Origin of the sequence: Burkholderia sp. BE12 (genome assembly GCF_002959955.1) — a bacterium.
Taxonomy (GTDB): domain Bacteria; phylum Pseudomonadota; class Gammaproteobacteria; order Burkholderiales; family Burkholderiaceae; genus Burkholderia.
In genome coordinates, this window is the sequence record NZ_PREY01000013.1 from 57,672 (window position 1) to 115,342 (window position 57,671).

Below are 57,671 nucleotides of genomic sequence, written 5' to 3' on the forward strand. Positions count from 1 at the left end.
CGCCACTTCGCGTACCGGCACTTCCGTTCGCAGCTCGCGCCGACGAGCGGCGCGATGGGCTACGGGCTGCCGGCCGCGCTCGCCGCGAAGTCGCTGTATCCGTCGCGCGCCGTCGTCGCGCTCGCCGGCGACGGCTGCTTCATGATGGCCGGCAACGAGCTCGCGACCGCGATGCAATACGGGCTGAACATCGTGGCGATCGTCGTCAACAACGGCCATTTCGGCACGATCCGCATGCATCAGGAGCGCAACTACCCGGGCCGCGTGCACGGCACAGGGCTCACGAACCCGGATTTCGCCGCGTATGCGCGTGCGTTCGGCGCGCATGGCGAGACGGTCGAGCGCACCGCCGATTTCGCGCCCGCGCTTGAACGCGCGCTGACCTGCGGGCTGCCCGCGGTGATCGAGATCCGCATCCCGCAGGACGCCAGCACGCCGGCCGCGACGCTCGAGCAGATCCGCGAGCAGGGCCGCCGCGCGCGCGGCGCATGACGGTGGACATGCATACCTCTCCGCCCGTCGCCGCGCTGTCGCACGACGACGCGCTGGCCTGCCCCGGCACGCTGCTCGCGCCCGACGGCATGCTCGTCGCGCCGTACGACCTCGAGCATGGCGACGCGCGCGCCGAAGGCTACGTGCCGGCCGCGCCGGCGCTCGGCCTGCTGCACGCCGCACACCGGCCGTTCCGGCTCGATTACGGCGAGGCGCGGCACGTGCACGTGATCAACGGGATGGGCGTCGCGCTCGGCGATTCGGTGATCGGGCTGACGGCCCTCGCCGCGCTGCGGGCGGCACATGCGGACCTGCGCTTCACGCTCTACCGGCCGGCGCGCGCGCCGCGCTATGTCGATGCGCTGTACGCGCTCGCGGCCGACGTCGTCGCGCCGTCACGCTTGCTGCCGTGCGCCGCCGAAGCGCTGCCCGCCGACGCGCACTGCATCGACGTCGGCAATCAACTGTACTGGCCCGCATTCGCGCGGCTGCCCATGATCGATTTCTTCCTCGACGCGCTCGGCGTCGACCCGGCCGCCGTGCCGGCCGCCGCGAAGCGCAACCGCTGGCTCGCGCGGCTGCCGCTGCCTGCGCTGCCGGCCGCGTGGCAGCGGCCGTACGTACTGTTCTGCCCGAATGCGAGCACGGCGGTGCGCAGCGTGCCGCCCGCGCTGTGCGTCGCGTTCGTGGAACGGCTCGCGCAGCGTTACGGGCTGCCGGTGGTCGGCTTCGGCCCGCTCGCGCATCCGGCTTACGTGGACGTGAGTCGCGACGCGACCGACACCGCGCGCTTCATCGCCTGGATCAAGGGCGCGAGCCTGCTGTTCGCGCCGGACACGGCGGCCCTGCATCTCGCCGACGGTTTCGACGTGCCGACGCTCGCGTGCTTCACGACGATCGGGCCGGCATTGCGCGTGCGCGACTATCCGCATTGCGTGCCGGTCACGCTGGACGTGCCGGCCGAATTGCACGGGCTGCATCGCAGCGAGCGGCCCGACGATCTGGCGGCGGTCGAAGCCGCTTATCGCGCAATCGACTGGGACGCGCTGGCGTGGCCCGCACCGCGCGACGCGGCAGCGATAGCCATCTGAGCGGAGCCGACGCGGCGGCGAGCGGAACGATCGAACCGGCAGCACGCGCCCAGCGCGCGCCCCGCCACGGGCGCCGTGCCGGCCACCCGGCTCACCGTGCCGAGCGCCTCATGCGCGATCGCGCAGCGTCTCCGACGGCCGCTTGCCGAACAGGCGCCGGTAATCGGTCGCGAACTGACTGAGATGCCAGAAGCCCCACGCCTCCGCGACATCCTGCACCGAACCGGCCGCGCGGCCGCATAGGTCGCGCCGCGCGCCGTTCAGCCGCAGCGTGCGCAGGTAGGTCGCGGGCGCCATCCCGAGCACGTCCTGGAAGCAGTACTGCAGCGTGCGCCGGCTCACGTGCAACTGCTCGCACAGCTCGGGCACGCCGACCGGGCGCGTACGGTGCGCGAGCACGTAGTCGCGCGCCTGGTCGACGAGCCAGCGGCGCGTCGACGGCGCACTGCCGCTGCCGTCGTCGGCCGGCTGCGCGCACGCATCGAACAGCGCGGCCAGCACTTCGGCCTGCAGGTCGTCGCGCTGCGCATCGGGCAGCGGGCCGGCCATCGCCACCGCACCGTCGAGCCGGCGGCCGAGCAGCGCGCACAGGCGCGCGAGCCGCGCGTCGCCGACCTGCATCACGCGCTGCGTGAACAGCCGCTCGTCGAGCGCGCGACGCTCGACCTCCTCCGCATAGCGGCGCAGCACGTCGCCGCGCACGACGACGCCGTAGATCGAGAACTGCGCGGGGGTCACGAGTTCGAATTCGACGTTGCCGGGCCGGAACGCGAGTGCGCCCGGGCCGATGCGGCACGCATCGACGCGCGCCGAGCCGTCGCACACGAGCGGGATGCCGAACCAGTACGCGTCGCCGCGCACTTCGCACGCCTGGCGCAGCAAGTGGCTGGTCGATTCGCGAAACAGCTTCATCGTGTCGAGCGGCAGCTCGGTGAGCGTGCCGACGAAGCGGCCGGCCGCGAGCTGGTCGTAGGTCTGCCGCCAGCCGATCAGGTTGCGCGCCTGCTCGTCGGCATCGTGCGCGACGCTGACGACGGCCTGCCCGGCGAACGCGTCGTCGCCCTGCGCGCTGCGTCGCGTGTCTTCGGCGGTCGGTTCTTCCGTACACGCCACGTGTTGATCCATCGTATCCTCCCTCACCTGCGCGGAACCCTGCGCATCACGCAAGTCCCGTGCCGAACCGCACGGCCCGGCGAGCCGCCCGCCATTCCACGCTGTCCGGCCGATGCGCGCCATGGGGGCGCACCCGAAGGCGGCATGTCGCGCACGCCGCCGGTGCGATCCGCGCGGCGACCGCGCATGCGCGCCGCCGGCGCCCGGATGCCCGTGCCCGTGCCTCGACGCCGACGCCCGGATGCCGATGCCCGGATGCCGATGCCCGGATGCCGATGCCCGGACGACGACGCCCGGATGCCGACGCCCGGACACCGACGCCCGAACGCCGGCTACCAGGCCGGCTTCAGCCGCACGACCCGCGTGCCGCAATTGCCGTATGCCTGCGCGATCGCCAGTTCGACGATCGCGCTGCCCGCCGCCCACGGCGCAGCGTCCGCTTCCGGCAAATCGGCGCGCAGCGTGGCGCGCCCGTTGATCCGGTAGCGCAGGCCGCGCACGAAATCGACGAACAGCAATCCGACACCGCTGCCGTCGCAGGCGGCCGCGTCGATCCGGCCGCCGTCGCCGTCATGCGCGGCGGGCAACGCGAACCGCAGCGTCTTCGTATCGATCACGCGCACCACCGGCAACCGATCGCCGTTCGCGTCGCGCCGGCTCAACACGATGTCGCAGGTCATCGACGCACCCACGCCGGACGCCGTGCCGACGAACATGAACGGTTGCGATTCGACGAACTGCCGTACGCCGACGCTCAGCCGCGTGGTCACGGCGTCGCTCATCCGCTCGGCTTCGTCGGCGACGCCGAAGCGGTGTTGCGCGTCGAGTTCGCCCGGATGGAATACCGGGTGACGCGGAAAGGATCGGGGCGGTTCTGCCATGCCGGGAGTCGTCACACGTATCGGCGCGCCGTGCCGTCGCGCATGCGCGACGGCCGGCAGCGTTGCCGGCGCCGGCCGCCGGAAACGCAACCGGCGCCGCCAGTCGAACAGGGAAATCGAACCGGACGACGTGCCGGGCCCAAGCGGCCCCGGCACGTCGCCCCGGCTGCGGCGATCAGAAGAACCCGAGCGCCTCGGCTTGGTAGCTGACCAGCAGACACTTCGTCTGCTGATAGTTCGACAGCGCCATCTTGTGCGTCTCGCGGCCGATCCCCGATTGCTTGTAGCCGCCGAACGCCGCATGCGCGGGGTAAAGGTGGTAGCAGTTGGTCCACACGCGGCCAGCCTCGACCTCGCGGCCCATCCGGTACGCACGCGTGCCGTTGCGGGTCCACACGCCCGCGCCGAGCCCGTAGAACGTGTCGTTCGCGAGTTCGATCGCTTCCTGCTCGTCCTTGAACGTCATCACCGACGCGACCGGCCCGAAGATCTCTTCCTGGAACACGCGCATCTTGTTGTTGCCGAGCAGCATCGTCGGCTTCACGTAGTAGCCCGTGCCCAGCTCGGCGGTCGGCGCCGCGCGCTCGCCGCCCGTCAGGCATTGCGCGCCTTCGCCGCGACCGATGTCGATGTACGACAGGATCTTGTCGAGCTGCTGCTGCGACGCCTGCGCGCCGATCATCGTCTGCAGGTCGAGCGGGTGGCCGGACTTGATGCGCTCGACGCGCGCGACGGCCTTCTCGATGAAGCGTTCGTAGATCGATTCCTGGATCAGGATCCGCGACGGGCACGTGCACACTTCGCCCTGGTTCAGCGCGAACATCGCGAGCCCTTCGAGCGCCTTGTCGAGGAACGCGTCGTCCTGGTCGAGCACGTCGGCGAAGAAGATGTTCGGGCTCTTGCCGCCCAGTTCGACCGTCGACGGGATCAGGCTCTCGGCCGCCGCGCGCAGGATGTGCTTGCCGACCGGGGTCGAGCCCGTGAATGCGATCTTCGCGATCCGCTTGCTGGTCGCGAGCGCTTCGCCCGCTTCCTTGCCGAAGCCGTTCACGATGTTGATCGTGCCTGCCGGGAACAGGTCGCCGATCAGTTCCATCAGCACGAGCACCGATGCCGGTGTCTGCTCGGCCGGCTTCATCACCACGCAGCAGCCGGCCGCGAGCGCCGGCGCGAGCTTCCACGCGGCCATCAGCAGCGGGAAGTTCCACGGGATGATCTGGCCGACCACGCCGAGCGGCTCGTGGAAGTGGTACGCGACGGTGTTGTCGTCGATTTCGGAGATGCCGCCTTCCTGCGCGCGGATGCAGCCCGCGAAGTAGCGGAAGTGGTCGATCGCGAGCGGCAGGTCGGCCGCCATCGTCTCGCGCAGCGGCTTGCCGTTGTCGATCGTTTCGGCCACGGCCAGCAGCTTCAGGTTCTTTTCCATCCGGTCGGCGGCGGCGAGCAGCAGGTTCGCGCGCTCGGCGACCGAGGTCTTGCCCCACTTGCGACGCGCCGCATGCGCCGCGTCGAGCGCCAGCTCGATGTCGTCGGCGCCGGAGCGCGGCACGCGGCAGAACGGCTGGCCGTTGATCGGCGACACGTTCTCGAAATACTCGCCCTTCACGGGCGCTACCCACTTGCCGCCGATGTAGTTGTCGTATTGCTGACGGTACGGGTATTCGACGTCGAGGCCCAGTTGTTTCAGGTCAAACGGGTTCATACATGTCTCCTGTTCATCGTGCTTGTGTGAGTACAGCGCCGGTTGGAATGCGCTGGTCCCGTTTACGCAACATGCGTGCCAAACGGAACGGGCGCACGTCGATCGCGGCCGGCGCGTGGTCGCACCGTGCGGTGTTCACGCACGCAACACGGCGGGTGTACCGATTCTGAACACCGCGGTTGCGCAGCGATGCGGCCGGTGTTCGGAATTTTCACAGTGCGCGGCGGTGCGTTGCCCGCGCACGGGCGCCGCGCCGCGTGGCATGTCGCTTGCGTGCGAATCGCGGATCCACACGCACGGCGCACACGCCGACCGACACCATGAACGATCGCGGCCCCCTGACCGACGACGCCATCGCGTTCATCCGCGAGCAGGCTTTCCTGATCGTCGCGACCGCCGACGCGGCCGGCAACGCCGACTGCTCGTACCGCGGCCGCCAGCCGCACGCGGACGGCTCGTTCGCGCCGCTCGTCGATATCCCGGACCGCCGCACGCTGGTGCTGCCCGATTTCGCGGGCAACAACCTGCTCAACACGATCGGCAACCTGCTCGTGAATCCGGCCATCGCGCTGCTGTTCGTCGATTTCGTGCGTCAGACGACCTGGCTCGTGCAGGGCCGCGCGACGCTCGACGAGGATGCGCAAGGGCGCGCGCGCCTGTGGCCGGATGCGTTGCGCTGTCTGGTGATCGATGTGGAATGCGCGCAGGCGCGCACGGATGCGGCCCTGCCGCCGCTGGTGCTGGCGTGACGCGCGGCGGGCGACGCGTCTACCGACGGACCATGCGGGCACGGCGGCCGGGTTGACCGAAATACTGAAATACCGAAATGCCGAAGCACCGATGCGCCACGGCGCGATGCTCACCGCCCGTGCGTCTGCGCACAGGCCGGTTCGAGCCGGCCGCGCGTCGACGCATCGGCGTGCGCGTGGCCGTCCGCGTCGTCGCCCGTTTCGTCGGCGGCCGGCCGCCCGCCGAGAAACCCGAACACCACCACCGCACACAGCACCGTGACGACGGCCAGCCCGGTCAGCAGCCGGTCGAACGCGTGCGAGTAGCTCGCGATCAACACCGCGCGACCGACGCCCGGCAACGCGGCAGCCGCGCCCGCGAGATCGCCGGTCGCAAGCCGCGCGGCGGCCCGCAGCGTCGCGTCCGGCGTGCCGGCAGCCGCTGCCGCGTGCGCCAGCCCCGTTTGCGCGAGCGCGGCCAGCACCGCGCCGACGATCGCCAGCGCGATCCCCTCGCCGGCCACGCGCGTCGTGCTGAAAATGCCCGTCGCCATCCCCGCGCGCTCTTTCGGCACGACGCTCACCGACAGCCCGTCCATCAGCCCCCACGGCATGCCGGCGCCGACGCCGATCGCGAGCATCGGCGCGATCGCCGCCGGCCCCGCGCCGCCGCGCAGCGCGATGCCGAGCCACACGAGCCCGGCTGCCGCGACCAGCAGCCCGAGCCCCGAAATCACGCCGGCCGACAGCCGGCGCGCGAGCGTCGCCGCGCCGAACGGCACGACCAGCATCGGCGCGGAGATCGCGAGCATCAGCCAGCCGGCGTCGATCTCGCTGAAGCCGTCGATGCCGATGAAGCGCAGCGGCAGCACGACGAGCAGCACGATGTAGCAGCAGCAGGTCGACACCGGCAGCACCTGCACGCCGACGAAGCGCGCGATGCGGAACAGCGACAGGTCGAGCATCGGCCGCGCGACGCGCGTCTCGATCGTCACGAACGCGCACGCGCCGAGCGCCGCGCCGGCCAGCAGCGCGATCACGAGCGGGCTCGACCAGCCGCGCGCGGGCGCCTCGATCACGCCGAACGTGAACAGCGTCAACGCGGCCGTGAATGCGGCCGTGCCGGGCCAGTCGAGCCCCGTCGCGTGCGGATCGCGCGACTCGTGCATGCGCGGCAGCCCGAACGCGAGCGATAGCACACCGGCCACCGCGCTCGTCACGAAGATCGCGCGCCAGCCGTAGTGCCCGATCAGGCCGCCCGCGAGCACGGGCCCGAACGCGAGTCCGATCCCGAACGTCGTGCCGAGCAGGCTGAAGGCACGCGTGCGCGTCGCGCCGTCGAATTCCTGCGCGAGCGCGGCCGTGCCGCCGGCCAGTGCCGCGGCCGCCGCGAGCCCTTGCGCGGCGCGCAGCAGATCGACCGCGAGCATCGACGGCGCGAACGCGAGCGCGATCGACATCAGCGTGAAGCCGCCGACGCCGATCGCGAACAGGCGCTTGCGGCCGAACTGGTCGGCCAGCGCGCCCGACGCCATCAGGAAGCTGCCGAACGCGAGCATGAACGCGTTGGTGATCCAGTTCATCGCGACCGGGCTGCCGTGCAGGTCGCGGCCGATCGCCGGCGTCGCGACCGCGCCGCCCGAAAACGACAGCGGCAGCGCGACGGCGGCCATGCAGACGGCGGCCAGCACCCATGCGCGCCGGCGCGCCGCCAGGGTCGAAACGGCGGAAACAGGATGATCCATCATCGCTCCTCGAAAAAAGCCGGCGCGGAGGCGCCATCAGAGCGACAGAAGATAAATCCGATTCAATCTGCGAAAAACCACGCGAAGTTCCGCATATAACGGACTAAAATTCCGCAATTCACGTGGCCGCGTGCGTCGCCGCACGCCGTTCGATTCAATGGAAAACCTCACCGGCATCGTCGCGTTCGTCCGCACCGCCGAAGCGCTGAGCTTCGTCGCGGCCGGCCGCGCGCTCGGCATCTCGGCGTCGGCGGTCGGCAAGACGATCGCGAAACTCGAGCAATCGCTCGGCGTACGGCTGTTCAACCGCACGACGCGGCGCGTGACGCTCACCGAAGAGGGGCGGCATTTCTACGAGCGCTGCCAGCGCATCCTCGAGGATTTCCGCGAGGCGGAGGCGACCGTGACGGCGTCCGCGCAGCGCCCGCGCGGCAAGCTGCGCGTGAGCCTGCCGGTGATCGGCTACCGCTTCCTGCTGCCGGTGCTGCCCGAATTCCGGCAGCGCTATCCGGACGTCGAGCTCGATCTCGATTTCAACGACCGGATGGTCGACGTCGTCGAAGGCGGTTTCGACGCGGTGATCCGCAGCGGCCCGCTGTCCGATTCGAGCCTGATGTCGCGGCGGCTCGGGCCGTTCGCGTTCGTGCTGTGCGCGACGCCCGCGTATCTCGCGCGGGCCGGCGCGCCGCGCACGCCGCGCGACCTCGAGGCGCACGACTGCGTGCGCTACTGCTTCCCGACCACCGGCAAGCTGCAGGACTGGGCGCTCGCGGCCGACGACGGCCTGCCGCTCGCGCTGCGCACCGCGATGACCTGCAACAACATGGAGGCGCTGCGCGGCGCCGTGCTCGCGGGGCTCGGCATCGGCTACATGCCCGACTTCCTCGCGCGCGACGCGCTCGAGCACGGCGCGCTCGTCACCGTGCTCGACGACTACCGGATCGCGCCGGGGCAGTTCTCGATCGTGTGGCCGTCGAGCCGGCAGTTGTCGCCGAAGCTGCGCGTGTTCGTCGATTTCCTGTGCGAACGGCTGTTCAGGTAGTTGCGCCGATCCGCTCCGCTTCCGCCGGCGGCAGCAGCGCGTCGCTGTCGTCCTTCAGCCCGACGCCGGTCAGCCCGAGGCGGCGCGCGTGCGTCATCAGGTAATGCAGCTTGTGCGCGGCGGCCGCGTGCGGCAGCCCCTCGGGCCGCACGTTCGAGATGCAGTTGCGCAGCGCGTCGTGACAGCCGACCTTCGGCGCCCACGTCAGGTACACGCCGAGGCTGTCCGGCGAACTGAGCCCGGGCCGTTCGCCGATCAGCATCGCGACCACCTTCGCGCGCAGCAGCTCGCCGATCTCGTCGCCGAGCGCGACGCGCGCCTGCGTCGCGACCACCACCGGGCCGATCCGCCAACCGTCCGCGTCGAGCCGCGGCCGCACGGCCTGCAACAGCGGCAGCGCCTGCTTCGCGGCGGCGAACGCCGACAGCCCGTCGCCGACCACGAACACGACATCGGGCGCATCGTCGAGCGCCGCCCCGTAGCCGGCCAGCAGCCCGCGGCTGTCGTCCGACAGCTTGCGGCCGAGATCGGGCCGGCGCAGGTAATGGTCGCGGTCGGGCGCGGCGCTCTGCACGCCGAGCGTCGGCAGCAGGCCGGCCGCCTCGATCTCGCGCCGCAGCGCGTCCACGTCGAGCGGCTGGTGCACCGCGTCGCGCGCCTGCGCATGCGACAGGTTGAAGGCCAGCAGCGGCGCGGTCGGCAGGCTGTTGCCCGCGCGGCCGAGCGCGATCCGCGCGTTCGTGAACGACTTCAGTTGCGCCCACGGGTTCTTCTCGACGGCGTCGCTCATACGGACACCCCCATCCAGTCGTTCGCGCCCGCCAGCAGCGGCACACGCGACGTCGCCGCGCGCAGCGCGCCGTGCGCGTCGGCGATCTCCATCGTCTCCAGCCATTCCTCGAACTCGGGCGCGCGGCGCAGGCCGAGCACCTCGCGCACGTAGAGCTGGTCGTGGAACGACGTGCTCTGGTAGTTCAGCATCACGTCGTCCGCGCCCGGAATGCCCATGATGAAGTTGATGCCGGCCGCGCCCAGCAACGTGAGCAGCGTGTCCATGTCGTCCTGGTCGGCTTCCGCGTGGTTCGTGTAGCAGATGTCGCAGCCCATCGGCACGCCGAGCAGCTTGCCGCAGAAGTGATCCTCGAGCCCCGCGCGGATGATCTGCTTGCCGTCGTACAGGTATTCAGGCCCGATGAAGCCGACCACCGTGTTCACGAGGAACGGCTCGAACTTGCGCGCGACCGCATACGCGCGCACTTCGCAGGTCTGCTGGTCGACGCCGAAATGCGCGTTCGCCGACAGCGCACTGCCCTGGCCCGTCTCGAAGTACATCAGGTTGTTGCCGACGGTGCCGCGCTTCAGCGACAGCGCGGCCTCGCGCGCCTCGCCGAGCAGCGCGAGCGAGATCCCGAAGCTCGCGTTCGCCTTCTCGGTGCCCGCGATCGACTGGAACACGAGATCGACCGGCGCGCCCTTCTCGATCGCCGCGATCGTGTTGGTCACGTGCGTGAGCACGCAAGACTGCGTCGGCACGCCGTAACGTTCGCGGAAACCGTCGATCATCGCGAGCAGCTTCACGATCGCCGCGAGGCTGTCGGTGGCCGGGTTGATGCCGATCATCGCGTCGCCGCAGCCGTACATCAGCCCGTCGAGCATCGATGCGGCGATGCCCTTCACGTCGTCGGTCGGGTGGTTCGGCTGCAGCCGCACCGACATCCGGCCGGCCAGCCCGACCGTGTTGCGAAAGCGCGTGACCACGCGGCGCTTGCGCGCGGCCGCGATCAGGTCCTGATTGCGCATCAGCTTCGACACGGCCGCGACCATCTCGGGCGTGAGGCCCGGCGCGATCCGCTCCAGCGCGGCGCCGTCGGCCGCGGGCGACAGCAGCCAGTTGCGGAAATCGCCGACGGTGAGGTGCGAGATGTCCGCGAACGCCTGCGCGTCGTGATCGTCGATGATGAGGCGCGTGACCTCGTCGTGTTCGTACGGGATCACCGCTTCGTTCAGGAACGCCTTCAGCGGCACGCCCGCCAGCGCGATCTTCGCGGCGACGCGCTCCTCCTCGCTCGCCGCCGCGACGCCGGCGAGCTGGTCGCCGGAACGCAGCGGGCTCGCCTTCGCGAGCAGCGTCTTCAGGTCCGCGAAGCGGTACGTGCGCGGACCGATCGTCTCCGTATAGGACATCGTTCGAATCTCCTTGCCAAAAGCCGACGGCGCGCCCGTTCGACGGGGCGCGCCGGATGCCGTCAGGAACGGCCTTTCACGTTCGCCTGCACCGTCGTCATTCCGTTCACTCCTCCAGCAGCGCGTCGCCGGGCGCGCTCGCGCGCTGCGCGCGGGTCGCGAGGAAGTACGCGTAGCCGAGCGCGAGGAACGCGACGAACACCATCGCCACCAGCCCGTTGAAATACACCATCGTGCCGAGGCAGACCAGCGCCGCAAGAATCGCGAATGCCGGGAAGATCGGGTACAGCGGCGCGCGGAACGGCCGCGCCATGTTCGGGTGCGAGCGGCGCAGCTTGAACAGCGACGCCATGCTGACGATATACATCACGATCGCACCGAATACCGACATCGTCACGATGTTCGCGGTGAGCGTCTGTCCGCCGAACTGGATCAGCTCGTCGCTGTAGATCGCCGCGATGCCGACCACGCCGCCCGCGAGGATCGCGCGATGCGGGGTCTTGAAGCGCGGATGCACCTTCCCGAGCCATTCCGGCAGGTAGCCTTCGCGGGCCAGCGCAAAGATCTGGCGCGAATAGCCGAGGATGATCCCGTGGAACGACGCGACCAGCCCGAACAGCCCGAGCCACACGAGCATGTGCATCCAGCCGCTGTTCGCGCCGACGATGTACTTCATCGCCTGCGGCAGCGGGTCGTTGATGTTCGCGAGCTTGGTCCAGTCGCCCGCGCCGCCGGCGAACACCATCACGCCGATCGCAAGCGCCACGAGGGTCAGGATCCCGGCCACGTACGCGATCGGAATCGAGCGCTTGGGGTTCTTCGCTTCCTCGGCGGCCATCGCGACGCCTTCGATCGCGAGGAAGAACCAGATCGCGAACGGAATCGCCGCGAACATCCCGTGGAACGCGCCCACGCTGAAGTGATCGGCGCCCGACCAGCCGCCCTTCGTGAAATTGCTCCACGCGAAGCCCGGCGACACCACGCCCATGAACACCAGCAGCTCGAAGATCGCGAGCAGGGTCACGACGAGCTCGAAGGTCGCCGCGATCTGCACGCCGACGATGTTCAGCGCCATGAACACGAGATACGCGCCCATTGCCGCGTGTTTCGGTTCGAGCCCCGGAAACTGCACGTGCAGGTACGCGCCGATCGCGAGCGCGATCGCGGGCGGCGCGAACACGAACTCGACCAGCGTCGCGGCGCCTGCCAGATAGCCGCCGGTGGGGCCGAACGCGCGGCGCGCATACGCGAACGGGCCGCCCGCGTGCGGGATCGACGTCGTCAGCTCGGTGAAACTGAAGATGAAGGTGGTATACATCGCCGCGACGAACAGTGCGGTGATCACGAAGCCCAGCGTGCCGGCGCTCGCCCAGCCGTAGCTCCAGCCGAAGTATTCGCCGGAAATCACGAGGCCGACCGCGATGCCCCACAGTTGCCAGGTCCCGAGCGTCTGCTGCAGCGCGGGCTGACCGGACGACTTGGCGCCGGCGGCGGGCCGGCCATTCGACTCTGCTTTCATCGGACTCTCTCCTCAAAGGCGCCGGGCCTGCGGACCCGCGCGACTGAGAATCGATGCTAGAGAGTCATTAAACGACGTGTTATCGAAATTCGGCAAAGATCGCGGCTGACGTTTCGCTTGCGAAAACGCCGGCCGCGCGCGTTGCCACGCCGATCCGGCCGCGCGATGCGGCCGGACCGGCCGTGCTTACTGGCCGCCGCCGCGCTGGTTGAACCAGCGGTCGAGCAGCTTGCCGGCCGCCTCGCGGCCGCCGAGGCCGAACGACAGCGCGACCGCCACCGCGATCGCGCCGAGCACGAGGCCGAACGCGAGCTGGACGATTTCGTTCGCGATGCCCATCGCGCGCAGCCCCATCGCGAACACGAGGCCGAGGATCGCGAATTGCGCGATGCGCGCGAACAGCACGCTGTGTTCGCGGTCGGCCTGCTCGATCACGCGGCGCGCAAGGCCCGCGAGCCACACGCCGATCACGAGGATCACGCCGCCCATCAGCACGTGGCCGCCGAATTCGATGAACAGCGTGACGACGTCGCGCACCTGCGAGAAGCCGAGCCGGTTCGCGGCCTCGACCGACGCGAACAGCATCGCGAAGAACACGATCAGCCGCGCGACCAGCACCGACGGCTGCAGGATGCCCGAGAACACGCGCTCGACGCCGAGCAGGGCCGGCAGCCCGTCGACGCCGGCGGCTTCCAGCAGTTTCTGCGCGAGCGACGCGACGAAGCGCGCGAAGTAGAACGTGACGAGCACGATCACGATCGCCGCGACGATGTCCGGCACCGCGCCGAGGAACTGGTTCAGCATGTTGGTCGCGGGGATCGAGATCGCGTCGATCTTCAGCGCGTCGAGCGCGGAGATCAGCGTCGGCACGAACACGAACACGTAGACGATCGTGCCGACCAGGCTCGACACGCGTACGGGCGTCGGGCTGTCGATCCCTTGCGTGAGGCGGTCGGCGCCGGCGGCGACCAGCAGGTTCGTCACGAGGCCGCGCAGCACGCGCGCGACGATCCAGCCGACGAAGCCGATCACCGCGGCCGCGAAGATGTTCGGCACGATCGCGAGCAGCTTGTCGACCATTCCCTGCACCGGCGACAGCAGGCCCGACAGCGCGAACGCCCCGAGGATCGCCGGCAGGAACATCAGGATCACGAGCCAGAACAGGACGTCGCCGAGATAGCCGCTCATCGGCTGCATGCCGGCGCTTTCGGACAGCGTGGCGTCGACCTTGCTGGCTTTCAGCGCGCGGTTCGCTAGGCTGCGCAGCAGCGACGCGATCAGCCACGCGATCAGCGTCAGCGCCGCGCCGCCGATCAGGTTCGGCAGGTAGTTGACGATGTGCGTGACGAGCAGCGAGAACGGATTGGAGACCGCGTACAGGTTGAGCACGTTGAAGATGCCCACCGCGGTGACGAGCAGCACGAGCCAGAACAGGCCGCCGGCGATGATGCGTTCGACGCACGCGCCCTGGCCGGTGCTTTCGTTGATCCGCTGATCGACCTTCAGTGCGTTGAGCAGGCGCAGCGCGCCGGCCCGCACCACCACGGCGATCAGCCAGCCGACTACCAGGATGCCGATCGCGCCGGCGATCTTGGGCAGGTATCCGCCTAGCGTGGTCTGCAGCGACGTGATGAAGCTGGAAGCATCCATTTCTTCTTCTCCCGAAAACGTGGTGGTGCGATTGAACATCGACGAACGACCTGCGTACTTCGAAAAGCGTGGTGCTCCGTCCGAGCAACTTACCCGAGAAAAATGACGCGATCACCCGATTTCACCGTCTTTAACTTTAGTTCTAGATCGCAGCGGGACAAGACCCTATTTCGGTGAAATAAAAAGGGGCGGATTTCGGACCGCTACGCTTTTCCGCAAGATTTGTCCATTCGGGCCGTGCTACCGTGGCGTCGGGTTCCAGCCACGACACGTCGATGCCCGCAGCCGAAACGAAAACCGATCCGCCTGCATGGGTCCGCTACGCGGCGAGCGTGGCGCGTGTCCATGCGTACATCGGCGCGCATCTCGACGGCCCGCTCGACCTGAACCGGCTCGCCGAAGTCGCGTGCCTGTCGCCGTATCACTGGCAGCGCGTCTACCGCGCGCTGTACGGCGAATCGATCGTGCCGACGGTGCGGCGAATGCGGATGGTGCGGGCATCCGAGGATCCGGTCTGCACCGCGCGGCCGCTCGACGAGATCGCGCGGCGCGCGGGCTACGGTTCGACGCACGCTTTCGCGCGGGCGTTTCGCGACGCGTACGGCGTGCTGCCCGCGCAGCACCGGCACCCACCGGCCGATTTATCCGTTACAGAGAGGAGAGGCAGACATGTTCAAGCATGAGGTCGAGATCCGGCGCCTGCCGGAACAGCGCGGCTACGCGGTCGCGCACATCGGCGCGTACATGAAGGCCGGCGACGCGTTCGGGCGGATCGGCGCGTGGGCCGGGCAGCACGGGCTGATCGGCCCGGGCGCGAAGATGATCGGGATTTTCTACGACGATCCGGACACGACGCCCGAAGCGCAGTTGCGCGCGAAAGCGTGCTTCGTGCCGGCCGACGGCGCGCCGGACGTCGCACCCGAGCCGCCGGTGGAGCGTGCGACGATCGCAGGCGGCGAATACGCGGTGCTCCTGCATACGGGGCCGTATGCGGACCTGAAGTCGGCCTATCAGTGGCTCTATGGCGACTGGCTGCGTCACTCGGGCCGCGAAGCCGCCGACGCGCCGCCGTTCGAGCTGTACCTCAATACGCCGATGGACACGGCGCCGGCCGACCTGCGCACCGAAATTCACCTGCCGCTGCGCTGAGCGCCGGGCCGGTGCGCTGAGCGACGGGCTGCTGCGCTGAGCGCCGGACCGCTGCGCTGAGCGCCGGGCTGCTGCGCTGAGCGCCGGACCGCTGCGCTGAGCGCCGGGCCGCCGCGCCGGCCGTCGAACGCAACGTGCCGGCCAATGCTCATGCGCGGCCGGCGCGAACGCACGCAGATCTAAGCAGCTTGCGTCCCGCAGCCGGGACAGAACCGCGCGTCGGCCGCCAGCGCCGCATGGCAGCGGTTGCAAGCCTTGCCGCGTTGCGCCGCGCCGCACTGCGCGCAGAACCGCGCGTCGGCCGCGTTGAGCGCGCCGCAGCCCGCGCACGCGAGCTGGCTCAGCGGCACGTTGCCGCCGTGGCCGCCTCGCCCGCCACCGGCATCGGCCGGCGCCTGCCAGCCCCAGCCGTGGCGATCGCGGCCGCGCGCATCGTGGCCGCCATGCCCGCCCTGGCGCGGGCCGCCGTGATGGCCGTTGCCGCTGCCGGGGCCGCCGTGGCTGCCGGGACCACCGTTTCCGCTGTTTCCGCTGTTTCCGCTGTTTCCGCTGTTTCCGCTGTTTCCGCTGTTTCCACTGTTTCCGTGCCCGCTGCCGTGCCCGCTGCCATGGCCACCGCCGTGGCCGCCGAGCATCCGTTTCAGAAAGCGCATCGCCCGCTCCTCAACGCTTGGCCTGCGCGCCGCCGAACGCCCCGGAGGACGACAGCAGCCGCAAGCCGTTGGCCACGACGAGCAGGCTCGCGCCCGCGTCGGCGAAGACCGCCATCCACATCGTGCCGAGCCCCGCGACCGTCAGGCCGAGGAACACGACCTTCACGCCGAGCGCGAAGCCGATGTTCTGCACCAGCACGCGGTGCGTCGCGCGCGACAGCCGCACGAACGCCGGGATCTTGCGCAGGTCGTCGTCCATCAGCGCGACGTCGGCCGTCTCGATCGCCGTGTCGGTGCCCATCGCGCCCATCGCGAAGCCGATGTCGGCGCGCGCGAGCGCCGGTGCATCGTTGATCCCGTCGCCGACCATCCCGACCGCGCCCGCGCCGCCCGCCGACAGTTCCTCGACCGCCGCGAGCTTGTCTTCCGGCAACTGGTTGCCGCGCGCGTCGTCGATGCCGGCCTGGCGCGCGATCGCCTGAGCGGTATGCGGGTTGTCGCCCGTCAGCATCGCGGTGCGGATGCCGAGCGCATGCAGATCGGCGATCGCGTCGCGGCTCGTGTCCTTGATCGTGTCGGCCACCGCGAAGATGCCGAGCACGCGCGTGTCGTCGACCAGCACGACGACGCTCTTGCCCTGCCGCTCCAGTGCGTCGAGCTTCGCCTCGAGCGCCGCCGAACAACGCTCGAGCTCCTCGACGAGCCGGTGATTGCCCAGCCAGTAGCGCGTGCCGTCGATCGTGCCGCGCACGCCGCGCCCGACGATCGCTTCGAAGTCCTGGACATCGGCGAATGCCGTCGTGCCGGCATCGCGGGCCGCGGCGGCAATCGCCTGCGACACCGGGTGATCGGAGCGCGCGGCGAGGCTCGCGCCGAGGTGCCGCACGCGCGCCGCATCGGCGCCGTCCGCATGAACGTCGAAGTCGGTCTGCACCGGCTTGCCGTGGGTGATCGTGCCGGTCTTGTCGAGCGCGAGCCACGCAAGCTTGCGCCCTTCTTCCAGATAGACGCCGCCCTTCACGAGAATCCCGCGCCGCGCCGCGGCCGCGAGGCCCGACACGATCGTCACCGGCGTCGAGATCACCAGCGCGCACGGGCACGCGATCACGAGCAGCACGAGCGCGCGGTAGATCCAGTCGTGCCACGCGCCGCCCATCACGAGCGGCGGCACCACCGCAACCAGCAGCGCGACCGCGAACACGATCGGCGTGTAGACGCGTGCGAACTGGTCGACGAAGCGCTGCGTCGGCGCCTTCGCGCCCTGCGCTTCCTCGACCGCATGGATGATCCGCGCGAGCGTCGAGTTGGCCGCGACGGCCGTCACGCGGTATTCGAACGAACCCGATTCGTTGATCGTGCCCGCGTACACGGCGTCGCCGGTGGTCTTTTCGACGGGCAGGCTCTCGCCGGTGATCGGCGCCTGGTTGACCGTCGAGCGGCCCGCGACGACTTCGCCGTCCAGCCCGATCCGCTCGCCCGGCTTCACGCGCACGACCGCGCCGAGCGCGACCTGCGCGGCCTCGATCGTGCGCCACGCGCCGTCGGCCTGCCGCACGGTCGCGGTATCCGGCGCGAGCTGCATCAAGCCCTGGATCGCATTGCGCGCACGGTCGAGCGACTTCGCCTCGATCAGCTCGGCGATCGTGAACAGCACCATCACCATGGCGGCCTCCGGCCACTGGCCGATCGCCATCGCGCCCGTCACCGCGATGCTCATCAGCGCGTTGATGTTCAGGTTGCCGTTACGGATCGCGATCCAGCCCTTCTTGTACGTGGTGAGCCCGCACGCGAGCACCGCGGCCAGCGCGAGCGCCGCCGACAGCCACACCGGGAGCCCGGCCCAGGTCGCGCCTTCGGACGCGAGCGCGGCGACGCCGGCGAGCGCCAGCGGCCACCACGGCTTCGCGGGCGCCTCGGCGACGCGCGCCGCCGGGGCGCCGGCCGTGGCGGCCTCCGGCGTCATTCCGAGCGTGCGGATCGCGCCCTCGATCGCCGGCTGCGCGCCGGGCACGTGCTCGACGGTCAGCATCCGCTGCATCAGGTTGAATTCGAGCGCCGACACTTCGCCCATCCCGCCGAGCTTTTTGCGAATCAGCGTTTCCTCGGTCGGGCAGTCCATCTGCATGATCCGGAACGCGGAGCGCACGTGGCCCGACGCGGTCGCCTGCGCGACCGGCAGCGGCGCGAGCGTCAGCGAGGCCGGCGCGCAGCACTCGCCGGCCGCGTGGTCGTGGTCGTGGTCGTGGTCGTGGTCGTGACCGGCATGGTCATGCGCGGCGTGGTCGTGCGAGCACGTGGCGCCGTGTACATGCTTGCCGTCGCCAACATGGTCGCGATCGTGGTCATCACCCGCATCGCCGTGAGCTGCGTGAGCTGCGTGAGCTGCGTGAGCTGCGTGAGCGTGCCCGTGATCGTGATCGTGGCCATGGCCGTGCGCGCGCTCGCCGGCCGCCGGCGCCGCGTCGGCTACGGTCGCCGTCTGCGTGTCGCGCGAATCGGCGCGGCAGGCGTCGGCGCCGCCGGCCTGACGGTGTCGTGGGTCGTGGGGACGCTGGGCGTCGGTCATGACAACCTCCTTTGTGGCTTGACGGTGTAGAGTTAACACCCTGAAGCCACTACAAGGTCAACCCTTACACGGGAGAAAGGCATGAAGATTGGCGAACTGGCCAAAGCGGCCCGCTGCACCCCCGAGACGATCCGTTTCTACGAGAAAGAGGGTCTGATGCCGGACGCGGAGCGCACCGATTCGAACTATCGCAACTACACCGACGTGCACGTCGAGCGGCTGCGCTTCATCCGCAATTGCCGCGCGCTCGACATGGCGCACGACGAAATCCGCGCGCTGCTGCAACTCACCGACACGCCGGCCGATCGCTGCGATTCGATCAATTCGCTGCTCGACGATCACATCGGACACGTCGATGCACGCCTCGCGGAATTGACGCATCTGCGCGATCAGCTCACCGAATTGCGCCGCCGGTGCGTCGGCGAGCATTCGGTCGAGGATTGCGGAATCGTGCACGGCCTCGCGACGATGGAAACCGTCGCGCCGGCCGCGAAGCGCTCGCACCTCGGCTGAAACCCTTGTCAAACAGGATAGTCTTCTTGAGAATAGTTATATTATTACTAGTTATACTTTAACTATTCATGTCTATGAGCCGCCCGTCCCCACTCGCGCTGGCCGTCCTCGCGACGCTCACCGAAACGCCGATGCATCCGTACGGGATGCTGCAGCAACTGAAGGCGCGCGGATACGACGAAGTCGTCAACGTACGGCAGCGTACGAGCCTGTACCAGACGATCGACCGGCTGCTGCGCGACGGGCTGATCGCCGTACACGACACCGAGCGCGACGGCGCGTTTCCGGAGCGCACTCTGTATGCGCTGACCGAAGCCGGGCACACGGCGGGGCAGGCGTGGTTGCATACACTGCTCGCGGAGCCCGCGAATGAATTCCCGGCGTTCGGCGCCGGCCTCGCGTTCCTGCCCCTGCTCGATGCGGAAGATGCGCGCCATCAGCTCGAACTGCGCATCGCCCGGCTCGACGCCGAGCGCGAGCGGCTGGAAGCGCTGCGCGCCACCGCGCAGGCCGATCAGGTGCCGCGCCTGTTCCTGCTGCAAAACGAGCATGCGCTGGTGCTGCTCAATGCGGAGCTCGACTGGGCGCGCAGTGTGGTCGAACACCTGAAGATCGGCGCGCTGCGCTGGGTGGACGGCTGACGCGTCACGAAGGCCGATTCCCGTCGGCAACGGGAATCGCCCTCGTCAAAGCACCTTGCCGGGATTCAGAATCCCGCGCGGGTCGAGCGCGGCCTTCAGGCGCCGCATCAGCCCGATTTCCGCGTCGCTGCGCGTGTACGCGAGATAAGGACGCTTGAGCACGCCGATCCCGTGCTCGGCCGACACCGAGCCGCCCATGTCGCGCACCACCGCATACACGCAGCGATCGAGCGCATCGGCGTCCGCGTCGGTCATCCCGGCCAGCGACACGCCGATATGCACGTTGCCGTCGCCGACATGGCCGAAGAACAGGCACGTGAGCGCCGGCCAGCGCGCGCGCAACGCCGCCTCGCAGCGCTCGGCGAACGTGCCGAGTTCGCCCGTCGGCAGACTCACGTCGAAGTTGACGAGATGGGGCAGCGCATCGATCGCGAGGCCTTCGCGCAGCGTCCACAAATCGCGCGCCTGCCGCTCGGAGCTCGCGAGTACCGCATCGTCGATGAGCGCTGCATCGAACCCCGCGGCCAGCCCCGTTTCGAGCGCATGGTGCGCATCGCCGCCCGGCGCGCTCGTCGCGCATTCGATCAACACCGCGAAACCGCCGTCGCCCGAGAACGGCGCGGTTACACCCGGCGTATGGCGCGCGACGTAGTCGTAGAACGCCGGCCACATCGCCTCGAAACTGACGACCTCCGGCAGCGCGCGCATGCGGTTCCACAGCCCGACCACCGCATCGTAGTCGCGCACGCGGCACAGCGCCGTGGCCGGCGCCGCGAGCAACGGATGCAGCCGCAGCACCGCGCGCGTGATGACGCCGAGCGTTCCTTCGCTACCGATGAACAGGTGCTTCAGGTCGTAGCCGGCGTTGTTCTTCAGCATCCGGTTCATCGACGACACGACCGTGCCGTCCGCGAGCACGACCTCGAGCCCGAGCACCTGCTCGCGCATCATCCCGTAGCGGATCGCGCGCGTGCCGCCCGCATTGGTCGCAAGCATGCCGCCGATCTGGCACGAACCGCGCGCGCCGAGATCGACACCGAACGTGAAGCCCGCCGCTTCAGCGGCGTCCTGCACCGTCTGCAGCGGCGTGCCCGCGCGCACGGTGATCGTGCCGGCCGCCGCGTCGAGCGCCTCGATGCCCGCGAAGCGCTCCATCGACAGCACGGCCTCGCCGCCCAGTGCGACCGCGCCGCGCGCGAGCCCCGTCAGCCCGCCTTGCGGCACGACCGGCTGGCCGAGCCGCATACATGCCGCGAGCGTGCGCGACACGTCGTCGACGCTGCGCGGGCGCACCAGCGCACGCGGCCGCACGCCGGCCGGCTCGTTGTACGCGGTGAAATAACGCGGGTCGATATCGGCCGCGCGCGTGACGAGCGCATCGCCCAGTTCGGCGGCGAGCACGGCATCGCGTGCATCGTCCGGCAGCGGCATGCCGTCCGGTGCGCTGCCCGCGGCGGTCGGGTTCGGGGTCGGCATCGTGCGCGGCCCCGCTTACTTCGTCGAGATGTCGATATCGCCGAAATACTTCAGGCCGAGCGACTTCACCGTGCCGTCCGCCTTCAGCTTGTCGATCGCCGCGTCGAGCTTCGCCTTCAACGCGTCGTCGCCCTTGCGCAGCCCGAACGCGATGCCGCTGCCGAGAATCCTGTCGTCGTGCACCGGCTGGCCGACGAACGAGAAGCCCTTGCCGTCAGGGCGCGACAGGAAGCCGCGCTGGCCGGACGGCGCGAGCACGAGCGTCGCGTCGAGGCGGCCCGCCACCAGATCCGCATACGCCTGGTTCTGGTCCTGGTACGCGACGACCGCGACGCCGGCCGGCTCCCAGTGCGCCTTCGCGAAGGTTTCCTGGATCGACGCCTGCAGCACGCCTACGCGCTTGCCCTTCAGCGATTCCGGCGTCGGCAGCAGGCCGCTGCCGGTGCGCGCGATCAACTGGGTCGGCACGCGATAGATGATCGTCGTGAAGTCGATCGCCTGGCGCCGTTGCTCGGTGGCGTTCATCGCCGAGTTGATCGCGTCGAACTTGCGGCCCTTCAGCGCCGGAATCAGCCCGTCGAACGACGTCTCGACCCATTTGCACGACAGCTTCGCCGTCTGGCAGACGGCATTGCCGACGTCGATGTCGAAGCCCTGCAGGTCGCCGTTCGGCGCCTTCGATTCGAATGGCGGGTATTGCGCTTCGAGGCCGAAACGCAGCGTCGGCGCATCGGCGAGCGCCGCGCCGGAGCCGATTGCGCACGCAAGTGCGAATGCGAGTTTCAGGGTGGCCGTGTGCTTCATCGTGATCTCCTGTGTCTGGTCGATGCGACGTGCCCGTCGCCGGTTGCCCGTCGCCGGTTTTTCTACAGCGAACGCAGTCGCCGCGCGCCTTCGACCAGCGTCGCGTCGTCCTTCGAAAAGCTGAGCCGGATCACGCCGGCGTCGGTGCCGTCGGTATAGAACGCCGACAGCGGAATCGTCGCGACGCGCGCGTCGCGGATCAGGCGCAGCACGAAATCGCTGTCGCTTTCATCCGAGAAGTGGCGAAAGCGCGCGAGCATGAAGAACGAGCCTTCGCTCGGCAGCAGCTCGAAACGCGAATCGGCCAGCTCGCGCGCGAGCAGGTCGCGCTTGGCCTGGTAGAACGCCGACAGGCCGAGATAGCTGTCCGGCCGCGCGAGGATTTCGGCGAACGCGACCTGCATCGGCGTGTCGGCCGAGAACACCATGAATTGATGCACCTTGCGGATCTCGTCCATCAGCTCGGCCGGCGCGAGGCAATGGCCGACCCGCCAGCCGGTCACGTGGAACGACTTGCCGAACGACGACACGATCACGCTGCGCTCGGCCAGCTCGCGGTGGCGCGCGACGCTCTGGTGTCGCGCGCCGTCGAACACCACGTGCTCGTAGACTTCGTCGGACAGCACCACGATGCCCGTGTCGCGCGTGAGCTGCGCGAGCCGCTCGAGATCGTCGGCGGAGAACACCGTCGCGGTCGGGTTGTGCGGCGTGTTGACGATGATCATCCGCGTGCGCGGCGTGATGGCCGCGGCCACCTCGTCCCAGTTCACGCGGAAATGCTCGGGCGACAGCTTGATCGCGACCGGCGTCGCGCCCTGCAGCCGCACGATCGGCGCATAGCTGTCGAACGACGGCTCGAAATAGATCACCTCGTCGCCCGGATGCACGAGCGCGCTGATCGCCGCATAAAGCCCCTCGCTCGCGCTCGCGATCACCGTGATCTCGGTCGCGGGGTCGTAGCGGGCGCCGTACAGCGCCTCGGTCTTCTCGGCGAGCCGCTCGCGCAGCGCGATCACGCCGGCCATCGGCGCGTACTGGTTGTGGCCGTCGCGCATCGCACGCGCGACGCCTTCGACGAGCGCCGGATCGGGCGCGAAATTGGGTGCGCCCTGCGACAGGTTCAACGCATCGTGTTGCGCGGCCAGCTGGCCGATCACCGTGAAGATCGTCGTCCCGACGTCGGGCAGTTTTGAACGGGGCGCGGCGGCGCTTCGCATGACTCCTCCTCCTGATGTCCTTCGGCGGGCCCGCCCTGCGCGGCCCTGCATCTGCCGCATGATTTAGCCCCAGCCAATATCGGCGGACAATCGAAAGTTCGTCATGGCGGCCATGCATTTTTCTCATGGCTCGCGGCGAGAAGTACGCAGCGGCAAGGCTGATCTGCGGCCTCGACATGCGAATCAGGCATTTCCCCTACGAAAGGCTATCCATTCGCCGCCGCGAGGTACGCGAGCAGCACGGCCCGCAGTTCGCGGCGTTGCGCGGCGAAATCGAGCGCCGGCCCGAGCGTCAGCAGCGCCTGCGACAGCCCGCCGTAGCAGATCGTGTGGGCCATCCGCGCGAGCCCGTCGAGCCGCTCGGCCGGCGGCGGGTCGGCCGCGTGCGCGAGCGCGTCGCGCCACAGCGCGACATAGGCGTCGTAATGCCGGCGATAGGCGGTCAGCGGCGACACCTGCCGCTCCAGCGCGAACAGCGCGCCCCACAGCGCCGCGTCGGCAGCGATCGTCTCGACCTGGAGGTCGACCAGCGCGGCGGCGAGCCTGGCCCGCGGCGCGCCGCGCAACCGCTGCACCGTGTCGCGCAGCCGGTCGGCCAGCGCCAGCACGCGGCGGTGGATGCAGAGCGCCGCGAGGCTCTGCTTGTCGCCGAAATACTCGTAGAAGGTGCCGATGCTGACGCCCGCGACGGCCGCGATCTCGCGGATCGTCGCCTTCGCGTAGCCGCGTTCGAGCAAAAGCTGAACGAACGCCTGTTGCAGCGCGTCGGAGCTCGCCTGCGCGCGCGACTGGCGCGGCCGGCGGCGCAACGCGGGCGCGGGTTGCGCCGCCGGCGAGCCGGGCGGCGCCGGAACCTGAACATGTCGCGGCGGCATATTTGCTACTCTGAAATTCAGCAGGGCATCCGTTTACCGGAAGCCGGAACCCGCGCCGAAGCGCCCTCCGCGCGGCACGACGCCGGCTGACCGCGAAGCATGAGACCGGAGACAACCGCGATGATCGACTCGACTCACGCCGTCACGAACCAGTTCGACGAACTCGTCGACTATAACCTCTTCGCGACGGATCTCGCGCTGCGCGGCGCGCTCGCCCGGGCGGGCGCCGACTGGGCCGTGCCGCAGCTCGACGCGTACGGCGCGCGGCTCGGGAGCGCCGACACCGCGCGGCTCGCCGACGAAGCGAACCGCCACACGCCCGAACTGAACGCGTTCGACCGGCGCGGCCGGCGCATCGACCGCGTCGACTTCCATCCCGCATGGCACGCACTGCTCGGCCAGTATCGCCACGAAGGCTTCGTGTCGCTCGCGTTCCGCGACGCGCGCCGCGGCCGCTGGGCCGCGACGGCCGCCGGCTTCTACCTGCACGGCCAGATCGAGGCCGGCACGCTGTGTCCCGCGACGATGACGCAGGCCGCGATCCCCGTGCTGCAGAAGGAGCCGGCGCTGTGGGACCTGTTGCGCGACAAGCTCTACAGCGATGACTACGACCCGCGCGACGTGCCGGTCGCCGACAAGCCCGCGATCTGGTTCGGCATGGGCATGACCGAGAAACAGGGCGGCTCCGACGTGCGCGCGAACACGACGCTCGCCACGCCGGTCGGCGCGGGCGGGCGCGGCGGCGAATACCGGCTGCGCGGCCACAAGTGGTTCTTCTCCGCGCCGATGTGCGACGCGCACCTCGTCGTCGCACGCACCGAAGCCGGCGGCCCGTCGTGCTTCTACGTGCCGCGCTGGCGGCCGGACGGCACGAAGAACGCAGTCGAGATCCAGCGGCTGAAGAACAAGGTCGGCAACCGCAGCAACTCGAGCAGCGAGGTCGAGCTGAACGATGCGTGGGGGATCATGCTCGGCGACGAAGGCCGCGGCATTCCGACCATCATCGAGATGGCCACCACCACGCGGCTGAACTGCGTGCTCGGCAGCGCGGCGATGCTGCGCCAGGGCGTCGTGCAGGCGATCGCCTACACGCGCCAGCGCCATGCATTCGGCCGCGCGCTCGCCGAGCAGCCGCTGATGCGCACCGTGCTCGCCGATCTCGCGCTCGAAAGCGAGGCGGCGCTGTCGCTCGCGATGCGCCTTGCCGACGCGTTCGAACGCGACGACTCGCCGCGCGAACGCGCATGGAAGCGGATCGTCACGCCCGCCGCGAAATTCTGGGTCTGCAAGCGCGCAGTCGAGCTGACCGGCGAGGTGATGGAAGTGTTCGGCGGCAACGGCTACGTCGACGACGGCCCGATCGCGCGCCTCTTCCGCGAGGCGCCCGTCAACTCGATCTGGGAAGGCTCGGGTAACGTGATGTGTCTCGACGTGCTGCGCGCCGTGTCGCGCGAGCCCGACGCGGCCGCCGCGCTGTTCGACGAATTGGCCGACCTCGGCGCGGGCGAACCGCGCATTCGCGCGGCGCTCGACGCGTTGCGCGCGATGCTCGCCGCCCCGGCCGACACGCTCGAGGCATCGGGCCGCGTGTTCGCGCAGCGGCTCGCGATCGTCGCGCAGGCGTGCCTGCTGCGCCGCGATGCGCCGGCGGCCGTCGCCGACGCGTTCGTCGCGACGCGGCTCGCCGCGCCCGACTGGGGCCGCATCGCGGGCGGCTTCGAGCCGCACGCGATCGACGTCGCCGCACTGCTGCAGCGCGCGTACCCGGCCTGACGCCGGCCCGTTCAACCGAATTCGCAGTCGTTCGCCCCGCCCCGGAGCCTCGATGAACCTCGTCGCCGCCCTCGACCGCGCCGCCCGTGCGACGCCCGACAAGCCGTTCCTCGTCAGCGAATCCGCGACGATCACGTATGCGGCCGCGCGCGAGCGTTCGCACCGCGCGGCGGCCGTGCTGAGCGCGCTCGGCGTCGCGGCCGGCGACCGTGTCGCCGCGATGTGCCTCAACACGCCGGCCTTCGTCGACCTGATGTTCGGCGCATGGCGCCTCGGCGCGGCATTCGTGCCGGTCAACCACAAGCTGCAGGCGCCGGAGGTCGACTACGTGCTCGAACACAGCGGCAGCAAGGCGCTGCTGTTCGACGTGACGCTCGCGCCGGTGGTCGAGCGCATCGTGCATCCGGCGCGGCGGCTCGTGACCGAGGGCGAACTCGACGGCGTGCCGAACTTCGACGCGATGTGCGCGACGATGGACGGCCTCGCGGGCATCGAGCCGGCCGACGACGACATCGCGCAGATCCTCTACACGTCCGGCACGACCGGCCGCCCGAAGGGGTGCGTGCACAGTCATCGCACCGTGACGCTCGCGGCGATGCAGGCGGCGCTCGCGACCGGGATCGGCCGCGACGAGCGCACGCTGATGGCGATGCCGATCTGGCATTCGTCGCCGCTGAACAACTGGTTCGGCGGCACGCTGTACGCGGGCGGCACCGTCGTGCTGCTGCGCGAATACCATCCGCTGCGCTTCCTGCAGACCGTCGAGCGCGAGCGCGTGACGCTGTATTTCGGCGCGCCGGTGTCGTATACGCTGCCGCTCGACACGATCGACGGCTTCGCGGCATTCGACCTGTCGAGCGTGCGCGCGTGGCTGTACGGCGGCGGCCCGATCGGCGCCGCGCAGGCCGAACGGCTCGCCCACGCGTACCGCAGCCACCCGTTCTTCCACGTGTACGGGATGACGGAAACCGGGCCGGCCGGCACGACGCTGTATCCGGACGAGCAGATCGCGAAGGCGGGCTCCATCGGCCGCCAGGGCGGCCCGGGCGTCGACCTGCGGGTCGTGCGGATGGACGGCGTCGATGCGCGGCCGGGCGAAACCGGCGAGATCTGGCTGAAGGCCGACTGCATGATGCTCGGCTATCTCGACGACGCGGCCGCGACGCGCGCCGCGTTCACGCCGCACGGCTGGTATCGCACCGGCGACCTCGCGCGGATCGATCAGGATGGCTACCTGTTCATCGTCGACCGGCTGAAGGACATGATCGTCACCGGCGGCGAGAACGTCTATTCGAAGGAAGTGGAGGACGTGCTCGGTGCGCACCCGGACATCGCCGAGGCGGCGGTCGTGGGCGTCCCGCATCCGGACTGGGGCGAGACGGTCGTCGCGCACGTCGTGACGCGGGCGAACGCGGTGCTCGATGCGGATGCGCTGCGCACGTTCTGCGGCGAGCGGCTCGCCGCGTACAAGATCCCGCGCGAATTCACGTTCGTGCAGGCGCTGCCGCGCACGCCGACCGGCAAGCTGCAGAAGTTCCTGCTGCGCGTGCGCGGGGAGTAGCCTCCGCTCACGCCGATAAAAAAAGCCACCGAGCTCGACGGCCCGGTGGCTTTTTTACATGCATGAGCGGCCGGGCAGCGACCTTCGCCGCCGCCCGCGCTTCAGAACATCACGACCGGCTGCTTACTTGCCGCCGATGCTCTTCAGCGGCTTCCACTCGCCCTTCTCGACCTTGTACATCGTGATGCCGCCGTTCTTCAGGTCGCCCTTCGCGTCATACGCGACGTGGGTCGACGTGACGCCGGCCATGTCGGTCTTCGCGAGCACCGGCAGGTACTTCGCCGGGTCGGTCGAATCGGCCTTCTTCATCGCGTTCAGCATCGCCATCGCGCCGTCGTACGCGTACGGCGAGTACGTCTGCACGTCTTCGCCGAAGCGCTTCTTGTACTTGTCGGCGTAACCCTTGCCGCCCGGCATTTCTTCCAGCGGGAGGCCGGCCAGCGACGCGATCGTGCCTTCGGCCGCGTTGCCCGCGATCTTCAGGAACGTCGGCGTCTTCACCATTTCGCCGCTCATCAGCGGTGCGGTGATGCCGAGCGTCTTCATCTGCTTGACCATCGGCGCTGCCTGCGAATCCGCGCCGCCGTAGTAGACGAGGTCCGGCTTGGCCGCCTTCAGCTTCGTGAGAATCGCCTTGAAGTCGACGGCCTTGTCGTTCGTGAATTCACGGTCGACGATCGTCGCGCCGCCGGCCTTCGCGGCCTTCTCGAACTGGTCGGCGAGACCCTGGCCGTAGGCCGTGCGGTCGTCGACGATCGCGATCTTCTTCATGCCGAGATCCTTCGACGCGAACGTGCCGGCCACCGAGCCCTGCTGCGTGTCGGACGTCATCATGCGGAAGGTCGTCTTGTAGCCTTGCTGCGTGTATTCCGGCGCCGTCGCCATCGCGATTTCCGGAATGCCGGCGTTAGCGTAGATGCGCGAGGCCGGAATCGTCGTGCCCGAGTTGAAGTGGCCGAGCATGCCCTTGATGCCGTCGTCGACCAGCTTCTGCGCGACCGTCGTACCCGTGCGCGGGTCAGCCTGGTCGTCCTGCGTGTCGAGCACGAACTTCACGGCCTTGCCGCCGATCTTCGGGTTCGTCGCGTTGAAATCCTCCAGCGCGAGCACGATCCCGTTCTGCATATCCTTGCCGTAGTGCGCCTGCGCGCCCGTCATCGGCCCTGCGTAACCGATCTTCACGTCATCCGCATGGGCCGTCCCCGCCAGCGACATGACCGCGACGAACGTCGCGCCTGCCACCTTTTTCATCGTGTGTTGCATAGCATCTCCTTGGTACCAGGGTAAATGGAGCGGCTTCGGGATCGCCTTGCCGCTTCCTTTGTTTGATCCGAACGGCAAGGATGATCAGCCGATCGTCATCAAATTCGCATTGCCGCCCGCCGCGGCCGTGTTCACGCTCACCGAGCGCTCCGTCAGGAGCCGCTCGAGCGCGTAGTCTTCCGCATCGCCGTTCTCGAACGCGCCCACCGACACGCCCTGCACCGACACGATCGGGCCCGGCCGCTGCGCGACGTCCTTCACGAGCGTCTGCAGCTCGTCGCTGTCGCCTTCGAACAGCACCGCGTCGAACGGCGCGTCGGCCTGCTTGCGCACGGCCGCGTGCGCCTTCAGCGACGCCGGCAGCGCGGCGACCAGCGCCTCGCCCGCCGCGCCGGCGAACAACGCGCGGTTGCCCGTCGCCAGCACCGCCGCGAACTGCGCACGCGCGCCGCCCGGCGTGGCCGCGACACACAGCACCGTGCCGCGCGGGCCGAGTGTATACGTGTTTCGCTCGCCCGTCGGGCCGGTCAGCACGGCGGTCGCGCCGGCCGGCACCTGCGCGAGATAGCCGTCGCAACGCGCGGCCAGTGCCGGCTCGCGCTGCTCGATCAGCCAGTCGCGCAGCGTCGTGAGCGCCGCCGCCGGGTTGCCGCGCGCATCGCTTTCGGTCGCGCCGTCCGCCACCAGCGACTGCGCGAGCGAGCGCGGCAGGCCCGACGGACGCGTCGCGAGCAGGCGCTGCAGGTACAGCGCGCCGCCGGCCTTCGGGCCCGTGCCCGACAGCCCTTCGCCGCCGAACGGCTGCACGCCGACCACCGCGCCGATCACGTTGCGGTTCACGTAGATGTTGCCCACGTGCGCATTCGAGATCACGTGCGCGATCGTCTCGTCGATCCGCGTGTGGATGCCCAGCGTCAGCCCGTAGCCGGTCGCGCGGATCTGCTCGAGCAGCTTGTCGAGCTGGTTGCGGCGGTAGCGCACCACGTGCAGCACGGGGCCGAACACTTCACGCTTCAACTCGTCGATGCTGCCGATCTCGATCAGCGTCGGCGGCACGAACGTGCCGTGCGCGCAGGTCTCGGGCATCGGCAGTTGCGTGACCGCGTGGCCCTTGTCCTTCATCGCCGCGACGTGCGTGTCGATCGTCTGCTTCGCTTCGGCGTCGATCACCGGGCCGACGTCGGTCGACAGCCGGTCGGGGTTGCCGAGCGTCAGCTCGTGCATCGCGCCCTTGAGCATCGTCAGCGTGCGGTCCGCGACGTCGTCCTGCAGACACAGAACGCGCAGCGCCGAACACCGTTGACCGGCCGAGTCGAACGACGACTGCATCACGTCCGCGACGACCTGCTCCGCGAGCGCCGACGAGTCGACGATCATCGCGTTCTGGCCGCCCGTTTCGGCGATCAGCGGAATCGGCTTGCCGTCCGGATCGAGGCGCGCGGAGAGCGTCTTGTTGATCAGGCGCGCGACTTCGGTCGAACCCGTGAACATCACCGCACGCGTGCGCGGATCGGCGACCAGCGCCGCGCCGACGGTCTCGCCGGTGCCCGGCAGCAGTTGCACCGCGCCGGCCGGCACCCCGGCCTCGCGCAGCAGGCGCACGGCTTGCGCGGCGATCAGCGGAGTCTGTTCGGCCGGCTTCGCGAGCACCGTGTTGCCGGCGGCCAGCGCCGCGGCCACCTGGCCCATGAAGATCGCGAGCGGGAAGTTCCACGGGCTGATGCAGACCACGGGGCCGAGCGGACGGTGCGTGTCGTTCGAGAATTCGCCGCGGATCTGCGCCGCGTAGTAGCGCAGGAAGTCGACCGCTTCGCGGATCTCGGCGATCGCGTTAGGCAGCGACTTGCCGGCTTCGCGCACGATCAGGCCCATCAGCGTGTGCATCTGCGCTTCGAGCAGGTCGGCCGCGCGCACCAGGCAATCGGCGCGCGCGTCGACCGGCGTCGCCTGCCAGATCGGGGCGGCGGCCACCGCGTGCGCGAGCGCCGCGCTCACGTGTTCGGCCGTCGCTTCGCTGACCGTGCCGACCACGTCGCGCTGGTCGGCCGGGTTGCGCACGTCGCGTGCCGGTGCGTCGGCGAGCGCGTCGTCGGCGAGCATCGGCGCCGCGCGCCACGGATGGTGCGCGCTCGCGAGCAGCGCGGACGACAGCGACGCGAGACGGTGTTCGTTCGACAGGTCGAGGCCCATCGAGTTGGGACGCTCGTCGCCATACAGGTTGCGCGGCAGCGGGATCTTCGCGTGCGGCGCGCCGAGCGGCACGACCTTCGATGCTTCGTCGGCCGGATCGGCGACCAGTTCCTTCACCGACACCGTCTTGTCGGCGATACGGTTCACGAACGACGTGTTCGCGCCGTTTTCCAGCAGACGGCGCACGAGGTACGCGAGCAGCGTCTCGTGCGTGCCGACCGGTGCGTACACGCGGCACGGACGGTTCAGCTTGTCGCGGCCCGTGACTTCCTCGTACAGCGGCTCGCCCATCCCGTGCAGGCACTGGAATTCGTACTGGCCCGGGTAGTAGTTCTGGCCCGCGAGCTGGTAGATCGCGGCCAGCGTGTACGCGTTGTGCGTCGCGAACTGCGGATACACGGCATCCGGCGCCGCGAGCAGCTTCTTCGCGCACGCGAGGTACGACACGTCGGTGTAGATCTTGCGCGTGTAGACCGGATAGCCTTCGAGGCCGTCGACCTGCGCCCGCTTGATTTCGGTATCCCAGTACGCGCCCTTCACCAGACGGATCATCAGGCGGTGACGGCTGCGGCGCGCGAGATCGATCAGGTAGTCGATGACGAACGGGCAGCGCTTCTGGTAGCCCTGCACGACGAAGCCGATGCCGTTCCAGCCCGCGAGCTCCGGATCGAAACACAGCGCCTCGAGCAGGTCGAGCGACAGTTCGAGGCGGTCGGCCTCTTCCGCGTCGATGTTCAGCCCGATGTCGTAGCGGCGCGCGAGCAGCGCGAGCGCACGCACGCGCGGCAGCAGTTCGCTCATCGTGCGGTCCTGCTGCGAGCGCGAGTAGCGCGCGTGCAGCGCCGACAGCTTGATCGAGATGCCCGGGCCTTCGTAGATGCCGCGGCCGCCGGCCGCCTTGCCGATCGCATGGATCGCCTGTTCGTACGACGCGTAGTAGCGCAGCGCATCCTCTTCGGTCGTTGCCGCTTCGCCGAGCATGTCGTACGAATAGCGGAAGCCGCGCGCTTCGTACTTGCGGCTGTTCGCGAGTGCTTCGGAGATCGTTTCGCCGGTGACGAACTGCTCGCCCATCAGGCGCATCGCCATGTCGACGCCCTTGCGGATCAGCGGCTCGCCGCCGCGGCCGATCAGGCGCGTGAGCGCCGACGACAGGCCCGCTTCGCTGTTGGTCGTCACGAGCTTGCCGGTGATCATCAGCCCCCACGTCGCCGCGTTCACGAACAGCGACGGCGCGTGGCCGACGTGCGAGCGCCAGTCGCCCTTGCTGATCTTGTCGCGGATCAGCGCATCGCGCGTCGCGCGATCGGGAATACGCAGCAGCGCTTCGGCGAGACACATCAGCGCAACGCCTTCCTGGCTCGACAGCGAGAACTCGTGGATCAGCCCTTCGACGCCGCCGCCCGAGCTCTTCTCGCGCAGCGTCTCGACCAGCTTCGTCGCGAGCGCCTGCGCGTCCGCCTGCAGGTTCGCGGGGAGACGCGCCTGGCCGAGCAGGAACGGCACGCATTCCGGTTCCGGGCGGCGGTACGCGGCCGTGATCGCCGCGCGCAGCACCGATTGCGGCTGCACGTTCTGCGCGAACTCGAGGAACGGATGCGACGAGTTGTCGTCGTCGCCGTCCGCGGCCTGCCCGTCGGCGAGCTCCGTCACGCCGCTGTGGCCCGACAGCTCGGCCGGCAACTGGCCGTGCTCGATCCGCTCGAGATACGCGAAGATCGCCTGCTTGATCAGCCAGTGGGGAGTGCGCTCCAGACGCGCGGCGGCGTCCTTGAGGCGCGAGCGGAGAAGGTCGTCGACTTTGACGCCGAGAGTCGTGCTTGCCATGGTGGGTTCGTGCGCCGGTGCGAGCCCGGCAATGTGGTGTAAGAGGATGCGCGAAATCCTACGGCACGCAATAAAAAGGTGCAACCAAATTGAGAGGCAGGTTGCACCCATAAGTTATTCAATATAATCAGACACTTATCCGGTTGCAACCTAGGGGTTGCCCGTGGTCTCGGGATCGGTGTTTTCCCTGATCGCGCCGGTTCGGCGGGCGTGTGCAACCCTCGGCATGCGCTAAAGCGACCGAAAACGGGTTGCACTGGGGTGATGTGGTGCGGTGCCGGCGTCGGGCACGCGACGGCGGAAGACGGTTCCGGGCTTCCGGGCTTCCGGGCTTCCGGGCTTCCGGGCTTCCGGGCTTCCGGGCTTCCGGGCTTCCGGGCTCCCTGGCTCCCTGGCTCCCTGGCTCCCTGGCTCCCTGGCTCCCTGGCTCCCTGGCTCCCGGGCTCCCGGGCTTCCTGGCCTCCTGGCTTCCGGCAGCGGCCCACACGGCGCCCTCGGCCACGCCGCTCAGATATCCAGCGGATCGACCTCGACGCTCCACCGCAACACGCCCTTCAGCGCGCGCAGCTCCGGCAGCCATGCGCGCAGCGCATGCTGCAGCGCCGCCCGCGACGCGCTTTCGAGCAGCAGTTGCGCGCGGTGGACGTTCGCGACCTTCACGATCGTCATCGGCACCGCGTCGTACACGGTCACACGATCGGCGCCCGGCAGCCCCGGCAACGCGGCCGCGGCCTGCAGCAGGAACGCGAGCGCCGCGTCGAGCGTGCGGCCTTCGGCGCGCAGCAGCGCCTGGTAGACGAACGGCGGCAGGTGCGCGTCGCGACGCTCGCCGAGCGTCGAATTCGCGAAGCCCACGTAGTCCTGCCGCCCGAGCGCGTGGTACAGCGCGTGACGCGGGTAGCGCGTCTGCACCATCACCTCGCCCGGCAGCCCGGCACGCCCCGCGCGACCGCTCACCTGCATCAGTTGCGCGAACAGCCGCTCGCTCGCGCGGAAGTCGTGCGAGAACAGCGCGGTATCGGCATTGAGCACGCCGACGAGCGACACGCGCTGGAAATCGTGCCCCTTCGCGATCATCTGCGTGCCGACCAGGATGTCGACTTCGCCCGCGTGCACGTCCGAGAACAGTGCCTGCGCACTGCCCTTGCGGCGCGTGCTGTCCGCGTCGATCCGCAGAATCCGCGCGCCCGGCACGGCCTCGGCGAGCGCCTCCTCGATGCGCTGCGTCCCGCGTCCGAGCGGCGCGATATCGACGTTCCCGCACTCGGGGCACGACCGCGGAATGCGCGCTTCCCAGCCGCAGTGATGGCAGCGCAGCGCGTGCTCGGGCTTGTGCAGCACGACGTAGGCGCTGCAGCGCGGACAGCCGGCCACCCAGCCGCATGCGTCGCACGCGAGCTGCGGCGCGTAACCGCGCCGGTTCAGGAACACGAGGCTCTGTTCGCCGCGTTCGAGCCGCGCCTTCAGCGCCGCGACGAGCGGCCCCGACAGCCCGCCCATCGACGCGCGCCCGCGCCGCCGCTCTTCTTCGAGGTCGATCAGCCGCACGGTCGGCAGCGTCGCGTCGGCCACCGCGCGGCGCGACAGCGTGAGCCGCGTGTAGCGCCCCTGCTCGGCCTGCCACCAGGTTTCGAGCGACGGCGTGGCCGAGCCGAGCACGACCGTGATGCCGAGCTGTTTCGCGCGCCACACGGCCAGGTCGCGCGCCGAATAGCGCAGCCCTTCCTGCTGCTTGTACGCGGGCTCGTGCTCTTCGTCGACGACGATCAACGCGAGCGTCGGCATCGACGCGAGCACCGCGAGGCGCGTGCCGAGCACGATCCGCGCACGGCCCGTGTGCGCGGCGAGCCAGTTGCGCGCCCGCTCGCCTTCGGCAAGCCCGCTGTGCAGCGTGACGATCGCATCGTCGGCGAGCGCGCCCGCGAAGCGTGCGCGAAACGCGGCCTCGAATTGCGGCGTCAGGTTGATTTCGGGCACGAGCACGAGCGCCTGCGCGTCCGGCCGCGCGTCGAGCAGCGACGCGAGCGCATGCAGATAGACCTCGGTCTTGCCGCTGCCCGTCACGCCGTGCAGCAGGAATGGCGCGAACCCCTGCGCGGCGCGGAGCGCGTCGAGCGCCTCGGCCTGCTGGTCCGTCAACGCCGGCGGCACAGCGCGTCCACCGTTTGTCGACAGGTTATCCACAGGTTTGGTCACAGGCGCATCGGCCCAGCCGATCTCCTCGACGTCCACCCAGCCGCGCGCCGCCCAGTCGTCGAGCGTCGCGGCCGCCTTCGGATGCAGCGCACGCGCGTCGGGCAGCGTCAGCGAGCCGGTATCGACGAGCGCCTGCGCGAGCCGGCGCAGCGCGGCGCCGCGCGCGGGCAACGCATCGGGCAGCGCCGCGCGGCCGGCTTCGGTCGGCCGGTAGCGTACTTCCGGCGCGAGCAGCCGCCCCCAGCGCCCGGCGTCGCGCAACGCCTGCGGCAGCGCCGGCAACGCGACTTCGCCGCGCCCGCGCTGATAGTAGTCGGCGGCGAACGACACGAGCGCGAGCCAGTCGGCCGACAAGGGCGGCAGGTCGGCGCAGATCGCATCGACCGCGCGCAGCCGCGACGGCGGCACATCGGTGTGAGTGGTGACTTCGCAGACGAGCCCGACGGCCTGCCGCTTGCCGAACGGCACCTGCACGAGCGTGCCGGGCATGGGCGCCGGCTGCACGTCGCAGCGGTAGTCGAACAGGGTCGCGAGCGGATGGTCGAGCGCCACGCGCAGGTAGGTGCCGCTCATCGACATGCTCCGGCAGCGGCGGCATGCGGCGGACAGACGGCTTGCATCCTCGCCCGCACCGCGACGGCGAACTTAAAGTAAAACTTCAGATTCGGCGCTAAGTTTTGGATTCGCATTAGGAATCGCCGTATACCCTGCCACAGCCTGTGGATAACTTTGTTGAGAACTCGCCGCTCAACGGCCGCAACGCGCGCGGGGCCGCGCTTTCCGCTGTTTTTCGCCGCTTGCCGCGGGGCCCCGCGAAGCCTTATTCCATAAGGCTGCTATTCAAATTACCTAACCATAGCGAGATAAATTGACCGATACGGGGCTCTACCGCGCTGCAACGTGGAAAATGTGTATAAGTCAAGTCTTGACAAGCACCGAATCGGCAACGGGAGCGGGGTTGCGTCTTGTTTAGTTTCAGAAACGAAACACCGTCATTCCGCAACGCAGCATGGCGGCGCTTGCGTTCAGCTCGCCGTTCCGCTACGGATCGCGCGGCTGTGGGTATGCACTTCGTCGACGAGTTCGGCGACGTGATCGGGCGACGTGAATTGCGAAATACCGTGCCCGAGGTTGAACACGTGGCCCGGATGGTTGCCGTAGCTGTCGAGCACCGCGCGCGCCTGTTCGCGCACCGCCGCCGGCGGCGCGAACAGGATCGTCGGATCGAGGTTGCCCTGCAGCGCCACGCGCCCCGCGACGCGCTCGCGCGCGGCGCCGAGGTTGACCGTCCAGTCGAGCCCGACCGCGTCGACGCCGGTCGCCGCGATCTCCTCGAGCCACAGCCCGCCGCCCTTCGTGAACGTGATCACCGGCACGCGCTCGCCGTCGTGCTCGCGCTTGAGCTGCGACACCACGCGGCGGATGTAATCGAGCGAGAAGCGCTGGTACGCGCCGTCGGCCAGCGCGCCGCCCCACGTATCGAAGATCATCACGGCCTGCGCGCCCGCTTCGATCTGTGCGTTCAGGTACGCAGCCACCGCCTGCGCGTTCACGTCGAGGATCCGGTGCATCAGGTCGGGGCGCGAATACGCCATCGACTTCACCGTGCGGAAATCGTCCGAGCCGCCGCCTTCGACCATGTAGCACGCGAGCGTCCACGGGCTGCCCGAGAAACCGATCAGCGGCACGCGCTGACGGCCCTGGCCGTCGGTGAGCGCGCGGCGGATCTCGCGCACGGCGCCCGTCACGTAGCCGAGCGTCTCCTCGATGTCCGGCACCGCGAGCTTCGCGACGTCGGCCTCGGTGCGCACCGGATGCGCGAACTTCGGCCCTTCGCCGACCTGGAAGTCGAGGCCGAGCCCCATCGCGTCGGGAATGGTCAGGATGTCCGAGAACAGGATCGCGGCGTCGAGCGGAAAGCGCTCGAGCGGCTGCAGCGTCACTTCGGTCGCGTAGTCGGGATTCTTCGCGAGGCCGAGGAAGCTGCCGGCGCGCGCGCGCGTCGCGTTGTATTCGGGCAGGTAGCGGCCGGCCTGGCGCATCAGCCAGATCGGCGTGTAGTCGGTCGGCTCGCGCAGAAGCGCACGCAGGAAGGTGTCGTTGAGCAGGTTATGGGCCACGGTAGGAGCGACGATGCGAAGGCAAAGCGGCATTTTACCGGACAGCCGCGATCGGACTGCGCATGCCGATGCGATGGCGGCCATATGACGCGCGCGATGGCTCCGTTATGATCGGACGCTCATATCGAACCGAACGAAGGAGGAGACCGATGAAGACATTCGCCACGCTCGCCGCAGCCGCGTTGCTGTGCTGCACCGCCGCGCACGCGCAGACCGCGGCCGGCACCGCCACGACCGCGCCGGCCGCCGGCTCGCGGCTCGACGACGTGCTCGCGCGCGGCGCGCTGCGCGTGTGCACGACGGGCGACTACAAGCCGTATTCGTACTACCGGGCGGACGGCCGCTTCGAGGGCATCGACATCGACATGGCGGAATCGCTCGCGAAATCGCTCGGCGTGAAGACCGACTACGTGAAGACGAGCTGGTCGAACCTCGCCAACGACTTCGTCGCGAAGTGCGACATCGCGGTAGGCGGCGTGTCGACGACGCTCGAGCGCCAGAAGCGCGTGTTTTTCACGCAGCCGTACGTGGTCGACGGCAAGACGCCGATCGTGCGCTGCGCGGATGCCGACAAGTACCAGACCGTCGCGCAGATCGACCGGCCCGAGACGCGCGTGATCGTGAATCCGGGCGGCACCAACGAGCGCTTCGCGAAGCAGTTCTTCGCGCACGCGAAGCTGGCCGTCTATTCGGACAACGTGACGATCTTCAAGCAGATCCTCGCGGGCAAGGCCGACGTGATGGTGACGGATGCATCCGAGACGCTGTTGCAGCAAAAGCTGAATCCGGGCCTCTGCTCGGTGCACCCGGACAAACCGTTCCAGTTCGGCGAGAAGGCGTACATGGTGCCGCGCGGCGACGTCGTGTTCCAGCAGTACGTCGACCAATGGCTGCATCTTGCGCTGTCCACCGGTGAATATCAGGCAATTTCGGACAAGTGGCTGAAGTAAGCGGGCCTGCGCCATGGCGGCCGATCGCGGGCACCGACCCCGCGGCGGCCGGGCGGCGATCGCTCGTCTCGGCGGCGGCCGGCATGCCGCCGTTACATCTTCCCTTCGCGCCGCGGCGCCCGCTCTCGGTGCAAAACCCGTCGGATTGGCCGAACGGCCGACTTTCGCGCGTATCGATCACGTTTCAAAATCTTTCTGACGAATGAATCGTAATGCGCAGTATCGATCGCGCCATGCACTTTCTCGCGTGAAAATCGGCAATTCATCGCGCCCGAGACACGTGAAAAACGCATCGCGCGCATACCTTGAAAACGCGGCGGAAAATATGGGTAAAAATGACCTTTTTCAGGACCCCGAAAACAGCAAAAAATCCCGGAAAGCCTTATCTGGCGGGCGTTACAACCTGAAACACTTTGTTACCGCGACGGGTCATTAATTCGCCCACAATGGGCCTCAACGGTTTCAACACGGATGCGGTCTCGTGTGCCAAGTGTGAGCGGACGCGAAGCGCTGCGAGCCAGTCGGTCACGTACCGAAGCCCTTCCGAGGGGCATCCCTGTTGGAGTCGTTTCCGGCTCCCCGCCGGACACGGTTTCATCTTTGGTCTCCTCGCGCTAACCCCGTAGCGTGTGGTTTTTAGCGGGCTAATAAGCCCGCTTTTTTTCGTCCATCGAAAACGTAGCGACCTGCATGATCGGCCCGCAGGCCGCCATGTTCCTCCCGCATTTTCGCGCATCGTCCCGCTTCAAGCGGTCTTCTGCACGTCGAGCTTCAGCTCCTCGATCATCCGGTCGCGCATCACGAACTTCTGCACCTTGCCCGTCACCGTCATCGGCAGTTCGTCGACGAAGCGGATATAGCGCGGAATCTTGTAGTGCGCGATCTGCCCGTTGCAGAACGCGCGCACGTCGTCCTCGGTCATCTGCTCGTCCGCGCGCAGCACGATCCACGCGCACAGCTCCTCGCCGTACTTCGCATCGGGCACGCCGAATACCTGTGCGCTCTGGATCTTCGGATGCCGGAACAGGAATTCCTCGATCTCGCGCGGATAGACGTTCTCGCCGCCGCGAATCACCATGTCCTTCAGGCGGCCGACGATGTTGCAGTAGCCGTCCTCGTCGAGCGTCGCGAGGTCGCCCGTATGCATCCAGCCGTCGATCAGCACCTCGCGCGTCTTTGAGTCGTCGTCCCAGTAGCCGAGCATCACCGAATAGCCCTTCGTGCACAGCTCGCCCGTCGCGCCGACCGGCACGATGTCGCCGGCCGGATCGACGATCTTCACTTCGAGATGCGGCTGGATGCGGCCGACCGTCGTCGTGCGCTTTTCCAGCGGATCGTCGGTCGAGCTCTGGAACGACACGGGGCTCGTCTCCGTCATCCCGTACGCGATCGTGATTTCGGAAAGATGCATCTGCGACACGACGCGCTTCATCGTCTCGATCGGGCACGGCGAGCCTGCCATGATCCCGGTGCGCAGCGTCGACAGGTCGAATTTCGCGAATTCCGGATGATCGAGCTCCGCAATGAACATCGTCGGCACGCCGTGCAGCGCGGTGCAGCGTTCTTCGGCCACCGCTGCGAGCGTCGCGACCGGGTCGAACGCTTCGCCGGGGAACACCATCGCGGCGCCCTTCGACACGCATGCGAGCACGGCCAGCACCATCCCGAAGCAGTGATAGAGCGGCACCGGGATGCAGAGCGAATCCTGTTCGGTGAAACGCATCGCCATCGCGATCGAGCGCGCGTTGTTGACGACGTTGCGGTGCGTGAGCGTCGCGCCTTTCGGGCTGCCGGTCGTGCCGCTCGTGAACTGGATATTGATCGGATCGTGGGCCTCGAGCGTCGCGCCGATCGCATCGAGCAGCGCCGGATCGACGGCCTGGCGCCCGCGCGCCATCACGTCCGCGAAGCGGAACATGCCGGCGGGCGCCGCCTCGCCCATCGACACGACCGTGCGCAGGCTCGGCACGCGCGCCGCGTGCAGGTCGCCCGGCGTCGCGCTCGCGAGCTCCGGCGCGATGGTCTGCAGCATCTCGACGTAGGCGGACGTCTTGAAGCGCTCGGCCGCGATCACGGCCTTGCAGCCGACCTTGTTCAGCGCGTATTCGAGTTCCGACAGCCGGTAGGCCGGATTGATGTTGACGAGCACCGCGCCGATCCGCGCGGTCGCGAACTGCGTGAGCAGCCATTCGCTGCGGTTCGGCGACCAGATGCCGACGCGGTCGCCCTTCACGATCCCGAGCGCGGCGAGCCCCGCGGCCAGCACGTCGACCTCGTTCGCGAACTCGCGCCAGGTCCACCGCACCTGCTGCTCGCGGAACACGACGGCCGGACGATCGGGAAAGCGGCCGGCCGTGTCGAGCAGGAACCGGCTGATCGTCGCTTCGGATAGCGGCACGTCGGTTGCGCCGCGCACGTACGACAGTCCGTTTTCGGGCGCGATCAGCGCCCCCTTGCCAAGGTCTGCTGCCATCGATGTCTCCGTCCGTTTTTGTCTGATCGGCCCGCGCGTGCGCCGCGCCCGTCTCCGCCGCAACGATCGCGACGGCCAGCCTCACCGCGGATGATGCCGCGCTCCGCTGACGACACTCTGACATCGAATCGCGGCGGACGGGTGAAATAGCACGACCGGACGATACGATCCGGCCCGCAAAAAGACGGACGAAAACCGCAGACGAAAAAAAAGCAGCCCGAAGGCTGCTTTCTTTCGCGGGATACGCGGCGCGGCTCAGTGCCGGCTGCGAATCTTCGCCAGACGCTGGATCGCCTCGAGCTGCGCCATCGCGGTCGCGAGCTCGGATTGCGCTTTCGCGAGGTCGAGATCCGACTTCGCGTTCTGCAGCGTTTCCTCGGCGCGCTTGCGCGCTTCCTCGGCCTTCGCCGAGTCGAGATCCTTGCCGCGGATCGCGGTATCGGCGAGCACCGTCACGGCGCCCGGCTGCACTTCGAGAATGCCGCCCGCGACGAACACGAATTCGTCGTTGCCGCCCTCGACTTCGATGCGCACCGCACCCGGACGAATCCGCGTGATCAGCGGCGTGTGGCCCGGCAGGATGCCCAGCTCACCCGCTTCGCCCGGCAGCGCGACGAATTTCGCCACGCCCGAGAAGATCTGCTCTTCCGCGCTGACGACGTCTACTTTGATGGTTGCCATATCGACTCCTGTCGATCGGTGTCGGCGCTTTGGCGCTTACTCCGATCCCATGCCGTGGTTGGCGAGAGTTGGCGCTTCAGCGCTTACTCTCGGCCCGCGGCGCTCTCATGCACGGCGGGTTGAGCATGTTGCGGCCGGCACGTGCCGGCCGGAACCTCAGTCAACGACGACTGACATCCCGGCCGACACGCGTCAGCATGCGACTCACTCAAGCCCTTACTGGATCTTCTTGGCCTTTTCGAAGGCTTCGTCGATCGTGCCGACCATGTAGAACGCCTGTTCCGGCAGGTGGTCGCACTCGCCTTCGACGATCATCTTGAAGCCACGGATCGTTTCCTTCAGCGGCACGTACTTGCCCGGCGAGCCCGTGAACACTTCTGCAACGTGGAACGGCTGCGACAGGAAACGCTGGATCTTACGTGCGCGCGCGACCGACAGCTTGTCTTCCGGCGACAGTTCGTCCATGCCCAGAATCGCGATGATGTCGCGCAGTTCCTTGTAGCGCTGCAGCGTCTGCTGCACGCCGCGCGTGATCGAGTAGTGCTCTTCGCCGATCACGTTCGGGTCGATCTGGCGCGACGTCGAGTCGAGCGGATCGACTGCCGGGTAGATACCCAGCGAAGCGATGTCACGCGACAGAACGACGGTTGCGTCCAGGTGGCCGAAGGTGGTGGCCGGCGACGGGTCGGTCAAGTCATCCGCAGGGACGTACACGGCCTGAACCGACGTGATCGAGCCCTTCTTGGTCGACGTGATGCGCTCTTGCAGCTTGCCCATTTCTTCAGCCAGCGTCGGCTGATAGCCCACTGCCGACGGCATACGGCCGAGCAGTGCCGACACTTCGGTACCGGCCAGCGTGAAACGGTAGATGTTGTCGACGAAGAACAGCACGTCGAGGCCTTCGTCACGGAAGTGCTCGGCCATCGTCAGGCCGGTCAGCGCGACGCGCAGACGGTTGCCCGGCGGCTCGTTCATCTGGCCGTACACGAGCGCGACCTTGTCGAGAACGTTCGAGTCCTTCATTTCGTGGTAGAAGTCGTTCCCTTCACGGGTACGCTCGCCCACGCCCGCGAACACGGAGTAACCGCCGTGCTCCTTCGCGATGTTGTTGATGAGCTCCATCATGTTGACGGTCTTGCCCACGCCTGCACCACCGAACAGACCGACCTTGCCGCCCTTTGCGAACGGGCAGATCAGGTCGATGACCTTGATGCCCGTTTCGAGCAGTTCGGTCGACGGCGACAGTTCGTCGAACGCCGGCGCCTTCTGGTGGATCGAACGCGTCACGTCGCTGGCGATCGGGCCAGCCTCGTCGATCGGACGGCCGAGCACGTCCATGATCCGGCCGAGGGTCGGCTTGCCGACCGGCACCGAGATCGGCTTGCCCGTGTTCTTCACGACCAGGCCGCGGCGCAGGCCGTCGGATGCACCCAGACAGATGGTGCGGACCACGCCGTCGCCCAGCTGCTGCTGGACTTCGAGCGTCAGTTCCGAGCCATCGAGCGTCAGCGCGTCGTAGATCTTCGGCATGGTTTCGCGCGGGAATTCCACGTCGATAACGGCGCCGATGCACTGTACGATCTTGCCTTCTACCAAAGCAGCAGTACTCATCGCTTTTCCTTTAAATACCTGATTCTTTACTCGCGCAAAGGCGCAGTTTCCCGAGCGTCAAATTCCCGCGCGCGCTTAAACAGCAGCAGCGCCGCCGACGATCTCCGACAGTTCTTTCGTGATCGCGGCCTGACGGCTCTTGTTGTAAACCAATTGCAGCTCGCTGATCACCGTCTTCGCGTTGTCCGAAGCAGCCTTCATCGCGACCATTCGCGCCGATTGTTCCGACGCCATGTTTTCCGCCACGGCCTGGTACACGAGCGCCTCGACGTAACGCACGAGCAGTTCGTCGACCACCGCGGGCGCATCCGGTTCGTAGATGTAGTCCCACGCCGTGGACGGCGTGTCGCTGTCGCCCTCGAGACGATCCGACGACAGCGGCAACAGCTGTTCGATCACCGCTTCCTGCTTCATCGTGTTGATGAAGCGCGTGTACCCGATATAGACAGCCGACAGCTTGCCTTCCGAGTACTGATCGAGTTGCGTCTTCACTGCGCCGATCAGCTTGTCGAGATGCGGCGTATCGCCGAGATGCACGACCTGCGAGATCACCTTCGCGCCGAAACGATTCAGGAACCCGAGGCCCTTGCCGCCGATCGCGGTGGCTTCGACCTTCTGGCCCTTCTCTTCCAGCTCCTTGAACTTCTGCAGCGTGGCGCGCAGCACGTTCGTGTTCAAGCCGCCGCACAGACCCTTGTCGGTCGTGACGAGGATGATGCCGGCCGTGTTCGCGCCGTCGTTCGCCACCATGAACGGGTGGCGGTACTCCGGGTTCGCGCGGCCCATGTGCGCGGCGATGGCGCGGACCTTCTCCGCATACGGGCGGGCAGCGCGCATGCGTTCCTGCGCGCGACGCATCTTCGATGCGGCCACCATCTCCATCGCCTTCGTGATCTTGCGCGTGTTTTGCACGCTCTTGATCTTCCCGCGAATTTCCTTCATTCCAGCCATAGCTTGCTCCTTGACCGAAGCGGCGCGGGCGCGTTATGCGGCCCGCGCCGCTTCAAGGTGTCCCTCGCGGATCAATAGGCACCGGACTTCTTGAAGGCGTCGAGCGCGGCGCGCAGCGCGCCTTCGTCGTCCTTCGACAAGTCCTTGTTGTCTTCGATGCGCTTGATGAGGTCAGCGTGGCTCGTCTTCAGGAATTCGCGCATGCCCTTCTCGAACGGCAGCACGTCCTTGACGTCGATGTCGTCGAGGTAGCCATTGTTCGCAGCGAACAGCGACACGGCCAGCTCCCACACCTGCAGCGGCTGATACTGCGGCTGCTTCAGCAGTTCCGTCACGCGGCGGCCGCGCTCGAGCTGCTTGCGGGTCGCTTCGTCGAGGTCCGACGCGAACTGTGCGAACGCGGCGAGCTCACGGTACTGCGCGAGGTCGGTACGGATACCGCCCGACAGCTTCTTGACGACCTTCGTCTGCGCAGCGCCACCGACACGCGACACCGACACGCCGGCGTTGATTGCCGGGCGGATGCCTGCGTTGAACAGGTCGGTTTCCAGGAAGATCTGGCCGTCGGTAATCGAGATCACGTTCGTCGGAACGAACGCCGTCACGTCGCCTGCCTGCGTTTCGATGACCGGCAGTGCCGTCAGCGAACCGCTCTTGCCCTTCACTTCGCCGTTCGTGAACTTCTCGACGTAGTCTTCCGACACGCGAGCCGCGCGCTCGAGCAGACGCGAGTGCAGATAGAACACGTCGCCCGGGTACGCTTCACGGCCCGGCGGGCGGCGCAGCAGCAGCGAGATCTGGCGATATGCCCATGCCTGCTTGGTCAAGTCGTCGTAAATGATCAGCGCGTCCTGGCCGCGATCGCGGAAGTATTCGCCCATCGTGCAGCCCGCATACGGTGCGAGGTACTGCATCGCGGCCGAATCCGACGCCGAAGCGGCGACCACGATGGTGTACTCCATCGCGCCCGTTTCTTCGAGCTTGCGCACCACGTTCATGATCGACGAAGCCTTCTGGCCGATCGCGACGTAGATACAGATCAGGTCCTTGCCCTTCTGGTTGATGATCGCGTCGATCGCCACCGCGGTCTTGCCGCACTGACGGTCGCCGATGATCAGCTCACGCTGGCCACGGCCGATCGGCACCATCGCGTCGATCGACTTGAGGCCCGTCTGCACCGGCTGCGACACCGACTTGCGCCAGATCACGCCCGGCGCGATCTTTTCGATTGCGTCGGTCAGCTTCGCGTTGACGGGACCCTTGCCGTCGATCGGGTTGCCGAGCGCATCGACCACGCGGCCGATGAGTTCCGGGCCGACCGGGACTTCGAGAATGCGGCCCGTCGTCTTGACGATGTCGCCTTCCGAGATGTGTTCGTATTCGCCGAGAATCACCGCGCCGACCGAGTCGCGCTCGAGGTTCAGCGCGAGGCCGAACGTGTTGCCCGGAAACTCGAGCATTTCGCCCTGCATCACGTCCGACAGGCCGTGGATACGCACGATACCGTCGGTCACGGAGATCACGGTGCCCTGGTTGCGAACGTCCGCGTTCGCTTCAAGGCCCTGGATCCGGCTCTTGATCAGCTCGCTGATCTCAGAGGGATTGAGTTGCATTATTCGCTCCTGATAGTCAATTCTGTTGCGTGCCGGCGTGGCGCTCAGGCGGCCAGAGCGGCCTGCATCGAAGCAAGGCGCGCGCGAACCGAGGTGTCGAGCACTTCGTCGCCGACCGTCACGCGCACGCCGCCGATCAGCGACGAATCGACTTGGACCGTCGGCTTCAGCTTGCGCTTGAACTTGCGCTCGAGGCCGGAGACGAGCCCTTCGAGCTCGGTACCGTTCAGCGGATACGCGCTGACGATGGTGGCATCGGCGGCGCCTTCACGCGCATTTTTCAACTCGTCGAACTGCGTGGCGATTTCCGGCAGCAGCGCGATACGATGATTGTCGACCAGCATCTGCACGAAGTTCTTCGCCTCGGCGCTTGCCGCGAGCGGCGACTTCTGCGTGGCGAGCAACAGCTCCACCACTTGCGCACGGGTCACCTTCGGGCTCGACGCGACGGACAACACATCGGGCAGACGCGCAACCTGGGCCAGCTCTTGCACGAGCGAGGACCAGGCGGCGATGTCACCCGCCTCGGCCACGCGGAACAGCGCTTCAGCGTAAGGGCGGGCGATGGTTGCAAGTTCGGCCATGATCAGAGCTCGGCTTTCAGTTGATTCAGCAGTTGGGCGTGGGCCGTTTGATCGACTTCGCGCATCAGGATCTGCTCGGCGCCCTTGACGGCCAGGCTGGCGACTTCGCCGCGCAGCGTTTCACGCGCCTTCACGATTTGCTGGTCGGCGTCCGCCTTCGCTTGCGCGATGATGCGGGCGGCTTCGGCGTGTGCCTGGGCCTTGATTTCGTCGGCAACGGCCTGCGCGCGCTTTTCAGCGTCGGCAATGCGTTGCTGACCGTCGTTGCGGGCCTGCACGAGTTCCTGTTCGACGCGCTTGTGCGCCGCCACGAGTTCCGCCTGCCCCTTTTCCGCAGCCGAGAGGCCGTCGGCAATTTTCTTCGAGCGCTCGTCGAGGGCGTTGATCAACGGCGGCCACACGAACTTCATCGTGAACCACGCGAGGATCAGGAACACGACCATTTGCGCAAACAGGGTTGCGTTGAGATTCACGGTGTTTCCTTATCTGCTATTCCGGAAATTGAAACGAGGAGGAGCGCGTCGAAACTGAATTCGATTGGCGCTCGTCATCCGTTCCACCCTGCGCCGGCGATGCCTGGCGCAATGCTTCCGAGGAACCTTAGCCTGCGAGCTTCGACAGGAGCGGGTTCGCGAATGCAAACAGCATTGCCACGCCGACGCCAATCAGGAACGCCGCATCGATCAGGCCAGCCAGCAGGAACATCTTCGTTTGCAGCGGGTTGATCAGCTCGGGCTGACGTGCGCATGCTTCGATGTACTTGCCACCCATCAGGCCGATACCGATACAGGCGCCGATAGCACCCAGGCCGATGATGATGCCGATACCGATAGCGGTCAGACCCTGGATGTTGGCGATGAAAGCTTGCATGATCACTCCTTTGTGAAAAGACTTGGAACTGGAATTAAAAAACTAAAAACAAACCTGCTTGATTGCCCCGCCGCTCAGTGCGACTCGTGTGCCTGACCGAGATACACCAGCGTGAGCATCATGAAAATGAACGCCTGCAGCAAAACGATCAGGATGTGGAAGATCGCCCAGATGCTGCCCGCGAGGATGTGGCCGATGAAGCCGAGCACCGACGCGTCCGCGCCGAAGCCCCACATGCTGCCCAGCAACGCGATCAGCAGGAACAGCAGTTCGCCCGCGTACATGTTGCCGAACAGCCGCATGCCGAGCGACACGGTCTTGGCGACGTATTCGACGATGTTCAGGCCGAGGTTCGGGATCCACAGCAGCGGATGCGCACCGAACGGAGCCGACACGAGCTCATGCACGAAGCCGCCCGCGCCCTTGATCTTGATGCTGTAGTAGATCATCAGCACGAACACGCCGAGCGCGATGCCGAGCGTACCGTTGAGGTCGGCCGTCGGGACGATGCGATGGTGCGAAATCACGTCCGACAGACCGAGCGCGCCGATGATGCGGCCCGGCAGGTCGACGGGGAGGAAGTCGAGGGAGTTCATCAGCGCGACCCAGATGAACACGGTCAGCGCGAGCGGCGCGATGAAGGTACGATTGCCGTGCACGACGGCCTTCGACTGGTCTTCCACCATCTCGACGATCATCTCGATCGCGCACTGGAAGCGACCCGGCACGCCCGGCGTTGCCTTGCGGGCAGCCATGTACAGGATCAGAATCGTAGCGAGACCGCAGACGATCGACCAGAACAGCGTGTCGAGATTCCAGACGTGGATATCGAAAATCGACGTCTGATGCGCGGTGGAGAAATTCTGCAAGTGGTGCGCAATGTACTCGGACGGATCCAGAGCACGCGAGCCTTCGCTGGTTGCCATATCGTTAGTGCCACCCAAATTGTCGAAAATCGGTCGTCCGCTTCGCCGCAACACTCTATTGCGGGAACGCGCCTGCGCAGGTTCCGGTCAAACCGCGCAAGACTTCAAAGCCTATCGCCAGGCCAGCGCTATCCAGTACGTTTTCAGCACGAGCAGGTACGTAATCAGCAGGGGCACCCAGTGCACACCGGGATACCACACGGCGATCGCCACGAACATCGCGATCGTCGCACCCATCTTGACTACTTCACCGACCACCCAGCCCATCACGGTGTCGGCACCGCCTCGCCTCAAACGCGCCGCGAACAATGCGCTCGGCACCCAGCCAATCGCTCCGCCCATGAATGCCGATTGCGCAGCGGCGCCCGGCGGCTTCGAGGAAAACAGCCACCACGCCAGCGTTGCAACCAGGGACAAGACCACTTGCGCGATCACCACCCGGTAAGGCGTGACCCGTGAGGGTCGGCTCACGTCCGGGCCGAACAGCGTCTCCGCTTCTGCCCGCGTAAGCGGAACGATTGTATTGTCTTGCTGCTCGGCATCCCATTCGTCGTCGGCGGCATGCCGCCCGTCGACCACCGGTTGAGTGCGGCGCGCGCTGTGCTTGTCGTGACCTTCGATCGGCTCCTGACTCGCCATCGCAACCTTCCGCAAATTCCCAATCCGCCCCAAACTTTCCGAAAGCTTTCGGGGGTGCCTAGCTAACAAATCCGGGCGATTGTAAGCGATAGTTGCAAGTGATTCAAGGCTTTAGACGTGATAAAAACCGGCGTAAAACGACACGTCATCATGTGGAAAAAACATGCGATTCGATGACGTACGATGACAGTTGTAAGGTCAGATTCGGGCAGCGGTAGTTCTTGCTCGAACAAATCCGGTGACGGGCAGCATGGCGGGAAACGATGCCCGATGGGGACCAGGAGGAAGCGGCGCGACCGCCGCCGCGCATTCGCTGCAGTGCAGCCGTCAGGAACGGCCCGGCGCGACGCGGCGGAACAAGCGGAACACCGTGCCCGGACCACCGCGCGCGACCCGCGAGATTCGACCGGATGTTCGCGCATCGATTCATCCAGTCAGTTGTCGCGCCGCCACAGATGTTCGACTGTGGGTTGCGGCACTTATCAACAGCCCTGAACGCCGCGAACGCCGTGCGCCCCGCTCGTCACCCGAACGGCACACCTGTGCCGCACGCACCGGCCTCGCTCAACCGTGCATGAGCAGCCACGCGCCGAGCACCGCGCTCACCAGCGCGAACGGAATCGACACGAGGTGGAACGGCAGCCACATGCGCGGCTCCTTCGCAAGACGCACCGCGATCAGGTTCGCGAGCGAGCCGATCGCGAAACCGAAGCCGCCTACCGATACGCCGAATGCAAGCGCGCGCCAGTCGTGCGTGAACTCCGACAGCAGGATCGCGGCCGGCACGTTGCTGATCGCCTGCGACAGCACGGCGCCGGCGGCATAGACACGCAGCGGCGAATCGAGTTGCGCGTGCGCGATCGCGTCGTGCACGACGGGCAGCGCAGCCGCACTGCGCAACACGACGAACATCAGCACGAAGATCAGCAGCAGCAGCCAGTCGATCTTCAGGACTGCGTCGCGTTTGACGGCGAGCAGCACGATCGCGACACCGACGAGGCCCGGCAGCGGATGGTGCGCATCGGCGAGCAGCACGAACGCGGCGAACAGCACCGCCGCGATCAGCGCATGCAACCGTTGTACGGGAAAGGCGGCAGCGTCGCCGGACAGGTCGAGCGGTTTCGCGCGAAACATCAGCGCAGTCAGCACGAGCAGCAGCGCCATCAGCGCGAGGGCGAGCGGCCCGAGCGTGACCACGAAGCGGCCGAACGACACGCCGCTCAATTGCCACAGGAAAAGATTCTGCGGATTGCCGAGCGGTGTCGCGACGGACCCCGCATTGACGGCCAGCGCGACGACGATCACGAGCCGCCGGAACGGCAGCGGTGTCAGCGCGCGTAGCGACACCATCAACGGCACGACCACGAACAGCGCGACGTCGTTGGTGAGCCACATCGACAACACCGCGGCGAAGCCGACGAGCAGCATCGCGAGCCCGCGTTCGGAATGCACGTGATGCACGATGCGATGCGCGAGCCACATCAGGCAGCCGGACAGCTCGAGCGCCTTGGTCAGCATCAGCAGGCCCGCGAGCGTCGCGACCGTCTGCCAGTCGACGCGATCGGCGAGTACCGAAAATGGTTGCGGACGCACCCATTGCAGCACGATCAGGCCAAGCGCGAGCACCGACAGCACCGGTTCCTGCGCAAGCCAGCCGAGCCACCGGCGCGGCGCCGGTGTGCCCATCTGTTCCATGGGTCGCCCGTTACTCTTCGGTCGCGACGTTGCCGCGCAGTCGCGCGAGAATGCCCTCGAGCGCGTCGAGGTTCCCGAAGTCGATCAGCACCTGCCCTCGCCCGCGACGGCCGAGCTTGATCTTCACCGTCGACGCGAGGAGGTCGGACAACTCCTCTTCGAGGCGACGCGTATCGCGGCCGCCATCGTCCTTCGCACGCGCCTTCACGGCCGGCGCTTCCCTGGTCGTGTGCGCGACGAGCTTCTCGGTCTCGCGCACCGACATGCGCTTGTTGACCACCTGATGCGCGAGCGTGATCTGCGTGGCGGCATCGACGGCGAGCAGCGCGCGCGCGTGCCCCATGTCGAGATCGCCGGCCAGCAGCATCGTCTGCACCGGCGACGCGAGGTTCAGCAGGCGCAGCAGGTTCGACACCGCGCTGCGCGAACGGCCGACCGATTCGGCGGCCTGTTCGTGCGTGAAACCGAACTCGTCGAGCAGGCGCTGGATACCGTGCGCCTCTTCAAGCGGGTTCAGGTCCTCGCGCTGGATGTTCTCGATCAGCGCCATCGCGGCGGCAGCCTGATCGGATACGTCCTTCACGAGCACCGGCACTTCATCGAGGCCGGCCAGACGCGCGGCACGGAAACGCCGCTCGCCCGCGATGATCTCGTATTTGTCTGATGAAATGGGCCGTACCAGGATCGGCTGCATCACGCCCTGCGCGCGAATGCTTGCCGCGAGCTCCTGCAGGCTGCCCTCGTCCATCCGCGTGCGCGGCTGGTACTTGCCGGCTTGCAGCTTGCCGAGCGCGAGCGTGTTCGGTGCGCCTTCGATCTTCACCGCTTCGGTGATATCGGCACTGCCGCCGAGCAGCGCTTCGAGGCCACGTCCCAAGCCCTTCTTCTTTGGTACCGCGTTCATGTCTTTCTTCCTCGCTTCGCTCATGTCCGGATCACGACACCTCGAACGCGCGCACGCGCTCGATCATCTCGGCACCGAACTGGATATACGCCTGCGCACCGCGCGAATTGCGGTCGAACACGACGCCCGGCAACCCGTAACTCGGCGCTTCCGCCAGGCGCACGTTGCGCGGAATCACCGCGTCGAACACCTTGTCGCCGAAGTGCGCTTTCAGTTGATCGGAGACTTGCTGCTGCAGCGTGATGCGCGGATCGAACATCACGCGCAGCAAGCCGATGATCTTCAGGTCGCGGTTCATGTTCGCGTGAACCTGCTTGATCGTGTTGACGAGATCCGACAGCCCTTCCAGTGCGAAGTACTCGCACTGCATCGGGATCACGACGCCATGCGCCGCGCACAGTCCGTTCAGCGTCAGCAGCGACAGCGTCGGCGGGCAATCGATCAGCACGAAATCGTAGTCGTCGGCCACGCGCTCGAGCGCGGCCTTCAGCCGGCGCTCGCGGTTGTCGATACCGATCAGTTCGATCTCGGCGCCGGACAGCTCGCGGTTCGCGGGAAGCACGTCGTAAGTCACGCCTTCCGGACGCACACGTGCGTCCGTCACCGACACGCCGTCGATCAGCACTTCATACACGGTCGCTTCGCACGCGGCCTTGTCGATCCCGCTGCCCATCGTCGCGTTGCCCTGCGGGTCGAGATCGATCAACAGGACTCGTTGCTCCTGCGCTGCAAGGCTTGCGGCGAGATTGACCGATGTCGTCGTCTTGCCGACGCCCCCCTTCTGGTTCGCAACGCAGAAGATCTTTGCCATCGTTGGTGTGTTCCCTTTACCTTCAAACAAACGGCGCGCTACTGCGCGCCTTCAATTCGCGTCGTCGACGGCCACTTCGAACAGATGCCGCTCTGCATCGAGCATCGGCACCGCCAGCCGGATCGTCTGCTTCACGCGGCTGCCTTCCGGCAACCGCGCAATCTCGTCATCCGGGTGAACGCCCTTCATCGCCCAGATCGACCCGCCCGGTGCAACCAGATGTCGAGCAAGTTTAACGAAGTCGGACAGGTCAGCGAAAGCGCGGGATACGATCATGTCGAATTTTTCCGGCACTTCGACACCCGGCTGCAGCGATTCGACCCGCCCGGTGACGACTGACAGGTTCGCGAGCTTCAGCTCCGCGCGCATCTGCGTCTGGAAGGCAGACTTCTTCTGCACGATATCGTTCAGCGTGACCTGCCAGCCCGGCTCGACGATCGCCAGCACGATACCGGGCAGCCCGCCGCCCGAGCCGACGTCGAGCACGCGCGCCGACGTACGGCCGCGCAGATGCGGGACGATGGAAAGCGAATCGAGGATGTGCTGGATCAGCATCTGCTTCGGGTCGCGGATCGCGGTCAGGTTGTAGACCGCGTTCCACTTGCCGAGCAGCGCGACATAGTCGAGCAGCTGGGTGCGTTGTGTATCCGTCAGCGTGAGGTCGAGTGCCGCCGTACCTTCGACGAGCATCTGTTCCAGTACGTCCCGATTAACCGCCGGCGCGCGACGCGCCGTCATTGTTGCGTCGGGACGCTGCCGCCCCCCTGCTCCGCGGCCTCTGCGGCCGTGCCGTTACGGCGGCCCAGGCCGCGACGCTTCAGGTGCACCATCAGCAGCGAAATGGCCGCCGGCGTGACGCCCGAGATGCGCGACGCCTGCCCGATCGTTTCCGGCCGGAACTCGTTGAGCTTCTGGCTCACCTCGAATGACAGCCCGCGGACTTCGCGGTAATCGATACCGTCCGGCAGGCGCGTGTTCTCGTTCGCGTCGTTGCGCTCGATCTCGGATGCCTGACGTTCGATATAGCCCTGATACTTGATGCCGATCTCGACCTGCTCCTTGATCTGCTCAAGCAGCACCGGATCGTCCGTCAGCGGCTCCGTGGGGCCGCACTCGCCGCCCTTCAGCCCGCACACGCCGTCGTAGCCCACACCCGGGCGGCGCAGCAGCTCGGCGAGGCTGTATTCGTGATCGATCGCCTTCCCCAGCAGCGCTGTCGCCTCTTCCACCGGCAGCGTCTTCGGCGTAACCCACGTCGACTTCAGGCGTTCGGTTTCACGTGAAACAGCGTCGCGCTTCCGGCTGAAGGCGTCCCAGCGCGCGTCGTCGACCAACCCAAGCTCGCGACCGATCTCGGTCAGGCGCATGTCGGCGTTGTCTTCGCGCAGGCTCAGGCGGTACTCGGCGCGGCTCGTGAACATTCGGTACGGTTCGGCCACGCCGCGCGTGACGAGATCGTCGACCAGCACGCCCAGATACGCCTGGTCGCGACGCGGGCACCACGCGTCCTTCTCTTGCACATAGCGGCCCGCATTGAGGCCGGCCAACAAACCCTGCGCAGCCGCTTCCTCGTAGCCGGTCGTGCCGTTGATCTGGCCCGCAAAGAACAGCCCGTTGATTGCCTTCGTCTCGAGCGACGCCTTCAGCGCGCGCGGGTCGAAATAGTCGTATTCGATCGCGTAGCCGGGGCGCAGGATATGCGCGTTCTCGAGGCCGCGCATCGAATGCACGAGCTCGAGCTGGACATCGAACGGCAGGCTCGTCGAGATCCCGTTCGGATAGAACTCGTTGGTCGTCAGCCCTTCCGGCTCGAGGAAGATCTGGTGCGATTCTTTCGACGCGAATCGGTGGATCTTGTCCTCGATCGACGGGCAATAGCGCGGCCCCACCCCTTCGATCACGCCTGTATACATAGGCGAACGATCGAGACCGCCGCGAATGATGTCGTGCGTGCGCTCGTTCGTATGCGTGACCCAGCACGGCAGCTGCTGCGGATGCTGCTCCGCGCGGCCCAGGAACGAGAACACGGGGATCGGATCGAAGTCGCCCGGCTGCTCGTCGAGCTTCGAGAAGTCGATCGTGCGACCGTCGATACGCGGCGGCGTACCGGTCTTCAGCCGGCCCTGCGGCAGCTTCAGCTCCTTCAGGCGCGACGACAGCGACACGGCCGCCGGATCGCCTGCGCGACCGCCCGTGTAATTGTTCAGGCCCACGTGGATCTTGCCGTCGAGGAACGTACCGGCCGTCAGCACCACCGCGCGAGCGCGGAAGCGGATGCCGATCTGCGTGACGGCGCCCACCACGCGGTCGCCTTCGACCATCAGGTCGTCGACAGCCTGCTGGAACAGCCACAGGTTGGGCTGATTTTCGAGCCGGTGGCGGATCGCGGCCTTGTACAGGATCCGATCGGCCTGCGCACGTGTCGCGCGCACGGCCGGGCCCTTCGATGAATTGAGGATCCGGAACTGAATACCGCTTTCGTCCGTCGCGGCGGCCATTGCGCCGCCCAGCGCATCGACTTCCTTGACCAGATGGCCCTTGCCAATACCGCCGATCGACGGATTGCAGCTCATCTGCCCAAGCGTTTCGATGTTGTGGGTCAGCAGCAGTGTCTTTGCGCCCATACGGGCGGACGCCAGCGCGGCTTCCGTGCCGGCATGACCGCCGCCGACGACGATGACGTCAAATTCTGTGGGAAAAAGCATGGTGGATTCCGTACGCGGAGCTGCGCACGAACCTATCTGAGAAATGTATGGGCCGAATTATAGCGGGTTCGCTTTTCACCCGAAGGCCGTCCGAATGGTAGGGTCTGTGCATTTCGGCGATTTTTGCTGTGGAGAGGGGAATTTGCCGGATCGGGCAGCTTCGGCGGTACCTGCGAGCACGTCTACGCACATCGTCGTGCCTGTGCAAAATCTGGTTGATCGTCACGCCAGCATGCGTGAAACCGCCTGATCTGACCGATGTCTGTGCCCAACCCGGCACTCCGGACACGACACCCCTGTGCGCTAACTCCACACAGCATTTCTGGCCGGAGTCCCGCGACTTGTCCACCGAAGTGCGACGCATCGCCGACGGTGGAACAAGCCTGCGCGGCACCGCACAGTACCTCCGACTACTCCGGAGCGACTTATCCCCCCGCCCCAAACGCCGATGCATCGAGCCCCCGCGCGACCTCGCAAACAAAAACGGCGTGTTTCACGTGAAACACGCCGCCCGTTTCCTGCCCACCGCACCCGCAATCAAGCCGTCTTCTTCGCCAATCCAAGATAGGTCTCGATTACACGCGGATTCTGCGCAAGCTCGGCCGCCGGGCCCTCCAGTGCAAACTCGCCCGTCTCGAGCACATAGCCGTAGTCGGAGATCTGCAGCGCCGCCCGTGCATTCTGCTCGATCAGCAGCGTCGCAACGCCGGTACCGCGCAACGCGCTGATGATATGAAAGATCTCCTTCACGATCAGCGGCGCCAGCCCGAGGCTCGGCTCGTCGAGCATCAGCAGGTCGGGCTTGCCCATCAGCGCACGGCCGACCGCCAGCATTTGCCGCTCGCCGCCCGACAGCGTGCCGGCCGCCTGCCTGCGGCGCTCCTTCAGCCGCGGAAACAGCGCGAACACGTGATCGAGTTGATCGAGGAAGTTCGTTTCCCCTGCCTGCTTGCGCCGGTATGCGCCCAATATGAGGTTGTCCTCGACCGTCATCGTGCTGAACAGCTCGCGCTTCTCCGGTACGAGGCACATCCCGCGCGCGACGCGCTGCTCGACCGGCAACGCGCCGACATCGTTGCCGCGATACACGACCGCGCCCGACGCATGCCCCGTTATCGGCAGCGCCCCCATGATCGCGTTCAGCAGCGTCGATTTACCGGCCCCGTTCGGGCCGATCACGCTGACGATCTGCCCCGCTCCGACCTTGATGGCAGCACCGTGCAGCGCCTCCACCTTCCCGTACCGCACCGCCAGCCCGCGTACCTCGAGAATCGGCATCGTCGTGTCCGTCATCACTCCACCCCGCCCAGATACGCTTCGAGCACGGCCGGATCCTGCTGCACATCCTGCGGCAGCCCTTCCGCGATCCGCGTACCGAACTCCATCACCACCAGCCGGTCGGTGAGGTTCATCACGAAATCCATGTCATGTTCCACGAGCAACACGCTCATGCCTTCGGCCTTCAGCCGCCGCAGCAGGTCGGCGAGTTGCTGCTTCTCCTGGTAACGCAGGCCGGCGGCCGGCTCGTCGAGCAGCAGCAGCGTCGGATCGCAGCACAACGCCCGTGCGATTTCGAGAATCCGCTGCTGGCCGAGCGCGAGGCTGCCCGCTTCGTCGTACATGTGCTTCTCGAGCCCGACGCGGCGGATCTGGCGCGCGGCTTCGGCCAGCAACTGCGCTTCCTCGTGCGCATTGAGCCGCGCGATGCTGCGCCACACGCCCGTATGACCGCGCAGATGGGCACCAATCGCGACGTTCTCGAGCACTGTCATCGCCGGCAACAGCTTCACGTGCTGGAATGTGCGACCGATGCCGCGGCGGACGATCTGACGCGACGTCAGCCCGTCGATGCGCTCGCCGCGAAACGTGATCGCACCGCCGGTCGGCTTCAGCACGCCGGTCACGAGGTTGAACGTGGTCGACTTGCCTGCGCCGTTCGGGCCGATCAGCCCGACGATCTGCCCCGCTTTCACGTCGAAGCTGACGTCGTTGACGGCCACGAGCCCGCCGAACTGCTTGCGCGCGGTGTCGACCACGAGCAGCGGCTCGCCGGCCACGGGCTTCGCGCGCTGCGGCAGCGGATCGGCCTGCTCCGGCACATGCGCGCGCGGCCCGCGCGGGAACAGTCTCGCGACGAACGGCCAGACGCCCTGGCGCGCGTACTGCAGCAGCAGCACCATCAGTACGCCGAACACGATGATCTCGAAGTTGCCTTCCGAACCGAGCAGCTTCGGCAGCAGCGTCTGCAGGTAATCCTGCAGCACGGTGAGGATCGCCGCGCCGAGCACCGCGCCCCATACGTGCGACACGCCGCCCACCACCGCCATGAACAGGAATTCGATCCCGTGGTTCAGGCCGAACGGGGTCGGGTTCACAGCACGTTGCAAGTGCGCGTACAGGAAGCCCGACACGGCAGCGAGCACGGCCGCATAGACGAAGATCACCACGCGCATCCACGCGGTGTTCACGCCCATCGCCTCGGCCATCACGCCGCCGCCGCGCAGCGCGCGGATCGCGCGGCCGGGCCGGCTGTTGAGCAGGTTCTGCACCGACACGATCGCGGCCAGCACCACGGCCCAGATCAGGAAATACAGACTGCGGCCGCTTTCGAGCTGGATGCCGAACAGGTTCAGCGCCGGAATCCCGTTGATCCCGTCGTACTTGCCGAGCAGTTCGAGGTTGCCGAACAGATAGAACAGCGCGAGGCCCCACGCGATCGTGCCGAGCGGCAGAAAGTGCCCGGACAGCCGCATCGTCACGGCGCCGAGCATGAGCGCGACGAGCGCCGTCAGCACGACGCCGCCGATCAGCGCGAGCCACGGCGACACGCCGTACCGCGTCGTCAGGAACGCGGTCGCATACGCGCCGATGCCGACGAACGCGGCCTGCCCGAAGCTCGTCATCCCGCCGACGCCCGTCAGCAGCACGAGCCCGATCGCGACGATCGCATACAGGCCGATGTAGTTCAGCAGCGTGATCCAGTACTCGGGCACCTGCAGCGCGCCGGGCAGCACCGGCAGCGCGAACAGCACCACGAGAAACAGCCAGAAGGTCTTGTTGCGTACCATCGTCTTCATCGCGTCACTCCTCTTCCTCTTCCGCATGCGGCGTCACGAAGCTCCGCCACAGCAGCACCGGAATGATCAGCGTGAACACGATCACCTCCTTGTATGCGCTCGCCCAGAACGACGAATACGATTCCAGCACGCCGACGAGCAGCGAGCCGGCGGCCGCGAGCGGGTAGCTGACGAGCCCGCCGATGATCGCGCCGACGAAGCCCTTCAGGC

General features: G+C 67.6%; 47 protein-coding genes and 1 pseudogene (2 of these 48 cut by a window edge). 12 read left to right on the plus strand and 36 right to left on the minus strand.

What is annotated here, in order from left to right:
- Together C4B30_RS16555 and C4B30_RS16560 are read left to right on the plus strand one after the other, a co-directional pair.
- On the plus strand, nt 1–492 hold the final stretch of the coding sequence (locus tag C4B30_RS16555; protein ID WP_027783196.1) for a thiamine pyrophosphate-binding protein. The gene continues 1,212 nt to the left of window position 1, outside the view; 492 of the gene's 1,704 nt are visible here — the last part of the coding sequence; its start codon lies beyond the left edge, outside the window; the stop codon is at nt 490–492.
- Entirely contained in the window at nt 489–1,583 is a 1,095-nt protein-coding gene (locus tag C4B30_RS16560) for an ADP-heptose--LPS heptosyltransferase (protein WP_027783195.1), read from the plus strand. The genes C4B30_RS16555 and C4B30_RS16560 overlap by 4 nt, the downstream gene beginning before the upstream one ends.
- Before the next feature lie 108 nt (nt 1,584–1,691).
- Here C4B30_RS16560 and C4B30_RS16565 read toward each other — a convergent pair whose 3' ends face one another.
- From C4B30_RS16565 to exaC, 3 genes are all read right to left on the minus strand, one after another.
- On the minus strand, nt 1,692–2,708 hold the full coding sequence (locus C4B30_RS16565) for a helix-turn-helix domain-containing protein (RefSeq protein WP_027783194.1): 1,017 nt from the start codon (nt 2,706–2,708) through the stop codon (nt 1,692–1,694).
- A gap of 320 nt (nt 2,709–3,028) precedes the next feature.
- Nucleotides 3,029–3,577: a hypothetical protein gene (locus C4B30_RS16570; RefSeq protein WP_027783193.1), complete on the minus strand. Its 549-nt coding sequence runs from the start codon at nt 3,575–3,577 to the stop codon at nt 3,029–3,031.
- A 175-nt stretch (nt 3,578–3,752) separates the two neighbouring features.
- The gene (exaC, locus tag C4B30_RS16575) at nt 3,753–5,279 is read right to left on the minus strand and encodes an acetaldehyde dehydrogenase ExaC (RefSeq protein WP_027783192.1); all 1,527 of its coding nucleotides are present in this window, start codon (nt 5,277–5,279) and stop codon (nt 3,753–3,755) included.
- A 320-nt stretch (nt 5,280–5,599) separates the two neighbouring features.
- Here exaC and C4B30_RS16580 point away from each other — a divergent pair, with 320 nt between their 5' ends.
- Nucleotides 5,600–6,028, plus strand: a complete 429-nt coding sequence (locus C4B30_RS16580; RefSeq protein WP_027783191.1) for a pyridoxamine 5'-phosphate oxidase family protein — start codon at nt 5,600–5,602, stop codon at nt 6,026–6,028.
- A 110-nt stretch (nt 6,029–6,138) separates the two neighbouring features.
- Here C4B30_RS16580 and C4B30_RS16585 read toward each other — a convergent pair whose 3' ends face one another.
- Entirely contained in the window at nt 6,139–7,752 is a 1,614-nt protein-coding gene (locus tag C4B30_RS16585) for an MFS transporter (RefSeq protein WP_105132693.1), read from the minus strand.
- Nucleotides 7,753–7,909: 157 nt separating this feature from the next.
- On the opposite strand from C4B30_RS16585, the gene C4B30_RS16590 reads away from it, so the two are divergent.
- Complete coding sequence (locus tag C4B30_RS16590) at nt 7,910–8,794, plus strand: LysR family transcriptional regulator (RefSeq protein WP_105132694.1); 885 nt, start codon at nt 7,910–7,912, stop codon at nt 8,792–8,794.
- Here C4B30_RS16590 and eutC read toward each other — a convergent pair.
- The 4 genes from eutC to C4B30_RS16610 all read right to left on the minus strand — a co-directional run bounded on the left by eutC (nt 8,787) and on the right by C4B30_RS16610 (nt 14,147).
- Nucleotides 8,787–9,584, minus strand: a complete 798-nt coding sequence (gene eutC, locus C4B30_RS16595; RefSeq protein WP_027783188.1) for an ethanolamine ammonia-lyase subunit EutC — start codon at nt 9,582–9,584, stop codon at nt 8,787–8,789. The two genes, C4B30_RS16590 and eutC, sit on opposite strands and share 8 nt — an antisense overlap.
- Complete coding sequence (locus tag C4B30_RS16600) at nt 9,581–10,978, minus strand: ethanolamine ammonia-lyase subunit EutB (protein ID WP_105132695.1); 1,398 nt, start codon at nt 10,976–10,978, stop codon at nt 9,581–9,583. The genes eutC and C4B30_RS16600 overlap by 4 nt, the downstream gene beginning before the upstream one ends.
- A gap of 106 nt (nt 10,979–11,084) precedes the next feature.
- A complete protein-coding gene (eat, locus tag C4B30_RS16605) occupies nt 11,085–12,497 on the minus strand; it encodes an ethanolamine permease (protein WP_089499393.1) in 1,413 nt (470 codons plus the stop codon).
- Nucleotides 12,498–12,683: 186 nt separating this feature from the next.
- Complete coding sequence (locus C4B30_RS16610; RefSeq protein ID WP_105132696.1) at nt 12,684–14,147, minus strand: mechanosensitive ion channel; 1,464 nt, start codon at nt 14,145–14,147, stop codon at nt 12,684–12,686.
- Between the two features lie 275 nt (nt 14,148–14,422).
- Here C4B30_RS16610 and C4B30_RS36190 point away from each other — a divergent pair.
- A pseudogene (locus C4B30_RS36190) lies at nt 14,423–15,296 on the plus strand (AraC family transcriptional regulator).
- Between the two features lie 179 nt (nt 15,297–15,475).
- On the opposite strand, the gene C4B30_RS16625 reads toward C4B30_RS36190, so the two are convergent.
- Complete coding sequence (locus tag C4B30_RS16625) at nt 15,476–15,949, minus strand: zinc ribbon domain-containing protein (RefSeq protein WP_105132699.1); 474 nt, start codon at nt 15,947–15,949, stop codon at nt 15,476–15,478.
- A 10-nt stretch (nt 15,950–15,959) separates the two neighbouring features.
- Nucleotides 15,960–18,068 carry a heavy metal translocating P-type ATPase gene (locus C4B30_RS16630; RefSeq protein ID WP_234015432.1) on the minus strand — a complete coding sequence of 703 codons (2,109 nt, stop codon included), beginning with the start codon at nt 18,066–18,068 and terminating at the stop codon, nt 15,960–15,962.
- Nucleotides 18,069–18,072: 4 nt separating this feature from the next.
- Between C4B30_RS16630 and C4B30_RS36070 the strand changes: the two genes are divergently transcribed.
- The 4 genes from C4B30_RS36070 (at nt 18,073) to C4B30_RS16640 (ending at nt 19,669) form a co-directional block, all read left to right on the plus strand.
- On the plus strand, nt 18,073–18,207 hold the full coding sequence (locus C4B30_RS36070) for a hypothetical protein (RefSeq protein WP_267896610.1): 135 nt from the start codon (nt 18,073–18,075) through the stop codon (nt 18,205–18,207).
- Nucleotides 18,180–18,545: a hypothetical protein gene (locus C4B30_RS35865; RefSeq protein WP_234015433.1), complete on the plus strand. Its 366-nt coding sequence runs from the start codon at nt 18,180–18,182 to the stop codon at nt 18,543–18,545. The genes C4B30_RS36070 and C4B30_RS35865 overlap by 28 nt, the downstream gene beginning before the upstream one ends.
- 51 nt (nt 18,546–18,596) lie before the next feature.
- The gene (gene cadR, locus C4B30_RS16635; protein ID WP_027783182.1) at nt 18,597–19,028 is read left to right on the plus strand and encodes a Cd(II)/Pb(II)-responsive transcriptional regulator; all 432 of its coding nucleotides are present in this window, start codon (nt 18,597–18,599) and stop codon (nt 19,026–19,028) included.
- Nucleotides 19,029–19,096: 68 nt separating this feature from the next.
- Complete coding sequence (locus tag C4B30_RS16640) at nt 19,097–19,669, plus strand: PadR family transcriptional regulator (RefSeq protein ID WP_105132701.1); 573 nt, start codon at nt 19,097–19,099, stop codon at nt 19,667–19,669.
- Between the two features lie 45 nt (nt 19,670–19,714).
- Here C4B30_RS16640 and C4B30_RS16645 read toward each other — a convergent pair whose 3' ends face one another.
- The 4 genes from C4B30_RS16645 to C4B30_RS16660 all read right to left on the minus strand — a co-directional run bounded on the left by C4B30_RS16645 (nt 19,715) and on the right by C4B30_RS16660 (nt 24,041).
- On the minus strand, nt 19,715–21,145 hold the full coding sequence (locus C4B30_RS16645; protein ID WP_105132702.1) for an FAD-binding oxidoreductase: 1,431 nt from the start codon (nt 21,143–21,145) through the stop codon (nt 19,715–19,717).
- Nucleotides 21,146–21,160: 15 nt separating this feature from the next.
- Complete coding sequence (locus tag C4B30_RS16650; protein WP_089499386.1) at nt 21,161–21,949, minus strand: ABC transporter substrate-binding protein; 789 nt, start codon at nt 21,947–21,949, stop codon at nt 21,161–21,163.
- A gap of 62 nt (nt 21,950–22,011) precedes the next feature.
- Nucleotides 22,012–23,166 carry a pyridoxal phosphate-dependent aminotransferase gene (locus tag C4B30_RS16655; RefSeq protein WP_105132703.1) on the minus strand — a complete coding sequence of 385 codons (1,155 nt, stop codon included), beginning with the start codon at nt 23,164–23,166 and terminating at the stop codon, nt 22,012–22,014.
- Between the two features lie 206 nt (nt 23,167–23,372).
- Nucleotides 23,373–24,041 (minus strand): TetR/AcrR family transcriptional regulator, encoded by a 669-nt coding sequence (locus C4B30_RS16660; RefSeq protein WP_089499384.1) that lies wholly within the window; start codon nt 24,039–24,041, stop codon nt 23,373–23,375.
- Nucleotides 24,042–24,161: 120 nt separating this feature from the next.
- Between C4B30_RS16660 and C4B30_RS16665 the strand changes: the two genes are divergently transcribed.
- Both C4B30_RS16665 and C4B30_RS16670 read left to right on the plus strand, forming a co-directional pair.
- Nucleotides 24,162–25,814: an acyl-CoA dehydrogenase family protein gene (locus C4B30_RS16665; protein ID WP_105132704.1), complete on the plus strand. Its 1,653-nt coding sequence runs from the start codon at nt 24,162–24,164 to the stop codon at nt 25,812–25,814.
- A 52-nt stretch (nt 25,815–25,866) separates the two neighbouring features.
- The gene (locus C4B30_RS16670) at nt 25,867–27,375 is read left to right on the plus strand and encodes a class I adenylate-forming enzyme family protein (RefSeq protein WP_105132705.1); all 1,509 of its coding nucleotides are present in this window, start codon (nt 25,867–25,869) and stop codon (nt 27,373–27,375) included.
- A gap of 123 nt (nt 27,376–27,498) precedes the next feature.
- Here C4B30_RS16670 and C4B30_RS16675 read toward each other — a convergent pair whose 3' ends face one another.
- The 4 genes from C4B30_RS16675 to hemE all read right to left on the minus strand — a co-directional run bounded on the left by C4B30_RS16675 (nt 27,499) and on the right by hemE (nt 36,971).
- A complete protein-coding gene (locus tag C4B30_RS16675) occupies nt 27,499–28,638 on the minus strand; it encodes a branched-chain amino acid ABC transporter substrate-binding protein (RefSeq protein WP_027783174.1) in 1,140 nt (379 codons plus the stop codon).
- Nucleotides 28,639–28,722: 84 nt separating this feature from the next.
- Nucleotides 28,723–32,655: a trifunctional transcriptional regulator/proline dehydrogenase/L-glutamate gamma-semialdehyde dehydrogenase gene (gene putA / locus C4B30_RS16680; RefSeq protein WP_105132706.1), complete on the minus strand. Its 3,933-nt coding sequence runs from the start codon at nt 32,653–32,655 to the stop codon at nt 28,723–28,725.
- A gap of 507 nt (nt 32,656–33,162) precedes the next feature.
- A complete protein-coding gene (locus C4B30_RS16685; RefSeq protein WP_105132754.1) occupies nt 33,163–35,424 on the minus strand; it encodes a primosomal protein N' in 2,262 nt (753 codons plus the stop codon).
- Nucleotides 35,425–35,876: 452 nt separating this feature from the next.
- Nucleotides 35,877–36,971 (minus strand): uroporphyrinogen decarboxylase, encoded by a 1,095-nt coding sequence (gene hemE, locus C4B30_RS16690; RefSeq protein WP_306427300.1) that lies wholly within the window; start codon nt 36,969–36,971, stop codon nt 35,877–35,879.
- Between the two features lie 149 nt (nt 36,972–37,120).
- On the opposite strand from hemE, the gene C4B30_RS16695 reads away from it, so the two are divergent.
- Nucleotides 37,121–37,921: a transporter substrate-binding domain-containing protein gene (locus C4B30_RS16695; RefSeq protein WP_105132707.1), complete on the plus strand. Its 801-nt coding sequence runs from the start codon at nt 37,121–37,123 to the stop codon at nt 37,919–37,921.
- A 745-nt stretch (nt 37,922–38,666) separates the two neighbouring features.
- Here C4B30_RS16695 and C4B30_RS16710 read toward each other — a convergent pair.
- From C4B30_RS16710 to C4B30_RS16800, 18 genes are all read right to left on the minus strand, one after another.
- Nucleotides 38,667–40,394, minus strand: coding sequence for an AMP-binding protein (locus C4B30_RS16710; RefSeq protein ID WP_105132709.1), 1,728 nt, complete (start codon nt 40,392–40,394; stop codon nt 38,667–38,669).
- Nucleotides 40,395–40,649: 255 nt separating this feature from the next.
- The gene (locus tag C4B30_RS16715) at nt 40,650–41,075 is read right to left on the minus strand and encodes a F0F1 ATP synthase subunit epsilon (RefSeq protein WP_027783168.1); all 426 of its coding nucleotides are present in this window, start codon (nt 41,073–41,075) and stop codon (nt 40,650–40,652) included.
- 216 nt (nt 41,076–41,291) lie between these two features.
- Entirely contained in the window at nt 41,292–42,686 is a 1,395-nt protein-coding gene (atpD, locus tag C4B30_RS16720; RefSeq protein WP_027783167.1) for a F0F1 ATP synthase subunit beta, read from the minus strand.
- A 75-nt stretch (nt 42,687–42,761) separates the two neighbouring features.
- Nucleotides 42,762–43,637, minus strand: coding sequence for a F0F1 ATP synthase subunit gamma (gene atpG, locus C4B30_RS16725; protein WP_027783166.1), 876 nt, complete (start codon nt 43,635–43,637; stop codon nt 42,762–42,764).
- Nucleotides 43,638–43,708: 71 nt separating this feature from the next.
- Nucleotides 43,709–45,250, minus strand: coding sequence for a F0F1 ATP synthase subunit alpha (atpA, locus tag C4B30_RS16730; RefSeq protein ID WP_027783165.1), 1,542 nt, complete (start codon nt 45,248–45,250; stop codon nt 43,709–43,711).
- A 44-nt stretch (nt 45,251–45,294) separates the two neighbouring features.
- Nucleotides 45,295–45,834: a F0F1 ATP synthase subunit delta gene (locus tag C4B30_RS16735; RefSeq protein ID WP_027783164.1), complete on the minus strand. Its 540-nt coding sequence runs from the start codon at nt 45,832–45,834 to the stop codon at nt 45,295–45,297.
- Nucleotides 45,835–45,836: 2 nt separating this feature from the next.
- The gene (locus tag C4B30_RS16740) at nt 45,837–46,307 is read right to left on the minus strand and encodes a F0F1 ATP synthase subunit B (RefSeq protein WP_027783163.1); all 471 of its coding nucleotides are present in this window, start codon (nt 46,305–46,307) and stop codon (nt 45,837–45,839) included.
- Nucleotides 46,308–46,434: 127 nt separating this feature from the next.
- Nucleotides 46,435–46,704 (minus strand): F0F1 ATP synthase subunit C, encoded by a 270-nt coding sequence (atpE, locus tag C4B30_RS16745; protein WP_025990054.1) that lies wholly within the window; start codon nt 46,702–46,704, stop codon nt 46,435–46,437.
- 74 nt (nt 46,705–46,778) lie between these two features.
- Nucleotides 46,779–47,630: a F0F1 ATP synthase subunit A gene (atpB, locus tag C4B30_RS16750; RefSeq protein WP_027783162.1), complete on the minus strand. Its 852-nt coding sequence runs from the start codon at nt 47,628–47,630 to the stop codon at nt 46,779–46,781.
- A 111-nt stretch (nt 47,631–47,741) separates the two neighbouring features.
- A complete protein-coding gene (locus C4B30_RS16755) occupies nt 47,742–48,269 on the minus strand; it encodes an ATP synthase subunit I (RefSeq protein ID WP_105132710.1) in 528 nt (175 codons plus the stop codon).
- 564 nt (nt 48,270–48,833) lie between these two features.
- Nucleotides 48,834–49,964, minus strand: coding sequence for an SLC13 family permease (locus C4B30_RS16765; protein WP_105132711.1), 1,131 nt, complete (start codon nt 49,962–49,964; stop codon nt 48,834–48,836).
- Between the two features lie 10 nt (nt 49,965–49,974).
- A complete protein-coding gene (locus tag C4B30_RS16770; protein WP_027783159.1) occupies nt 49,975–50,868 on the minus strand; it encodes a ParB/RepB/Spo0J family partition protein in 894 nt (297 codons plus the stop codon).
- Nucleotides 50,869–50,899: 31 nt separating this feature from the next.
- Nucleotides 50,900–51,679 (minus strand): ParA family protein, encoded by a 780-nt coding sequence (locus C4B30_RS16775; RefSeq protein WP_027783158.1) that lies wholly within the window; start codon nt 51,677–51,679, stop codon nt 50,900–50,902.
- Between the two features lie 51 nt (nt 51,680–51,730).
- A complete protein-coding gene (rsmG, locus tag C4B30_RS16780) occupies nt 51,731–52,417 on the minus strand; it encodes a 16S rRNA (guanine(527)-N(7))-methyltransferase RsmG (RefSeq protein WP_105132712.1) in 687 nt (228 codons plus the stop codon).
- Nucleotides 52,414–54,384, minus strand: a complete 1,971-nt coding sequence (mnmG, locus tag C4B30_RS16785) for a tRNA uridine-5-carboxymethylaminomethyl(34) synthesis enzyme MnmG (RefSeq protein WP_105132713.1) — start codon at nt 54,382–54,384, stop codon at nt 52,414–52,416. The genes rsmG and mnmG overlap by 4 nt, the downstream gene beginning before the upstream one ends.
- Nucleotides 54,385–54,921: 537 nt before the next feature.
- The gene (locus C4B30_RS16790) at nt 54,922–55,677 is read right to left on the minus strand and encodes an ABC transporter ATP-binding protein (RefSeq protein WP_105132714.1); all 756 of its coding nucleotides are present in this window, start codon (nt 55,675–55,677) and stop codon (nt 54,922–54,924) included.
- Nucleotides 55,677–57,461 carry a branched-chain amino acid ABC transporter ATP-binding protein/permease gene (locus C4B30_RS16795; RefSeq protein WP_105132715.1) on the minus strand — a complete coding sequence of 595 codons (1,785 nt, stop codon included), beginning with the start codon at nt 57,459–57,461 and terminating at the stop codon, nt 55,677–55,679. Before C4B30_RS16795 ends, C4B30_RS16790 begins: the two co-directional genes overlap by 1 nt.
- A 4-nt stretch (nt 57,462–57,465) precedes the next feature.
- Nucleotides 57,466–57,671, minus strand: partial view of a branched-chain amino acid ABC transporter permease gene (locus C4B30_RS16800; RefSeq protein WP_105132716.1) — the 3' end only. It continues 850 nt past the right edge of the window; only the last 206 of its 1,056 coding nucleotides appear in the window; its start codon lies off the right edge, out of view — the gene reads right to left on this strand; it ends in the stop codon at nt 57,466–57,468.

Coding starts and splice junctions, on each gene's coding strand:
- C4B30_RS16715 (WP_027783168.1), bottom strand. CDS start 41,075: ATGGCAACCATCAAAGTAGACGTCGTCAGCGCGGAAGAGCAGATCTTC.
- C4B30_RS16625 (WP_105132699.1), bottom strand. CDS start 15,949: ATGCGCTTTCTGAAACGGATGCTCGGCGGCCACGGCGGTGGCCATGGC.
- C4B30_RS16630 (WP_234015432.1), bottom strand. CDS start 18,068: ATGGACTGCCCGACCGAGGAAACGCTGATTCGCAAAAAGCTCGGCGGG.
- C4B30_RS16565 (WP_027783194.1), bottom strand. CDS start 2,708: ATGGATCAACACGTGGCGTGTACGGAAGAACCGACCGCCGAAGACACG.
- C4B30_RS16655 (WP_105132703.1), bottom strand. CDS start 23,166: ATGCGAAGCGCCGCCGCGCCCCGTTCAAAACTGCCCGACGTCGGGACG.
- C4B30_RS16710 (WP_105132709.1), bottom strand. CDS start 40,394: ATGGCAGCAGACCTTGGCAAGGGGGCGCTGATCGCGCCCGAAAACGGA.
- C4B30_RS16775 (WP_027783158.1), bottom strand. CDS start 51,679: ATGGCAAAGATCTTCTGCGTTGCGAACCAGAAGGGGGGCGTCGGCAAG.
- C4B30_RS16580 (WP_027783191.1), top strand. CDS start 5,600: ATGAACGATCGCGGCCCCCTGACCGACGACGCCATCGCGTTCATCCGC.
- mnmG (WP_105132713.1), bottom strand. CDS start 54,384: ATGCTTTTTCCCACAGAATTTGACGTCATCGTCGTCGGCGGCGGTCAT.
- C4B30_RS16770 (WP_027783159.1), bottom strand. CDS start 50,868: ATGAACGCGGTACCAAAGAAGAAGGGCTTGGGACGTGGCCTCGAAGCG.
- rsmG (WP_105132712.1), bottom strand. CDS start 52,417: ATGACGGCGCGTCGCGCGCCGGCGGTTAATCGGGACGTACTGGAACAG.
- putA (WP_105132706.1), bottom strand. CDS start 32,655: ATGGCAAGCACGACTCTCGGCGTCAAAGTCGACGACCTTCTCCGCTCG.
- C4B30_RS16735 (WP_027783164.1), bottom strand. CDS start 45,834: ATGGCCGAACTTGCAACCATCGCCCGCCCTTACGCTGAAGCGCTGTTC.
- C4B30_RS16765 (WP_105132711.1), bottom strand. CDS start 49,964: ATGGAACAGATGGGCACACCGGCGCCGCGCCGGTGGCTCGGCTGGCTT.
- C4B30_RS16640 (WP_105132701.1), top strand. CDS start 19,097: ATGTCTATGAGCCGCCCGTCCCCACTCGCGCTGGCCGTCCTCGCGACG.
- C4B30_RS16650 (WP_089499386.1), bottom strand. CDS start 21,949: ATGAAGCACACGGCCACCCTGAAACTCGCATTCGCACTTGCGTGCGCA.
- atpD (WP_027783167.1), bottom strand. CDS start 42,686: ATGAGTACTGCTGCTTTGGTAGAAGGCAAGATCGTACAGTGCATCGGC.
- C4B30_RS16600 (WP_105132695.1), bottom strand. CDS start 10,978: ATGTCCTATACGGAGACGATCGGTCCGCGCACGTACCGCTTCGCGGAC.
- atpE (WP_025990054.1), bottom strand. CDS start 46,704: ATGCAAGCTTTCATCGCCAACATCCAGGGTCTGACCGCTATCGGTATC.
- C4B30_RS16675 (WP_027783174.1), bottom strand. CDS start 28,638: ATGCAACACACGATGAAAAAGGTGGCAGGCGCGACGTTCGTCGCGGTC.
- C4B30_RS16660 (WP_089499384.1), bottom strand. CDS start 24,041: ATGCCGCCGCGACATGTTCAGGTTCCGGCGCCGCCCGGCTCGCCGGCG.
- C4B30_RS16560 (WP_027783195.1), top strand. CDS start 489: ATGACGGTGGACATGCATACCTCTCCGCCCGTCGCCGCGCTGTCGCAC.
- eutC (WP_027783188.1), bottom strand. CDS start 9,584: ATGAGCGACGCCGTCGAGAAGAACCCGTGGGCGCAACTGAAGTCGTTC.
- C4B30_RS16645 (WP_105132702.1), bottom strand. CDS start 21,145: ATGCCGACCCCGAACCCGACCGCCGCGGGCAGCGCACCGGACGGCATG.
- C4B30_RS16755 (WP_105132710.1), bottom strand. CDS start 48,269: ATGGCGAGTCAGGAGCCGATCGAAGGTCACGACAAGCACAGCGCGCGC.
- C4B30_RS36070 (WP_267896610.1), top strand. CDS start 18,073: ATGATCCGGAACGCGGAGCGCACGTGGCCCGACGCGGTCGCCTGCGCG.
- C4B30_RS16570 (WP_027783193.1), bottom strand. CDS start 3,577: ATGGCAGAACCGCCCCGATCCTTTCCGCGTCACCCGGTATTCCATCCG.
- C4B30_RS16685 (WP_105132754.1), bottom strand. CDS start 35,424: ATGAGCGGCACCTACCTGCGCGTGGCGCTCGACCATCCGCTCGCGACC.
- cadR (WP_027783182.1), top strand. CDS start 18,597: ATGAAGATTGGCGAACTGGCCAAAGCGGCCCGCTGCACCCCCGAGACG.
- C4B30_RS16590 (WP_105132694.1), top strand. CDS start 7,910: ATGGAAAACCTCACCGGCATCGTCGCGTTCGTCCGCACCGCCGAAGCG.
- C4B30_RS16610 (WP_105132696.1), bottom strand. CDS start 14,147: ATGGATGCTTCCAGCTTCATCACGTCGCTGCAGACCACGCTAGGCGGA.
- exaC (WP_027783192.1), bottom strand. CDS start 5,279: ATGAACCCGTTTGACCTGAAACAACTGGGCCTCGACGTCGAATACCCG.
- C4B30_RS16665 (WP_105132704.1), top strand. CDS start 24,162: ATGATCGACTCGACTCACGCCGTCACGAACCAGTTCGACGAACTCGTC.
- atpB (WP_027783162.1), bottom strand. CDS start 47,630: ATGGCAACCAGCGAAGGCTCGCGTGCTCTGGATCCGTCCGAGTACATT.
- atpG (WP_027783166.1), bottom strand. CDS start 43,637: ATGGCTGGAATGAAGGAAATTCGCGGGAAGATCAAGAGCGTGCAAAAC.
- C4B30_RS16670 (WP_105132705.1), top strand. CDS start 25,867: ATGAACCTCGTCGCCGCCCTCGACCGCGCCGCCCGTGCGACGCCCGAC.
- C4B30_RS16585 (WP_105132693.1), bottom strand. CDS start 7,752: ATGGATCATCCTGTTTCCGCCGTTTCGACCCTGGCGGCGCGCCGGCGC.
- atpA (WP_027783165.1), bottom strand. CDS start 45,250: ATGCAACTCAATCCCTCTGAGATCAGCGAGCTGATCAAGAGCCGGATC.
- eat (WP_089499393.1), bottom strand. CDS start 12,497: ATGAAAGCAGAGTCGAATGGCCGGCCCGCCGCCGGCGCCAAGTCGTCC.
- C4B30_RS16695 (WP_105132707.1), top strand. CDS start 37,121: ATGAAGACATTCGCCACGCTCGCCGCAGCCGCGTTGCTGTGCTGCACC.
- C4B30_RS16795 (WP_105132715.1), bottom strand. CDS start 57,461: ATGAAGACGATGGTACGCAACAAGACCTTCTGGCTGTTTCTCGTGGTG.
- C4B30_RS16790 (WP_105132714.1), bottom strand. CDS start 55,677: ATGACGGACACGACGATGCCGATTCTCGAGGTACGCGGGCTGGCGGTG.